Origin of the sequence: Shewanella inventionis (assembly GCF_014641855.1) — a bacterium.
In the GTDB taxonomy this organism is placed as follows: domain Bacteria; phylum Pseudomonadota; class Gammaproteobacteria; order Enterobacterales; family Shewanellaceae; genus Shewanella; species Shewanella inventionis.
In genome coordinates, this window is record NZ_BMII01000008.1 from 1 (window position 1) to 57,671 (window position 57,671).

The following is a 57,671-nucleotide window of genomic DNA, read 5'->3' on the forward strand; positions in this document are numbered from 1 at the left end:
GATAATGCGGATAAAAACGCTGCTAAAGTGGTCCTAAATCGCTATTTACGCGAATTAGAGCAAGCGGCATAAGTAATTAATCAGGTTCGGGCAGAGCCGTAGCGTCTGTGAAGTGAATTGCATTAGCGATCAGCAGCAGAAAGTAGATGATAAAGTAATTTATTATCGCCTGTATTCAGGAATCCCCGTTTAGGCGGGGAGCATGTCAAGCCACAGATAAAGCATTGAACAAGTTTAGGCAAACGCTCAATTACAATAATTATCGTGATAGTTACCATAAACACCTAACATAAATGTTGGTCTTGCTTTTAGAGAGTCGGACATCATTGCTAGTTCATATTGCTCTGTGATAAATCGCTTTATATCGTCTTCAGCGTTTAGATTAATGATTTTTTGCAGCATCCTCAGTCTCAGTCTTACATCTTCGCTAAACGGGCGACCTCGCAGCAAACTAATCGAATAATATCCGAATGCCACTTCTTCATTAGGGTTTAAACCTAAGCCTTGCTCGTAGATTTCACCTAGATAATAAAAAGCATTAAGATTGCCATGCCGTGTGTTTATATTGAATAGTCTAAGCGCTTCATTGTAATTCGTTTTCTTTGTGAAGTGCCCCAGGTTATATCGACCTAAAATACAAGTTAATATGAAATCATCATCATTTATTGCAAGAGACGTATAGTCTGTTACTACATCTTCTAACCTCGATATATGCTCAGGGCAGTTTTTTAAAGAATTTACGAAGGCGACCCTACTTGACACATCACCACATAAAATCTGAGCCTGATACTCTTGAGAAGGTTCGGACGAAGCATCAACAAACTCAACAAAATCGATAGGATCAGCATGGATGGACTTAGGCCAAGTAAGGCTTAAAAGAGCTAAAAGAATTATTTTATTCACTTTGATTAATTATGGGTGGTTATTGACATGGTTAAGCCTCTCGGGGCTGGGCAAGGCTTAACAGACCTAATGGTAACTTTCCTTTTTGTACTAAAGCGCACATTGCATGACCTGACACAATAAACACCTTGCCTTCGGTATATTTTTTTAGCGCTGCATTGGTAGTTTTGCCCGTATGAACAAATATTGCTCCTGCTGCTTTATGCTCTTCTGTTTTTTCTACTAAAGATTGAACATCAGCAGTTTTGACGTACCCCTTATAACGCTTAGCTTGCAGTAAGAATAACTTGCCATTGATATAAAAACGCCCATCAACGCCTCCATCACCAGTGTACTTTGAATTTCTCTCGATTTTAACGAATGAATTTCTATTTATCGAGGTCAATAGTAACTCTTCAAAAGTAAACGGGTCCATGCGCCTGACGTATGCAAACACTTGAGCAGGCAATTCAAAATTTTTAATTTTATGCAGGGCTGACTTGGAGCTTTCTACTCGCCACCTTTTATTTTTACTAGTATCGATAGTTAGGTAAATTACGCTGATCACCACAAAAACGACTAAGTAAGTGACTGGAAGATATAATGAGTAATTTAATGCTGGGACATACTGGTTGAAGATCGGCCCCATTAGGGTGAGTACGCTTTCATTTAGAACCGAGAGAAAGGACACGATAGAATTATTATCTGAAACCACACACCACCCCATCATTTTATATACTTATAATGTACTAGAAAAGTTAACAACCATCAAGGCAAATGTATAGCTACTTAGTTTTTTTATCGCCTGCCAGTAAGACTTCTAAAAACGTTCTTCGTTGTCGATGTTCTACCCTTTCGATCAGGCTTGCATCACCGATCACGACAAGGCTTTTTTTTGTTCTGGTCATTGCTGAATACAGCCAATTTGCATCAATTAATACACATTGGTATGGAATGACAACGATAACCAGGTCAAATTCTGCACCTTGCACCCTATGTGGCGTTAGTGCATAAGCCAAATCGAAACGTTCATTGAATTCGACAAGATTTAGCGTCAATGTCTTGCCTTGGATATTGACCTTTACCTCGTCGCCTACTATCACCGCTTTTCCGATCTGCCCGTTGAATAAACCCAGACGATAGTTAGTCTTATTTAAAATAACTTTAAATGAATTGCTTCCAGTTGAAGACTTAACAAGCTGATTTAGATTTCGGGTACCTAAAATACCATCGTGAATTGGTGTAAGGACTTGTAACTCTGCCACTTTTATACCACTAGAATTTGCACGCGAGATAGCTTGCTGGAGTTTACTTAGTGTGATTTGGTCGCTTATCGTTTGAATAACGCGAACGGTGCTATCTGAATATGAATCAACGACATCTCTCACTGAATTCGGTGCAATAATGTCAAGGGCCAAACGTTCGATGTTTGAAGATTTGTTTCGGTAATTACTTTTTAAGTGAATTTGACCAAAAGCGTTGCTGTGTACAATTGATGTAAAGAACGCGCCAGGTTGTATTGATAAAACCTGCCCGACATCCCCAGCCAAAACTATTCGAACACCTATTGGTAATGCTCGTAGCAACGCTAACGCTAAATCATTGCTTATTAGCGTGGCCTCATCAACAATCAAATATTGACAGTTAATTGGATTAGACGCGTTTTTCTTTGGTATATAACTTCCATTACCATTATCTTGATACTCTAATAAACGATTTATAGTAAAACTTGAAAGGCCTGTTAAAACTTGTAACTTGTTTGCCACTACACCTAACATCGAACACAAAACAATATCGCTCTTATCAATATTAATGTCATTTTGAAGAAAATTGACTAATTCTTTGATGACCCGAGTCTTGCCTGAGCCAGCATTCCCATTGATGATCGTGATTGGATTTTGAATGGCGCTGAGTATCGCTTTGTTTTGCTCACTATCGAGTTCCCGCGAAGCTATGTAATTAATAGAGTTGGCTTGATGGGAGGTTGACGTTGAACTTAATCTAATCAACTCGTTAAAGATGGACCTTTCTAATTCATAATCATCTGTGTAACCAACACCACCTTTAAACAGTGTTACCGAGTCAATTTCTTTGTGAGCATACGCGAAGTTGATTTTTGAATATGTACTACCTGTAAAACGAGCTTTATCTATTAGCTTTTGTATGCTGCTACTCATTTTAAAATTTCATTTTTGTAAGAGAGTTTTCATGTTCAAAATCATGTTCACTCTCTATCATTTGTTTTATTGCATCTATCATTATTTCTTCATTATCAAAATTGAACAAATATTTGTAGTCTTCGTTTTTGCGCAGGTTAAGCATGAGAACACCATGGTCCTCTGTACCGTGTTTCCCGGTAACTGCCTTTACTTCGTCACAATCTAGCGAAAGCAACTCATAAACCTCATCGTTTTTAGTTTCTTCATAATCAATAGTTGGGTCAAAATACTTATCACCTATTTTTAAAAATGCATGCTCGACTGGCACCCCTCTGAGAATATAACCAATCACATATTTGACTTGTTTTGATTGTTCATCCGGCAAAAGGCTAACTATCATCCTCTGTAAGTGCATAGTGTTATAATGGCAATACGCATCCTTTTTGAACTCTTCACAAGCTTCGGTCATCCACTTTGGGCATTTATCGAGAACGACAAGCTTCAAATGAGCGGAATTGATTCGCTCAGTCTCAAATATGTACTTAATATCTTGTTCCATAAGCTACATCTTCAGGACTAAGGTTTGTCCGTCCAACACCTTAGATGAGCAAGTCAATATTTCATTTTCCTTATCAAAGGCCGCGAGGATGTCGTCACTATGTTTTACTGCTTCAGGGTTAGCAACCTTGCACTTACAAGCGCCACAATAACCGTCTTTACATTGGGAATAGATCTCAACACCAGATCTCTCCAATGCCTCAAGCACCGTCTCATCTTTGACTGGGTAAAACTTACCATTTACTTCTATAATCGCTGCCATTCTTACACCCCTTTAAATGCACCTTTCAAGTATCACAAAAGTTGATTTTGACGTCAAACTATAATAGTATTTTATCGGTGTTAATTAATAGGGAAACATAAGCTAATGGCTGAACTAACCAAAGAAACAATTGATAAATTCCAAGCAACATCTTCAAAGTTATCAATCAACCTTGATAAGCCACTATGTATGCGGGATCAAGTGGCAATTATCTCTGATGTATCCGGCGTCCAAAGACAGGACGTTGTTGATATTCTAAAAACGCTAACAAACTCAATCTATTTTCAGTTGATGAATATCAATCTGAACACAGTAAAAATAGATGGATTAATTACTTTTGAACGCGTTGTTAGAAAAGAGCGAAAGGCAGGTACACGTAAAATTAATGGCGGTGCTGAAATCAAGATACGTAGCCAACCAGCAAAACATGACATTATTGCCAAGCAGAATACAAGAATTCGTCTAAACGGGGTAAAGATTAACTCAACATGCGATAAAAAGTTAAGACAAACAATATCTAAAGACCTCGCTGTACCCGCCAAAAACTCGTAAAATAGTTGCTCTGTTCCCTATGCAGAGCAACTAATGATAGCGCAGTTATCAGCGCATACTCGCATTTAATATTTTAACCGCATCCACATCATCTGGTGACATTTTTTCGTTTGTCACCCCGGATAACCACTCATAGATAATCCTGTCACCATTATCGTCACCCTCAAAACCAATTTTTTCTGCTACTGGACGCAATTTTTCGTAACTAGCATCAATCTTATGCATTGAACGGTCTGCTTTAAGATTCTCGCTGAACTCGAAAATCTCACCAAAAGCATCTGCTAGTGCAGATTGTCTTTTTGATATAATTGTCGGGTCCATTTTTATTGTTATATCATTTAGGGCATTTACCAGTTTGTTGACACTTAACGATGCGACAGCACCTACAGCGCCAACGGTTCCTGCGGTCATTGCAGCATTTAGCGTTGCTTCGTTGTTTAAAAAATTACTGACCATCATTACTGCAGATGTTTGCGTATCACTTATATTCATATGTTGAAATACTGAAGCGATCTTCGCGCCCATCGCAGACACTGCAGTAACTGCACCTGAAGCAACCAGCGTTAGCGATGACTTGAGCATTAAGTCCTTAGCAGATTTAAAGGCCTCACTCTTGGTAAGCACCATTAACTCTGCCGCAGTATCCAACGAGATTTCTAAAGTTGCCTCAATTATCTCATCATCAAACTTTAGATCTCCTAATTTAACATCAGCCATAAAACCCCCTAATCAGATACACAATAAGTATATTTTAAATATAGCATCACCATTGTGTATTTGTAAGTGCGAAGTATTTAAACTAGACCTTTTTCGCTGTCTTTTTGAAGGTTTTCGGTTTAGATGTGGATCTTTTTGTAGAGGCACATTTTCTACAGGCAGTATACTCCTCACCTTTTGCATTAATTTTAATCAAAAGTTGTGTGTTATGTGTCTCACAAAGCTTTTCTGATAGTCTCGGCATTGCAGATATATCAATGCTGCCCGACTCAGTTGCACCGACTAAGTAATCACATTTCTCACACTTAAAATACTTTGGTTTGCCCGGTTGTGTATTAAGTTGAAGCATTGGCTTATTGCACACATTACATTTATCCTCGATATAGGTCTTCTCTGCTGGCACATAGGCGGTACCATCTTTGTTATACTTTTGCATGCACAGAGAACACGCTATAAATGCGCCATACTTCCCATTCATTGAAAATACATCGCCGCCACACTTACTACACTTGAACGCTTCTTTATTTTGTGATGTTTGTAAACTTAATCCTTTCATCTCATTGGCCAGAATAGAAAACTCATCAACCAAAAACTGCTTCCTTTGCAGTTTGCTACTCGCTATTGCATCAAGTTTAGCTTCAACATTTTGGGTATATCCGTAATCAAAAAAACTGAATTTTGATTGGTCTATAGCCTTGTACAACTCAATACCTAGAGGGGTTGGAACAAGCAATCTTGACTCAACTTTCACATACTTACGCATAATAATGGTCTTCATAATTGAAGCGTAAGTAGACGGCCTACCAACCCCTTTGCCTTCGAGGTCCTTTACTAATGCAGCCTCAGTGTATCGCTTAGGTGGCTTCGTCCGTTTCTCCTCCTGGTCGAACGTAATAGGCTTAATAACAGCCCCTTGTTCTAGCGGTGGCAACTTCTGATTTTCATCCTTCTCATCTTCATCAGACTTGTCATTTCCTGAAATTAACAACCAGCCCGGCTTGACGATTATTTCGCCTTTAGCTTCAAATGAAACAGGTTTTTCATTAACCTTTAACCTTGATATTAAAGTGACTTTCATCTGGTCAATTTCAGCTGATGAACATTGACTAGCTACAGTCCTTTTCCAAATTAACTGGTATAAAGCTTTTTCCTGCCCTTCTATGTCAGGATTGACATCAAATATATCACTTGGCCTTATTGCCTCGTGAGCTTCTTGAGCGCCTGCATTACCTTTATGTTCGTTTTTTGTCTCTGGCAATAGCCAGTCAACACCTTTTTTTTCTTGATATTTTGATATCCAATTTCTTATCGAGCTAATAGAATCCTCGGACAAGAAGACTGAATCCGTTCTCATGTAAGTTATCAGCCCTTTTTCATAAAGTTTTTGCGCCAACTTCATGGTTTCATCAGGTGAAATTTTTAACGCCACACTAGCGGCTTGCTGAAGAACGCTCGTAGTGAAAGGTGGGGGTGGTGTCCTTTTTCTTAGCTTTTGCTCAAGACTTGCAACTTTCAATTCAGGGTTTTGATTTAGAGCCACAGTCAACCTTACACTCAAGCCTTTATCATTCATGCGATAAGCTTTTGTATCTTTATAATCAGCCGGGGCGTTTAGCTCGCCGGTAAAGGTTGCTTTCCACCCATCAAACATCGCATGAATATAAAAATAACTTTCTGATTGGTGAGCATCAATGAGCATTTGTCGCTCAACTACCAACTTAAGCGCAATAGACTGCACGCGTCCGGCACTCACTGTACTCGATAGTTTTAATTGATTTAACATAGGTGAAACTGTGTAGCCAACCAACCTATCTAGAATTCTTCTCGATTCTTGAGCATGCACTAAATCTAAATCTATTACTCTTGGTTCGCTGATTGCCTTCTTTATGGCCGCCGAAGTAATTTCATTAAATACGATTCGCTTGCAATTGCTAGGTAGGTTGAAGACTTGCTGTAAGTGCCAAGCGATGGCTTCGCCTTCACGGTCCAAATCCGTTGCTAGGTACACATCAGAAGCATTGGCGACATCTCTTCGCAACTTCCCGACGACCTCTTTACCTCGCTCAGTAAGCTCATATTTAGCTTCCATGCTAACAGTATCAACACCCAGTTCGCGTGACGGAAGGTCACGGATATGACCCACTGAAGACCTTACAATCCATCCTTCACCCAAGTATGACTCTATCTTCTTGATTTTACCGGGTGACTCAACAAAAACTAATTTAGTCATAATTATGGCCTAACTGAAGCGTTCTTCTAATTCATTTTCTAAATCATCTTCATCGATTGACTCACCGTTATAAAATGCATTTAAAAACTCGCCACCTTCAGTCAAAGTCACTTCAAAAATTGTTTCCTCTAACACCGGGTCTATATATTCAATTGAAAAAACGTGTTGTTCATCTTCATACCAATTATCAAGGGCCAAGCGACACCCATTACCTTCGATAACGTAAACACCATTGAAGTCATCATCCAAATTGGCACCATATGATGCCAATAATTTTAGTAAGTTTTCCATATCAAAATCCTATGCGGTCTTTGCTGCCGTAGTATGTTGTACATGCGTTTTGGGATGCACTAACGGTGATTGCACATTAATTAGATTATTTTCGTATTGATTGATCCATGAGACACCATCGGCTTTAGTTTTGAATTTAACGCCCATTTTATATATTGCTCTCATAACTGAATCTAATTCATCTTCGTAAATCTCAAATTTATTGAATGATCTTGATGACTCAATATTTCTGTTATTTATTGCGTCCATAAACTCAGGATTATCAAGAAATGGTTTAGATTTTCTGACACCTGACGGCAACATCAACACATAAGAGTCTCTTTTAGGGGATATATGTATAGTTAACGCGCCAATATCGCTTCGTTTTTCTGATGTGCATATATACCCTTCCTTCGCGGTCCTTAAGTGATCTGCTGCTGTTTTATGATCATGAATAAAGACCGGCTTATGCATCATTTCTTTTACGGTTAAGTTATGCTTTAACATAATGGCCCGTTTTTCTAATCCATCTTCAGTTGTGTAGGTAACAGGCTTACCTAAGCCTTCATCCGCAGATTCTAGCGCCGCAGCAAAAAGGTTACCTTCGAGCATAACTGACTTTCTGAATACTGAGCCAGCTTGATATGAGTCAAACTCAGTGGCCAATGACGAGAATTCATCAAATACTGCAGCTTTGACAAACTCTTTATCTAAGGCCATAAAAAAACTGCCTAAATTAAGAATCATTTCTTCAGTATCACCAGGCGTGATGACTTTGAATGAATATTGTGAAGGATTATGTTCTGAGCCTTGTTGTGGCAGTTTTATATCCGTGATGACACAATCACCCTTTAAATTGAAACTCGAGTAGAAACTGTTAGGCAACTCTATAACAGAACCTATTTTCAATTTTGGCAATATATCGATTAGATATTCACTTCTACTTAACGCTTTATTGACTATATCTATAAGCGTGTTCCATGCCATCGGCTTGTATTGCGTACCTGAAGCATTGGCAAACAATCTGTTATTTCGGTCTAAAATTATACTGTCCAGTAAATCTTGATCGCCGTCGCATGCCTCTAATAAAAGCTTATCCATATTTGATGCGATGATTGTTGCTAGATTAGATAGAGTTCCATCAGTTACACGGCTATCGGCACTCAGTGAAGCGGTAGACGACTCAATTTTGTCTAGCACACGGTCAACATCCCATGGCTTGATCAATTCTTGATATTCTACTTCCACAATACTTACTGGCTCATCGAATATTGACGCATAAGAGTTTCTTTGCACGCCTTTGTATATTTGACGACTCACCTCCTTAGCTTCGATATCTAAAAAGGTTGGTTTTAATGGGTTTATGCCCTGATTATTTAATTCCACTATCTTGGCGTTATATTCTTTGCATAGTTCAGTGTAAACCCTCTCCTGCTCCAAATAAGGAAGAAGGATGAGTCTACCCGTTAACTTTCTAGCTAATGATTCAACACTGGATTTTGTAATGGTTTCGACATTGATATCATCAGGATTTAACCCTAACTTATGAATATAGTGTGGGTTTGCTTCAAGGTATTTTTGGCAAACCATATCACCCTCTTCGTTCAATAGATTTATGGTATCTAAAGATAAAGCACTGTCACGATTACTAGTCATATTGGCACTCATCTTTACGAGCGCATAGTTCGACATTGCATTCAGGCGTTCTTGAGCAGGTATGCCACAACTTAATGTACTTACCACCGGGTTGGTTACTTGACCTCTTCGATTCACGCGACCTAGCAACTGAACCCGATCTGTTACGTTTCTAAATACCTCAACCTCAATTAACCTACGGACCCTTTGATCTTTGAACGTTTTATCTGAATGAATACTCACACCATCGACCATCGCTTTGGTGCCGAGAATGACGTCTAAATCACCGTTATTGAATGCATTTCGAACGCTCAACGGCGACGGTTTATCGAATTTAACAAACTGATATACCCCGTCGCTTCGTAGATCTATTCGGATATTGCGCCCAGACACTTCAGCAAACGAATACCCTTCGGCCTCAACCTTATGCCTTATATTATCAACAGGCATAAAGGCTAAGTCAGGCATCCGATCAATCTCAAGACGAATCTCACGCACCAAATCATCAAATTGTTTAGCCTTTATCGGGTCCATCACTTTAGATACAGGTACTACTAGCCCTGTTTTTTTATCGGTTAAAGTTATCAGTCTGTTTAAAGCTACTTTAAATAAATCTCGGAACTGCAAAGGTTTATCTAAGCTGTAATCGCTCGGAGCTCTTCCTTGAGCGATGAGTTTTGTTTGTTCGTCATACATCATTTTATAAAACGAGTTGCCTGCAAACTCTAACGCTAAAAATGGCTTTTCATTTCTCTTTAGTGATTCAATTGCTTGTTCGGCCGCAAAATCACTATTGAGTGACAATACAAACTGTTTAGACAAGTTAGACAAAAGAGAGCCAAAGCCGGTTGAATTAAGCCCAATATCTTTGTTTTGTTTAGGTGATTTCCCTCCAGCCTTAAGTGCTTCTGCAAGTTTTTGGTTTTGCTCATTAACCACCCTGTTTAAACCACCACTGAGAATAGCTAACGCCTGAGCAACATTAGCAAATGAATCACTTAATTTAATATTCTCTGCCAAAGCAGATTCATTCTTCTTAGGTTCAATTGTGATTGTCGATATATCACTTTCCCTGCGAATAAACCCTCCATCGGACGCTAAGGATGCCGAGAATATTTCAAGCAATACATCGCCACCTTTCTTTACCGCTTGCTGAATAATTTCAGGTTCAATATTTCTTAATAATCGATGATACACTCCAAAGTTTTTCTCAGTTCTTGCCCAAGTCCCTGATGAGTACATTACATTTGAAGCATTCTTTAATACATTTAATATACGTGTGTTTGTATTCGAATTACCCGACGCCAAATGAGACTCATCTAAGTTAACGAACTTACCTATAGAAATTGCTTCTAGCCAAGAGGCCTTATCGCGTATCGCTAATTTCTGGCCATTCACTACTTCATACTTTGTCGCTCGGCTTAGCTGTGAATAAGTGACCATAAGTAAATTACAATCATCAGGAAACTTGTGTTGCTTTACTAGTGAGTTAGTTTGCAACTGATTTGCTTGCGCAACCAAATTACCTTTATCATCCACAATATTTGATTTTTCATTTACTAAAAATGGTTTAATTAAAGAGTCAGATTCAATGTTGACAATATCTCGCCATATATCCTGGAACAACGTCGCTTTTGACGTCATGAAAATTGCATTTTTCCCCTGCAAAATATTGTAGCGGATCATTGCGGCATTCACGCGTCCCTTGCCCTCACCAGTTTTGTCTCCATTTAGAAATCCTAAACCATTTTCATCGCGCCATATTGCAAGGCCAATAGCATCGATTTGTTCAGGTGAGAAGACTCTTTCTAATTGCTGTGGGGGCATCTGCAGTGCATTTCCAACAAATTCATCTATGTTTTCATGTGCAGAAAGAAAGCGAGTGAAACCCTGGCGAACAGCTGCACTTAAATTTTTTGGTATTTTTGAGCTTGCACTTCCAATTTGACTTAATGCGTTGTATTCGGATTGATACTCGTTGATTTGAATTTCTTTGGCTGAAAGGCTGTTAATTATAGACTCTAATGAGCTTACATCTTTGTATGTAAAGTTTTCCTTATTTCCTACCCATTTAATTAATTGCTCATTTGTATATATCGTGTTTAATTCGTATGGAATTGTGATGCTTGTTGCCGGAATTAACTTTCTTCCGTCAATTGAGTAGATCCGCTTGGCTTGAGCGTTTGCTGGGTTAAAATCAATGTTCGACGTGACATTGTAGTTTTTATAAATAAAATCATGGAAGTCTTTTGATTCTGGCTTCACATGACCTATGCCAGTGCCATTACCATCGACATTCACCATGACGATTGCCTTGCCATCGTCTTTAATAGAACGAAGTAATTCCATTGCAATTTTATGGTCATATCGATTAACCGCAATACCGTCAACCGAAACTGATGATGCAAGGTTGCCTATTGGCGTGTTTAGCACCAAGCAATCTGCACTTTTACTTTCAATGGCCCCGTTATGTAGATCTCGCTGTGAAAAGCTAACATTATTGGGTATATACTTTGGAAGACCAAATTTAGATATACCCATTTCACCTTTATGGCCAACCAACTCCACTTTTAGATGTTCATCAAGGAATGGTATGCCGCCACCTACTGAGGCAAACGGGATTACAACTTTACTGCCTTTAGGCAAGTCTCGAGTAAAGTCACCAGCGACTTTACTTAATACTGGTAACGGTTCAGGTGTGTATGCAATATAGTCATTGCCTGTCAGTTCTTTAATTTTTACATTTGGTATGTTGGGTTTTATTTCGTTTAAGTGTGTGTACCTATTAACCAGCTCAATAGATTGCTCGTGCGTTAGATTTTCTGAACTAGCTTTTGCTGCTGCTAGTTTGGATGAAATTACAGTTTCTGCTGCCCTTTGAACAGCCATCATCAAAGGTAACCCTTTGTCTGTGCGTTCCTTTAGCTTAGTTACAGGGATATCAAACCAAACAGCAGCTATCTCTGCCACTTCGTCAAAGGTGACTTTTTTGTTTGTCTCTATGAGGTCATTTACTAAACCTTCTGCACATTCCAATATGCCATTTACCTTTGGTGATGAGTTGAATGCAACAGCATCAATAGCAAATAGATAACGCGGATTATCTGTGCCTCTTTTCCAATAGCTTACGGCTTGATCATCATTTGCACTAAATCGACCTTCAGCGTCCTGGTATACTTTTTCATCCAAGTAATTGCGACCAAGGTATGTGGATTGTTGCAGCTTCACCATTTCCGATTTTAAAGTGACCTCTGGCTCAACCTTTTCACTTGCCTGGATCTGTTTGTTGGTAACTTTTTTTAATTTTGGCTTATTTGAACTTGGTGAAGATAATGTTTCTTTCACTAACGTCCATGGTCTATATATAAAATCTAAAGGGACATCTTCAAGAGTAAGTGAAGGCCAGTAAGTTCTAAAAAGTTTCATATCTAGCCCTTCAACCTTTCCCCCCTCTTTCGAATATTTAGTTGCATAATACGTGTTTTCTGAGGTTGGCTTAAAACCTAACTGCTCTAACCCTTCTTTTGATCTTTGGTCTGTTAGAGCGCCCACCATAAGTAATACATGCCTTTTTGATGGCAAAACTGCGGGTACCAGGTAGCAATTGTGTTCATGAAAATGCAACCATTTCTTTGTTTTACTCATGATTCTACCCCATTGTTCTCATGCTACGGCTAATCTCATTTAGCTCTGCCATATCATCTTCGGATAACTCAAAATCCATGTTATCTTCATAATCATCTTTTATGGCTTGCGGTTTTGCTTGTGCTTTCTCCACGACTTCAGGGGCTGTATTAACCTTTTCAACAGCATTGCTAGTGGACGCTTTTGGGCTAATATTTTCTTTTACTTCAGAGTTCAACCCTCGTACTCTTAAAAATGCTTCAGTTGGCAACTCGCTTAAGTCGTAAATTTTTTGATTTGTTGTTTCAGTGTTGAACGCGGTAACCAATTTAGTTTTATCTTCTTGAAGTTGTGCAGTTGTCAGATAAACATTCATCACTTTTGGTTTACGTACCTTACTCTCGCTGCCATCTTCATCTGTGACGAACTCAACCTTGTTAAGCATGTTGGTCCAAACTGACATGATGGTTTTTGGTTTTAGGGTACCAACAAACGAGGCATCCTTTCCTTCAGACTTTATTTCATCTGAGGTATAGAAATATTGTTCTGAAGTGGACTTAGCGACGAAATAGCTAATCCCAGGAACAACCTCTACAGTTAGATCGCTGCCAAGTAAGTTATCTACTGCACCATCTTTGAAGATCACCTTCCCCATACCATCCTTGGTGAAATGCTCAAATGATTCTTCTCCAGTGCAATTTTGCTGCTTACCGGCACCTGCAGATTTTTTTATGCCAGTGATTTCAAAGCTCATTACTTTTTCATTAGTATCACTAGACATAATCCGTAACAAAGCTATTGAGCGATTCGCTTCAACACCTAATTTGGGCTCTAAGGCTTCTACAATAAGGGATTTGATTTCATTGGCGCTTTTGACGTGACGAAGGTCGAGACTTTTGGCTAATTTTGGAATATATGAGTCGAAAACAATGTACGGTGGCTTATCCCCATATTGCCTTACTGCTTTAACAGTCGAAAAATTGCTTACTAAAGCTTGATGACTTTTCCTAATAGTGCTCTTTGCCCACTCTGCAGTATAAGAACCGTCTTCTTGTTTTTTGCAGTCCATGAACATTATCACACCGTTTTTCGGCACACTGTATTCGAACTTAGGATCTGCACCTTCTTCTAGAGATTGAAATCCTGCAACGGTTGGTTGATTTGGATTGGATGATTTATTTATCCGAAAAACCATCTTTTCCTTTGTAAAATAATGATGCCCAATTACAGAGGAGTTTCCCGCATCGTTTGGGTCAATATCGTAACCTTCGACTTGAACAGGAATTGTAAGTCGCTCGCTACGCCCTTTGCTTGTTATCGCTTTGTTTACTGCTTTTTCGAATAACTGTAATTTAGACATCACTCTCTCCATAAATGAACGTATCAAGAACATGTTAAGTATAGACTGAGTTTATTCACATATCAAACAGGATTACATTAATGGTCATTTATCAAAACAAGTGGTAGAACCTGTTTTTTTGTCATAAGTGAAATTTTTTTAATTTTTGGCTTATTAATTTTTTAAAATTTACAGTTAAAAATACCGAAAACAGTATACATATGCAGCGGTTTACATTTATTTACAATGACTTATACAGCTTTTGTTAACAAAATAATAAATAAAATTACGCATTGATTTAACTTCTGATGTTTGTTTTTATAGCGCTGTGTGAAAAATTAATTCAAAAACCACACATTTAATTGTCGTACCAAGGAGGAACAAGTGTTGAAAGATTCAAACAACGACATATTGGCTTTTATTGAGTTTTTTGGAAAGATTTCTGAGTCTGTTGCAGCGGGATATAGTGACATTGAAATAGATGCAAGACCTATCCAGAGGGAATGCAGCGAACAATTGTCTTATTTGAAACGAATTTGTGATGAACTACATATAAATCTTACTATCTTATTATAACCATTAAACTATTTATTTCGACACTCCATGATATCATGGAGTGTTTTTTTATTATATTTACGATACTCACTCCTTATCTTTTTTCTCAGCTTTGCCTGCTCCTTTATCACCGCCCTTTCCAACAGAAGCTGTTAATTGGGTTATATTATTAGAAAGCATTCCTGCCATAACTAATGTTTTTTGCTGTGCCTCATCCTCACCCATGTCTCTATGAGTTTGATTTAACCCCATCATAGAAGCAATCATACTTGGTAGTTCCCAAGTCATTGAGTTCGATTTGTAAAATGCAACTAACATTAGCACGCCGTAAATAGCCAGTTTCCCAAATCCGGTGACAACACCAAGAGCGCTATTTGAACTGATGGCATCAAAAGTGGGATAAAACGTCAAATTAATGAACCATGCGACGACTTTTAATAAAGCCTGCCCGGTAAAGAATCCCATCACCATTAATGCTGGCCTTATTGCTAAATTAATTAAAATTTCAAAACCTTTGCCGGCGCGACCGAATGCATCATCGCCATCAGGGTGATTCATCATCGCAAATCCCATCGGGGCAGCATAGAATGTTGCTAGCGCGTACATGAAATATCCCATAATCGCGATTTGCCACATGATGTATGGTATTGCAGGGACAATTTCTGCGTAAAAAAATGCTAAGCCCAACAGCATATAAGTGCCTGTTGTTAAAAAGCCGATCAACGGCTGAAATAGTGCTCCAGCACCGGAAAGAAACGGAATTGCATTTGTAGTACCAGAAGCCCCGCTAATCGATGATGTTAATAAAAACCATACAGCAGCAGTAGTTTCAATAGTCCTTCCCATTGCTGCCATCTCAAGCACCGGGTCAGGGTGACCTTCTATATCTCGAAACATGTTTGCAACAAAATTTACCGTAGAATTTCCTACCACGGATAACGCTTGTGATGGGTCGTCACCAATCTGAACTTGAGACATAATTTCTACGGCGCCGAAGTGATTATATGACGAGCGATCTTTTATCCAGTCATGTGCTATTGTTTTTACTGTCTGACTGTATTTCATGAACTCTTTATAGGCATCAACATCGTCATCCCAAAACCATAGTGAGGTTGGTTCATTCCTGGTTATCGAAGGAAGGAAACCATGAATTGCGTTTTCAACAGCACTCGCTCTCATTATTAGTGGATAGTGCAAAGCGCCGGTATAAGCAAACCCTAACTCGCCAACCATTTCTATAAATTGCACAGTTGTTGCATTGTTTGTCGCCTCCAACTCTAATCCTTGACGAACAACAGCATCGACTCTGGCAACAAAACTAGAATATGCAGATTCTAATTGTTGTTGCTTCGAGGCTCTAACTTCTTCAGACATATCGGTTGCGGCGTCATAATCAAACAACCAACCTTCCACACCATCAGAGCCAATAATAGGATCGAATGAGTTCCAAGATTCGGCTATAACTGGCCCAAGGAGAGAGTTCATCCTATGTTCCATTTGGAACCTTAAATTATTAATTGGGTTAGCCCTATTTACGGCTGTAGTGTTCGATAATTCCAGTTCAAACGTCCCACAAATACCATCTCTACCAACTGAAAATTTTTGAACCCTTCTTTCATAGCTTGTTGGACGATTGAGGTTCCCGCTTGTTATTGTGTAAGTGTCAGTATCTGTTTTAATACTCAAATAGTCTGTTCCATAGGTTCCCTCATGGATAAATGATGCATTACAGATCTTTGAGTCAAGCAAGTTTGTAAAAAACTTCATGTAATCTGGCTTAATGCCATCTGTTATTGGTGCCGATACAACTTTTGCTGAGCCGAACTTTAATACTGCACCCCCCATCCCAACACCAAGCAAGGCAATCCCAAGCACTGACACCTGTATAAAAGATAAACCACCGAACCCAGGGAAAGGCTGCATACCAACAATCGAGAATAATGAGCGTAAAGGAACCATATACGAGTCCCACTTCTTGCCCATGAACTCACCTTCTACATTAGTTTTAATTAAACCTATAAACATCCAGTATGAGGTTAAAATAACACCAACGACCATTCCCATAACTGCCATCAATGACAACATGTACGTAATTAAAGTGACATTTCCGGAACTGGCTCTTCCTGACTGATCGTTTTCAAAATATTTTGTCGCAACCAAAGCAGTATCACCAAGTAACTGCCTGTACATTTCTAAAGCCAAATCTCCTTCACCTGGACCAGAGAAAAATCCAGGTGGAATTAGCCCTACTTCAGCTTCGGTCACGACGTTTGAAATAGGTTCTTCTGCCTGCATTATTACTGCAGGGTTTTCAGCATATGTAGACTCAGAATCTTCTGCAAATGAAACACCTGAAGCACTGAGGCAAACAATTATCATGATGTGGAAAAGTAATTTTTTCATCATTATTTAGGCAAGTTACACGGTTAATTAGTGCCGTAAGTGTTTCTTGCACTCTCCATTGATTGAGTTAATGTTGCGGTGTATATGCTGAGTTTGGGCAGATATCTTGCAAACAGAACTTTACCCACCTTGCGAACTGAAACCTTTTAAACTTCACGCCCGAGGTTTGACCTGTCAGCCTTTTTAAAGCCGCGTCATCCAAAGACTGTGTAATTGCCTTCATAACCTAGTTATTCCATTTGCTTTAATCTGGTGCTAGTATATGTATTAAATACATGTTAAGTAAAGTGTGCGACTGATTATGTTAGATGATAGAAGCTTAAAAGATTGGCTTGTAACACTCGGTAACACAGCAAAAGCCGCTGTGGACGCGTCTTTGCGTGAGGATTGGCCATCGGATGAAGATAAAGATATAAAGGAATTAATTGAAGACATATCATCTGCACTTAATGACATCACTCAATCAAATGAAATTGAAGTAATAAAATCTTTAGACAACTCAACTTTACTTGGCCTATCGGCGCTTTTCTCATTTCCCCGAACGCTACGTTTAATCAACATTTTAGGTACCGCAAACCCAGATAAACTAGCAAGCTTGACTGATAAAAGCTTAGTTGTTGATGAAGAGTCAAAGCAGTTTATTGAAATGCTATATGTAAGGATCTCCTACACAGCACGTACATTTTTAATGTTGAAAATATTCAGTAGCGAGCGGGTTAAAGTTATTTTTACCAAGCTAAATGAGAACATTAAGCGTCAAACCCCTCAAAATATTGAAACTGCTCAACCGGTTACTACCGAGCCTGTTACAACTGAACCGCCACCCGATACCGCACAAGCACAAGCACAAGCCATCACAACAAACGAATTTGATGATGATGGAATAGATTTTGATGAAATTATTAAACCCGATGAAGAGAAATCTGATGAAAATTAAAGTAACTTTAATATCTTGTTTTTTATCTATTGCATCGTTTAGTGGCGTTGCAGCAGACTCATGCTCTCAGTCGGCGCAAGAGTCTCACCAAGATAAATTTGAACGATTCATGATTGATGAAGTACCTAGCCTATTGGATTCCTGTGGGCTAGGCGATTTAGTTATTGATATGCCTACTATGCCAAGTTTTGGTGCAGATTTATTCTGCGGATTTGGCACCAACGATCTGATGGGTTTCTATGGTGATTATAGTAGCAATAGCTTCCAAACTGGCAGCAGCAGTAGTGGCAGTGGTACATCGACATCACCTGTAGACATATCAACCCCAATTATATCCGCTCCTATTGATACGACACCTATTATACGACCTCCAACTACGGGTAATCCTCAAGCACAACCAAGTGAAAAATGGGTTCCAGCAGATTTATTTAAAAACAAGTAGATATTAACTATGGCTCATAACAAGTTCGGTATATCAGCTGGCGATGAAATTAGTAAAGACAAAGTTGTTCGCCACTACAAAGATCCTATAACTGAAGTTATTTTGCTTTTTAAGGGCAGAAAGTACGGACACGTTCTGATGGTGTTGGGTTTAATATTATTTATTGCTCCGACTATCACTAAGATCTTATTCCCCCTACTAGTTATTATTTGGCTTTTTTGTAAACCTGAACTTTTAAGTATGCCTTTATATGTTCCCGCAGGAAGCAAACAGAAGGTAGACCCCAACGATTGGGTACCGAGTAAAAAAGGCAGAGTCCAAGGTAAACCAGCTGGAGTTCAATACCTTGGTGTCACCGACGATGGTGACGAGGTTTGGAATACAATTGAAAAAACAAGGAGACACCTACTGTTCCTTGCTACTACCGGTGGTGGTAAGTCGGTTGGTTTGACTACCATGACGATCTCAGGCGCATTAGTCATGGGCTCAGGTTACTCTTATACAGACGGTAAGGCCCAATTAGACCTTAGTATTGAGCATTTATCTAATGCGATGCGTTTTAACCGTGCGCTTGATTTTCTCATGATCTCATACATTACTGGAGGACAAGACATTTGGGGTAGGACTGAGCACCAGATGTCTAACACATTTAACCCCTATTATTCTTCTAGCTATTCAGACATATCCGAATTACAAAAATCGCTATTAGATGGTGATGGTGACATTTGGGCAAAGCGAGCTGAATCTTTTTTATCTGCATTGACTAAAGTCATGGTTTATCGTCGAGATATGGGTGAAATTCAATTATCTGTAAGCTCATTTATCCCTTATTTAAGTCTTGAGGCTGTCGGTAAGTTGGCAGGCAGAAGTGACCTTCCTCCAGTAGCATCATCTGAATTGGTTGAGTTCATTCGAACCATTCCCGGTATGACTGAAGCTTCGTTTAGCCAACTACTTAAAGGTCAGTCGCCACAGTCTACAACGGTATACGATCAGTTTGGATTTATTACAATGCAGATCATTCCTTTGCTGAATATGCTTGTGGGCGACTACGCATTCATTTTTCAATGTCTTATTGGGCAGGTCAGCATGAAAGATTGCGTTTTGAACAGACGAATCTTAATGGTTCTTTTACCTGCCTTAGAAAAATCTCCTTCATCGCTTGCAAATTTAGGCCGCATTTCTCTTGCTGCTCAAAAGTCTATGATGGGTTCATCTCTTGGTAGTCAGTTTGAAGGCGATGTACAAACCAACATTAAAAACTCAGCAACTTCTGCCAGCGTGCCTTATTTATCCATCAATGACGAGGTAGGTTATTACTTCGTTGACGGTACTGCAGTTGCAGCCGCTCAGTCCAGATCGCTTTTTATATCAATGGTTTATGCAGCGCAAGACCTACCCGGTATGCGCAGATTATCAGAAATGGCGAGCAAAGAAACCGACTCTGTTATTGGTAACACAGTAACTAAACTTGGTGGCTTTTTGATGGATAAACAGTCAGTGGAAATGTTTAAGGATCAAATGGGCGAAGCTTACACAGTTGAAGAAGACCGCAAAGACATAGAAAAGGGTGGTGTATTCCATGGCAATCAAGTGGCCAATCAAGTTAACACTGTTCGCCGTAACCGCGTTGATATTCGGGATTTCAATACACTTATTGAAGGTGAGGTCTACTTACAGCAACAAGACCGATTTTTTAAAGTTAACATGCCTCAGATTACAGCAAAGGAACTAAAAATCACCGCACTTAATGATTTTATCCCCTGCCCTAAATTTAACCCAAACGAACTTTCTATATTACTCGATGGAGTGAACCAGTACAGTAATGCTTTCATTAAAATCTTAGAGAGCGGTAGCAAAGTCGAAGTGAACCGTGGTTCTGAGAGTGAATTATTAAACATCAATAGTGATTTTCTCCTTGCTGAAAAAGCATCAGTTCCTAATGATCTACAAGCTGCTGGTGTATTTATGATTTTTCTTGAGAGGCTAGAAACTGAGTACAACAACATATTTACTTCAAGTTACGCCAAGGCATCTACCCCGATCGAAAAACCCGTCGAAGAAAATGACACTAACGAGAAAGTAGAAGACCAGATCACGGCAGACGATAATTTTGATGCACAACCATTCGACTCTGATACTTCAAATGAGTTTGCAAGTGATATCGAGGAGGAAGCTGAAAAAACTGCTCTAGATAACAAATCCTTGTTCGCAAACATTTTCTCAAGTGGACTATTGGATAAAGAGGCTCTATCAAGTGATCTTGAGGCAATCAACTCACTTATACAGCCACAAAAATCACCTGAAGCAATCAAGAGTGTCACCAGTAAAACAATTGAGAACATTGCTGATGTTTCTGGCTACCCAGGCAAGCAACGACTTAAAGCAAACCCTGACTTACAGTTACAACTACTAAAACGCCTCAAAAAAGACCTTTCAAATCGCTAATTGGAGATAATGATGAACATGAATACAAATACAGCTCAACTTATAAACACTGAAAATGACACGCCCAGAATTAGTGTTGTTGAAAAAAAGCCTCAAACTGAATTTAAATCAGTTGCAGATTTAGCAAATGAGTTTCGTGCTAACTACAAACCATCTACTAAACCTAACTTAGAGGCTCTTAACTATACAAATAGTCTTGGCGTTACGTGCGTAGATAAAATAACCGACGAACATACACTTGAGTTTAAAAACCTACTCACCAACCTTTCAGTAAAGTTAGCAAATGAACTGGGGTTAAGTGTGACTGATATTATTTGCAAAGTTAATGATGACCAGACAACATTAAAAATATCCCTCAACGCCTCTACAATAAACTTCTTTGGCCTTGACCATTATGGTCGATCATATTTATCTCATTGTGCATCATTTGGTTTTAGCCCAGAGTGGCTTGGAGTAAAATTCAAACCGAATAAAACAGATATGGTTATTACTGGATACGACCCAGAACGCGAACGTTTACGCATTTTTAATGGCACATCAACATTGTGGGTACGTGAAATATCATTCCAAAACATCCGCAAGTTTTTTAATAAAGATGCTTAACCTAACAAAAAAGCCCTTAACGATCGTTAAGGGCTTTTTTATAAAGATATTGGTTTAATCGCTGCTTAGTTTACATAATGCTATAACTTCAGACTTCTGCTCTATTGTTTTATTAAACAGGTTTACAATCGTTTCATTTTTGGACAATTCATTATCTGTTACCTGAAACCCCACAGCGGCGCCATTAGGACCAACCAACCTAGTTATAATCATGTTTTCATCGAATTCTGCAGTAGAAAAATCATAACCAGAGTGGCGCAATATCGCCATTAGCTGCACATTTAACAAATCAGACTTAGATATGCCACGCGATGACGGGCTACTTGAAGGTCTGATTTTTTTTGCTAAATCATTTTTGGTGTTTCTGATAAGCTTGTCCGACAATCCGATAACTGCCGCGAAATCATCCAACTGCTCTGCAGACTGAAGCATCAATGCTGCAAAATTTTTCCTAGCTCTGTCTTTGTCATCCATTAGTGTTAACTCGGTTTATTGTCAAAAGATGGTACAGGCTTTTCCCAGCACCAGGGAGAGTGAAATGATTTGTGGTGGCATACCTTACATTTCTGACCATGTTCCTTTTGTTGTTTATTGTTCATAGCTCACCTCACCTCTATTTATCTATTTAATTACAAACTGTTTGACATCGCAAATTCTTCGCTTAATTCGGCCTCAGAATAGCTTGTCACAATACTTTCCGCGTTAATGGCTAAGTCGATATCTAATGCGAACTTTACAGCCCTTAAACGCTCAATAAACTCGCTCGTATCTAAGTTATTTAATTGCTCAAGCGTCAATACGTCGAAAGATTTTGAAGTAACCACCTTTTCAATTAATTTATCAACATCATCTTCTTTAGTATTCCACTTCTGGGTGCCAAAGTATTCATAGGCTTCGATAAACTTACAAGCTAACAGGCTTGGATCTATGTTTTCTAACTGCAAATAGCACACAAGCTGGTCAATATAATCAATACATTCTTGTTTTAAAATATTTTTACCCAGATGCTGTGTTATAGAACTAGCCAAACCATCCTTGCTGACTAGCAGCCTCAACTCTCTGGTAAAAGTGTTTTCATCCAACCCATATGAGTTATTAAGTTCTCGGCCAAGTTCGGTAAAATGACCTACATTTACCAGATTGTTTTCTAGCCGTTCCAAAAAAGTCATATCAATAATATTTAATAACCCACGGTTTCCATCAAGACGTTGATTTATTGGCGACCTTGCAAGTTGGTTCGATATGCCTTCCCACAACTGTTTTTCACTTTCTGACTTTGCTTGATTTTTAACGACCTCATTGCCGTCAGCATCAAAAACAACAAGGTTGCTCTTAGTAAACTTAACCCTAAACGGCTGATGAGCTATCGTTAGCGATAAGTCCAAATCTTCCGTAACAGTTGCGTCTGAAAAATATTTCCCTAACCTGGTAATCATTGCTTGAGATACTACCTGTTTATGTATCTCCTGCGAGAAGCCCAACAATAATAGTTGTTCTGCTTCACGTTCTGTCACATCTACCTTAGACGTTGCTGAAAACTCTATTGGTACATTTTTTAATATGGCAATTTGATTTGTGCTGAAACCTAAATTGCTATTCATCAATTCAACAGTATAAGCCAATAAATCACTTGCATGACCAATGGCATCTTGTAACTCAACAAGCTCGTTGTATTTACAGTCATTTAGTGTTTTATAAACTGAGAGCATGGGGTTTTTCCTCTATCAATAAAGGTGGCTGTTCCCACAACACTACTGTTTGTGCAAGAGGTAGATTACTTTTCTTGGCAAACTCCACTACATCCGCATTTGATATAAAACTTGTTTCATCACAACAATATAGCAATGAGACAAACTCAGGTTCTAATACTTTTTCATCAAGAGCTTCAACCTGGGCTTTTAAAAACCTCTGTGACACTCCGACCGGGTAAGTTGTTGCTATCAGTTCAAATATCTTATTTACTGCCTCACGATGGACACTCGAAACGAACGACTCTAACAATACGTCAGATTCTATTAATTCATTTACCGCTTCGTAAAGCCAACTATGAGATTGCAGTATCATTTTATTGTTATCATCTAAATAAGACACCAAAGCCTTAATGTAATGCCTCAACTCTACAGTAGGAAATTGAGTATTTTTAAATAATTCTGATGGTCTGCAGGATAAGACTTCATTTAAATTGACCCCATCATAATCGATCATTGAAATCTCACTTTCAATTGATAGTGAGATTCTTGGTATAACATTGTCACTTATGTTGACATAAATATCTTCGATTCTGGCATTACCTATAGTTAAATCTATCACCTCACCGTTGGCGTTTAATGAACTAACCTGGATCTCTGTCCCGCACGTTAAATTGATCACGTAATTATTAATCGCATCACACTTTATGCTTGCAACTTCATTAGGGTGTTTACTTAATTTAACTAACTCTGCTAATGATACAAAAATTTCGAATTCTGAGCTTATGCCAATGTCATTAATTAAATTTATACCCTCATCAGATACAAGTTGCACGAAACAATCAATTGCGTGTTCATTTGCCTCATCAAGAGAATAATCATCTTCACAGTCATCAACTGAGTAATAATCCGATATTTGTGAAACAACTGATTCTAAATCAATGCCTGTGCCATCAAGGATATTGTAATATTCTAATGCAGCGAATATTGTTCTAGCAAAGTTCTCCTCATTAGAAGCGTTTTCATTGATGCTAAAACAATCAGAATATTCTTGACAGGCTAGACAAATAACCTCGTCTATAAAATCTGTAAACGATTCACTTTCCCTAGCCTCAAGTAACGAGGCGATACTAACCTGATTAGCTATAATTGCCTTGCTGCGTAAACCTTTGATCTCATGCAAACTAATCATATTCATCTCGCTCTGTAAAGGGGTAGAACGTCTACCCCATACCGATTAATTTACTTTCGTACTCTAGCTACCAAAGCTAACGCAAATAGCGATAACCAGCCTAACGAACCACCAGAGCTATCTTTTTCTGGCTCCACTGGGTCAACAGGAACTGTTGGGTCCGTTGGGTCCGTTGGGTCCACTGGGTCCGTTGGGTCCGTTGGGTCCACTGGGTCCGTTGGGTCCGTTGGGTCCGTTGGGTCCGTTGGGTCCGTTGGGTCCGTTGGGTCCGTTGGGTCCGTTGGGTCCGTTGGGTCCGTTGGGTCCGTTGGGTCCACTGGGTCCACTGGGTCCACTGGATCATTTGCCACGATATTAATTTGTAACTCATTAGCTTCGGAATCCACATCTAACAGCAATGGCAGCACAAGCTTTGCAGTGATTTCTGCATCTTCCGCAAGAGTTAAACCATCACTAAAATCTAACGTAACCACTTTGGTTTCTTCACCAGGTGCAAATATAACGTTAATATAATCTTCTACAAAAACCTCGGTGGCGCTAACCACGTTACCCCACTGATCTTTGTCTAAAATTAAGCTGCCATCAATATACAGGTTTACTTCTGTTTCAATGTTAAGGTCACCGTCTCGGGAGATTGTTACGTTAACCCCGTCATCACTGACTGATACTATTTGTGATAGTTCATCATCAATAAATACAGTCCCTACTACGTTCATTTCATCAGATATATTCGCTATGTACGGTGTTGCTATGTCTACTTGTTTTGCGTTATTTCGATCTGATTCATCACCACAAACTAGGCCGTTATTGATAACATTTGGTGAGCTAAAAACATTAAAGCCATTTGCAACATGATACATCACTGATGGTTGCACGTTATCATTAGCATCAATGCCACACGATACAGCCGCTGACGCTCGATTATAAATAGTTTGATGAAAAGCATCGCCGTATTCACGCTCATGTCCAGCCAGCAAACCATGCCCTAATTCGTGTAATTCTGTGTATCCACAGCCACCTTTATTGTCAATGCTCATGTTTTCTCTGGCAACGATAACTGCACCAGCACCAGCACCAAAGTTAGAACCACATAAACCAGAAATTTCATCTGTTTTGCCCGACACATGTAAAATAGCATCAGCTCCCGCTTTTTTTAACGCGACTGTAAAATTGGTTTTATAGTCATTTAAAAGGTAGCCATGTGTGTGTTCCCACAACGTCGAAGCAAGGTTTGCAATGCCTGAGTAATAGCGTCCGTCATCACCTACAAACTCATACATTGGGTAATCCCAACTTAAATCTTTAGGCACGAAATACTCTGGCATTGCTTCATAAAGGTATTCTTTATCTGCATCAACAATGCCTTGTTGTTGTTTTTCATACCAGTCGCTTATATCAATTTCTGTAAATGACACTAACTTAACTCTGGTATTTAACTTTGAATCAATAAACCCCTGATTCATTAGATCAACAGTATCTGATGCATAGCGATAGAATGCGCCTAGGGTGCGCTGCATTCCAAGTGAAAATGGGTCGTAAACAAAAGCCAGTTGAATTTCAGTCTCAGAAAGGTCTGCTGGCTCTCTTTTGCAAGCTGCGTCAAAATCGTACTCATCACAGCCATAAAATTTATAAAATGTTGATGTTTTAATTTCTTTATTTTGCTCATCACCATTCGAGTTCAAAGATTGCGGAATAGCTTTATCGCCATAAATACGTTGAATCTCTTTAGAACGCTTCACTTTTTGTGCATGTAACTTCGCATCTCTAGAGCTTAGTTTCTGCATTTGCTCTGGCGTAATGTCAGTACGGAAAGTTGTAGCATTAGCATTTGGAGCAAGAAGCAATGCAATAGCAACGGTCGATAGAGTAAAGCGATTGAAGTTGTACATTGAATAACCCTCACGTTTTGAATTAACAACATTATTGCAGGCTTTAAGCCTACGGTCAACGGTTTTTTATATTTATTTATGACCTTATAAGTATACTCAGTGTAACCACTAACCCACAAAAATAAAAGAAAGGGTTGTCCAATTAGAGACAACCCTTTATCTGCTTTGACATATATACAATAAATATCAATCTTATTTATTTAACACATCTTGAAAGCGCATTAATTCAAAAAAATCACTATCATTTAACTTAACAGTAAGATTGTCATCGTCCTGCAATTGAGCTGCTAATTTTAGAATAAAATCGCGAACTTCGGTGCTTATAGACTTAGGGATAGATTTACCCTTTATTGCTAGTTTGGTAACACGCTTGGCTGGCACAATTTCACTATCAGCAGGTTCTGAAAGTACATCAATTTGTATTTCATCATCTGCATTATCTGTTCCTGCGTTATGAATTTCATGGCCAATTTGATGTAAAAACTCAAGATCTTTACTATCAATAGCGTCATCGATATCAAGTTGTACTTCATGATAGCCAGGTTCAAGCTTTCTATTAGTTCCATTGTCTACTTTAACTTTTTCAACAAAATCCATAATTTCAGTAACTTTGTCATCATAATTGATTTTATCATTGCCTGAATCGCTGCCAACTCTATGCGCATTATCATTTTGATTACTTTCTTTGTTTATCGATGTTATGACAGACATTACATTGTCACCGTGTTCTTTAAACAATTCCCTTGCATACGTAGGTGATATAAGATCGTTACGCACCATATTTTTCAATCGCTCTGGCATACTAAGCAAATCCAGCAAATGACCCACATGCGCTGACGACTTGTTTATTTTTCTACCAATTTCTGAGTTATTTAAGCCTTCATCTTTCAATCGTGAAACGGCATTGGCTAAGTCAAGTTGGTTTAATGGAAGTCCATTTGCTGTATCTATCATCAATAATACTTCGTCTATCTTGTCTCCTTGAAACTCATTAACCTCAAATTCAGTTTTTCCAGCTTCAATTCCACCTGCAAATCGGTGGTGACCGTCCCTAACAATACAGATGTATTCACCATCCTCATTAAGCACCACTTTTACGATAATTTGAGGAATAGTTTTATTGTCTCTGTATGCTTGAGCAAAGTTTTTCACATGTTCTTCATTTAAATCTCTGATATTAAACCCTTCCTCTACATAGATTTTATCTGAAGTTACTATGTATGAGTTCAGAGTGCCGACTTTCATTTCGTTCGGTGCAGAGTGCTCTTTTTCATATTTGAACATATCACGTAAACGTGATGGCTTTAGCTCTTCATATTTAGTGTTGATAGTATTAAACATTTTAACCTCGATGCACTTTTCGGATACTGGATAAGTATAAAACTGATACAAACTTAAAGTAACTTTAAGTTTATTGCAATATTTATTTTTTTGAAAAAGTATCATTTATAGGTTGACACGCTGTAGGCTTTAAGCCTACACTGAATTGGTTGTAAATAATTAACTATATAGGAAACATGATTATGAATGCCTCCAATGAAAATCGTAGTTCAGCTTTAACATCTGTACTTGCACAAATCGAAAAACAATTTGGCAAAGGTTCTATTATGAAATTGGGCGATGATCGAACAATGGATGTAGAAACTATTTCAACAGGGTCCTTATCTTTGGATGTTGCTCTTGGTGCTGGAGGACTCCCATTTGGGAGACTATCCGAGGTGTTTGGCCCCGAAAGTAGTGGCAAAACCACTTTAACATTGGAACTGATTGCATCAGCTCAACGCCAAGGTAAAACATGTGCCTTTATTGATGCTGAACACGCATTAGATCCTATCTATGCTAAAAAGCTAGGCGTGGATATTGATAACCTACTTTGCTCTCAGCCTGATAACGGTGAGCAAGCGCTAGAAATCTGTGATGCCTTAACTCGTAGTGGTGCCGTAGATGTGATCGTAGTAGATTCGGTAGCAGCACTAACTCCTAAAGCTGAAATTGAAGGCGAAATAGGTGACTCCCACATGGGACTGCAGGCGCGTATGATGAGTCAAGCAATGCGTAAACTTGCGGGTAACATTAAGCAATCAAATACCTTGCTTATCTTCATTAACCAAATTCGCATGAAGATAGGTGTGATGTTTGGTAGCCCAGAAACCACAACTGGTGGTAACGCCCTGAAATTCTATGCGTCAGTACGTTTAGATATTCGTCGTGTTGGCGCGATAAAAGACGGCGAAGAGGTAATAGGCAATGCAACCAGAGTTAAGGTTGTTAAAAATAAAATTGCAGCTCCATTTAAGCAGGCTGAATTTGAGATTATTTATGGGAAAGGGATAAATAAAACCGGAGAAATTCTTGATATTGCCGTAAGCAATGGAATTATTCAAAAAGCCGGTGCCTGGTTCGCATATGATGGTGACAATATTGGACAAGGCCGTAAAAATTCATGCGCTACACTTGAAAAAGATCCAGCGCTTCTTTTAGAAATTAAGCAAAAAGTCCTTGATTGCATTCGCAACAATTCACAATCTGTACCATCAGTTAACTCTAAGTCATCAACTGATGCTGAAGTAATTGACCTTGATGTTGACGAAGAACAGATAGAAGCTATTTAAATTATCTATGTCTTTAATTTAGTTGCCTTTATTTCGTCACTGAGCCAATCTCTTTTTGGTTCAGTGATCATAACCACTTAACTGGATTTTTTATGAATATAGATTATGAAATAACCAAAGCACACATGTTGTCATCAGGTTGGAAATTGGTTGATTATGCTGATAGCAATGTTTTTGATTCCGTGTTCTTCTATATTGTTGATTTTAGTCTTGGCTTAGTAAAGCTAATCACTATGAAGAACACTGACGTGAAAAAAGGATTGGATAAGATTAAGTTTCTTCCACTTAACAGCTTAGTCGGTGGGGTATCACAAATGGTACTCAAATGGTCTAGCACTGGTCTTGAAAATGATGAATTAGGTCAACTTGGTTATACATTAGTAAATTACTTTAGTCAGACGAAAACCTTTAGAATTTACAATCAACAATTTCCACAAGATAACTCACATGACAATCTTCATGTTGTCTTTAACTTGTATCGCCAGAATCGTTCAGAGCATATATCCATGCGACCATTTATCATTGGCCAGGACTGCCTAGTGCGTTCAGCAAAAGAGATTGTACATCATGCTCGAATGGTTCGTCACATTGATTCACAACAACGTCCAAATGATCAATTCCTTGTCACAGACGGCATCCTGCTTAATTAATCCCCCATTTTTTTATCCAATTAAAAAAGTCTTTTAATGAACTCTAAAGAAGAAGAAGTCACCGTGAGGTGACTCTTCTTTTAGAAGAATGATCTTTGGTCATTACGTGTGTTTTATCTGTAATTCTACCTGTTGCAGATAGTTGTTTATAACTCAGCAAAAGTGCATTTTTTTTAATGAGACAATAAATGAATTTTTAGAAGGTTATAAAATAGTGGAATACACTAGTATTAAGTGTGATTTTATTGATAAAAGAACTGTTTTGAAGGATTTTGGATAGATCTATGCTGTAAAGGCTATTTATTTTGAATTTTTTAGCGCTTCGACAGCTTGTTTGTGTCGTTGGGCAACAGGTATTCCTGCTTCTTTGAGTATATTTAGCATATTGATGTAATCGGGGTTTTGTACGAACTCGTCAACCTGGCAAGCACTTGGCTTAGCACATCCACCTATGTAGTCATTAGCATTAATGCCTTTATTGATAGTAAATTGTCCTACTAGGCCTTCTAAGATCTTATTCTTGGGAATAGCAACAGTTTTGCCTTCAACTGCATTCTCTGAACTTGGAGTTATTTTTGCTAAAATCCCCTCTGCAGATTTGCTTAATCGCCGCCTCACTGATGGCCTTAACTGTTTAAAGTCGTTGGCAATTTGCTTCATTAGGTCATTTTTAGTTTTTTCATTATTTTTACCACTATCTTTATTAACTGACTTTACTGCTGCCTTCAATGATTCATACGTAAATCCTATACGTATGTAAAAAGACTCAGTTAAAATTATTTGTGTCGGGGAATACTCTTTTGTTAGTGGGTTAAACTTCGTATGTGTCACTAGATCACCAATAGCTGCTAGGTAATCTAGAACACGATAGACTGTATATCGCGATATATTACACTGAGATGCGATGTTTGATACATACACATAGTCAGGCATCGCAAATAGAACCCTGTTGCCGTCGCTTGTTTTGGTTGGGGTCAATTGTGCGTGGTAGGCTAAACATGATGTAACTGCAGATATAGCTGCTAAAAAACGTGTACGAACTCTTGTTCTTAATTTTAATAGATTGCGAAGAACCAAAATAGACTTATCAGCCTGCCATTCGTAACTGCCAGCCATAGCCACCATTCGGTTAATTAACCGGTGGCGTCTTTTAGGTGGGTTAAACTCAGGTAGTTGATTCTGCATTCTTCGTTTGAGCAAATTAATAATGATCTAGTGCGATCGAATTTAATCGATCGACCTCAACAGATCAAACCAGCTCAAAACAAGTACGAAGTTAATAAATACAATGGCTTACGATTATATTAAAGATAAAACACCTCTTTTATACCTAATTTTGTACCCTTAAACTCAAATTGCGTTCCCTTAAACTCAAATTTCGTACCCTTAATATGCACCCTTTCACAACTTTCAATATCTAAAAGCAAAAATATAATATGCAAGCTGCTGATATTTAACAAAAATAATAGAAAATGTTTTCTTCGTAGTTAGTTTTCAATGTTCTTATCATGCAATTTGATATGCAATTTGTTGTGAAATTTGTCTTAAATACTTGATTATTAGCTAGCGTTAGTCATTGTTATTTAACAAAAAATTATATTTATGTACCCTTAATTTCAAATTGCGTACCCTTAATGTATTTTATGGGCGTAGAACATAGTTATAAAACTTAAGCTATTGAATATTAAGGGTTTTGTTACAGTCGATTCTTTTGAGCATATTGCAATTTGTTTTATTACCCTTGAATACCACTCGCTTGAGGCAGGCTGAGTCCTATAAAATACTAATATGTTGCTTAAAACTTAATACAGCTCGGTCTAGCCTTAAGCCCTTCAGAGTAAGGTAAGTATATGTAATTACATGATTAGTGGTAACCTCATGTTTACTCTTCATCCCAATCATATTTATATTAGCTGTTGTTGGGTTTACATATCCCAGGAGAATTTTAATTTCAAAACCCTGAATAATAAACCTATTAACTATCAAATAAGTTTATTTTTGGTGCGTGGAAACAAATCAACATTTATTGCCTGGTGTTCTACGAGTGGTGCCGGTTAACGCGTTAACCGATTTTATACGCCTTGTGTTGTGGCAAGCTTATTGGTCTGTTGCGGTAAGAACGATGTCTACTGTCGTTGCTATGTAAAGGCTATATTGTACGGAAATACTAGGTTAAATAGTCCTTAACCCCTGCCCCGTGATGTGATGATGTTGCAGTAGTACAAGCTGTTTAACTGGTTTGAGCAATAATCCCATAGACACGCAATCAAAGAATTGTCACCGGTTAACGCGTTAACCGATTTTAAAAATCTACTGTCGTTGCTATGTAAAGGCTATATTGTACGGAAATACTAGGTTAAATAGTCCTTAACCCCTGCCCCGAGATGTGATGATGTTGCAGTAGTACAAGCTGTTTAACTGGTTTGAGCAATAATCCCATAGACACGCAATCAAAGAATTGTCACCGGTTAACGCGTTAACCGATTTTAAAAACCTACTGTCGTTGCTATGTAAAGGCTATATTGTACGGAAATACTAGGTTAAATAGTCCTTAACCCCTGCCCCGAGATGTGATGATGTTGCAGTAGTACAACCTGTTTAACTGGTTTGAGCAATAATCCCATAGACATGCAATCAAAGAATTGTCACCGGTTAACGCGTTAACGGATTTTAAAAACCTATTGTCGTTGCTATGTAAAGGCTATATTGTACGGAAATACTAGGTTAAATAGTCCTTAACCCCTGCCCCGAGATGTGATGATGTTGCAGTAGTACAACCTGTTTAACTGGTTTGAGCAATAATCCCATAGACACGCAATCAAAGAATTGTCACCGGTTAACGCGTTAACCGATTTAATAAAGTTTTGTTGTGGTCCTATATTATTCTGGTTCCGGTAAGAACCTGGTCTAATGCTATTGCAATGAAAAGGCCACGTCGTATGAACGAAGATGTTATGGTGTAGCGGTAGGTAACGCCGCTTAATTGGTTTAAGGCTTAACTTCATACACACGTAATCAATCAATTGTCACCGGTTAACGCGTTAACCGATTTTAAAAACCTACTGTCGTTGCTATGTAAAGGCTATATTGTACTAACAAAAAGGTGATTAGCATTTCTACTAATCACCTTTAAATAACGTAATTTCTTAATTATCAATCAACAGTTTCTTCTTCGCGCCACTTGTCAGCTTCTGTTTCACATAGAAATACAGTTGCAACAGATTGAGCCAACCTCCATTTCAGTTCATTGCCTGTGCCACCAGAAGCTTTGTAATCCTCAAAATTTTCGAAATAGCGATAATTAGGATCGGCTTCATCAAACCCTACTTGCAAACGCTCTAAGCGAGTAAGGCATAGCATTTGGATTGCTCTAGAAACATCGAGTGGAATAGCCCTGTCGCCCTTTTCCCAACGTTGCCATGTTCTCGGCTCACATTCCCCAATTAGTTTAGCGGCTTCATTAACTTCAAGAAACAGTAAGCGTCGTAGTTGTTTTAATTCATTATTAGTCATTATTCCAACCTGAAAAAAAGCGACGATACCGCCGCTTTTATCAATAGTCTGTATTTATGCGAAATTAACTATAGCTTCGATATAGGTATTTTTATCAATACCACCGCCAGCGTATTTAGAAAATGCTTGCTTATGAAAGTCATATTCACCTTCCCTTACTATATCGACAAGAACCTGCTCAGCCTTTGATAGATTCAACACATGGACATCAAAGTCATCTTTTTTAAAGCTTTCTAGTTTGTTCATTACATCAACATCAAGGTTTAATATTATGCCAAAATATTTCCTTAACTGCGTGTCAAAGCTTTCAACAGTCAACACGGTGTAATCAACAACTAAACGAATTTCGCCAACTTGATCTGAAATTACTATCTGATGTTCACCTGATATTTTCTGTGATACTAAAGATAAATGAATATCACCATCTAATTTGGTCTTGGCGTTTATGACGCTTTTAATTTGCGGGTAGACTTTAAAATTAATATCAAACATACCAAAAAGCTGCTTGTTTTTTTCTACAGTTTGCAGCGTCAACCAATGCTCTTTGCTTATTTCTTTTGATTCAAGCTTAGTGTCAAGATTTGAACTATGTTTTAGCTCCATTGTATAGGATGCACTTTCTTTTGATTCTGAGTAAAGAATGATTAGCCAATCTTTGTAAGTAAACGTTTTGAATAAAGTTTTCATAATATAACTCACTATCTTGAGTTGATTCGAACCTGTTCCGAACCATTGATACCATTTTGGTCGTAAAAACGACCGATGCCAACCTGTTTTTTACTCTTAAAATTGAAAAATTAATTAATGCGAATTTATTATTACTTGTCAGACAGATCCTTTTCATATGTGTACAAATTTTTGTTAATGCACACAAACTTAATCAATGGAGAATAGACCGGTTAACGCGTTAACCGATTCAATGCGAAATTGGGTTAATGAGGTGTATACCTGTTATGGAACAATATAGTTAGTCGAACAGGCAGGATTCATGTACATAAAGGCAATTTTTGATAGATACGGTTTTTATCAATATTTAAATCCAGCAATTGTCACCGGTTAACGCGTTAACCGATTTAATACAGCTTTTGTTGTGGTCCTATATTGTTGAGGTTCCGATTAGAACCTGGTCTACTGTTGTGCAATGCAAAGGCTATGTCGTATGTTGGAAGATGTTATGATGTAGCAGTAGTAAACACTGCTTAATTGGTTTGAGGCTTAATTTCACATACGCGGAAGCAAACAATGGTCACCGGTTAACGCGTTAACCGATTTTATAGAGAGATTTTTTACTGCCGTTATACATAGTCTTGAATGTTCTATTTGTCCTAAAACAATACCAAGCATAGGCCTTTATCATCAATTTAACTTGCGAAAACCGACTACTTAACAGTCACAAGTTGAATGATTTTTAGGTCTGGAAGGCTTTTTGGTCGGATGGTTACTGCAGAGAATATAAAGTATATTCAAGAGCAGGGGTGTTCCCGATTCATCCGGGCGAATTCACTTCGTTCTGCTCACGGGGTTTCTTGGCGAATTTCGATAAAGTATGTACCAGATTCATTGGCCCATCTATGTACGTACTATTTTTAGCGGAAATACCATATCTAAAATCAAGTAATTGCTACCGGTTAACGCGTTAACCGATATTAATTCTTTAACTCGTAGACTACTTTGCTCGGATAAATAGTTAATCTTTGACCCTTATCTTCGAGTAATAATCCATTGTTATGAGTTTTAATAGCAGAGCTTTTATTGAAAATTTTTGTGATTTGCAATTTGAGTTTTGAGGCTGTTAACCCGTTTTCAATAGCCGAGGCTATCTGCGGCCAACTTTCTTCTACAATATTTGATGATCTTGATTTTGCCAAAAGATGAACAACTAACAGTGATAATGTTTTATTTTGTGTATTGGCAAATAAGCTGGATATTTCATGTAGTCGTTCAGGCTCCTGTTCTTCAATTGTGATTCTCTCGAAATCGCCTTTATCTGCCTCGAATACCATACGATCTATAGCATCACAGACGATGTTAGGTAAATTAAAATCAGCGACCATCAAGCCAGAGCCTCGGAAATTTTCACCATCTACTGTTCTTCTTAAGGTAGTTGAGAAGTTACTGATAGGATCAATAATCATTATTTCTTCATCAAGTTCAATGTTTAGAGGGCTTAATGTTTCTGGATTAATGGTGATAGTTGCATAACTCAACCGAAGAAGAGACGCTATAATGTTTGCCCGGCTACGTGGGGCATTAGTGTCTGAAATATTGACTTCATTCACAATCGAGTTTATTGGAACTTGGAAGGACATGCGACTTGACGGTGTGTTATTCGCACCTCTACGCTTATGTTCCAATCGGCTTTGGACTACACATTTAATTAATGAGCCATAAATAATGATATCATCCGGGCTTGGTAGGTCACTATCGCCTGTAGTTGTTAATTTAACATTTACTGGGCCATCAAAAATAGGATTCAATGAGGGCAGGGAGGTAGTGACTTTTTTTACACTATTATTTTTGTTGTTTTGTTTAAATAAAACTTGAAAAAGATTAATAATGGTTCTGGTTATAAAAATTGATTTGTCTTTCTCTTGAATAGAGTTTGCCCAGGTAAGATTTATGGTCGAGTTTTCTCTTTCTGTTATATCCGCTTGTTTTGGTTTGTCATCAAAAGAAACAGGATACCAAATTGAACATTTCAACTTAGATCTAGAAAATTTGATGACATTAAAAACACCATTCTTCTTTAATTTAGATAAATTTCTCCAAATCGTTGTATAGGCAACTAAAACATCTACTTTCAGCCTAAGATAGTATAGATTTTCATATTGAATAAATGAGTCTGCTTTTAACATATTGAACAGTCCATGGAGCTCAGTATTGGACTTAATATTATCTATTAGAGATTTATCTACGACCAAGATAGGAAAGTGTTCACTTTTTATCTTGTTTGACATCTTCTGGACTGTTTCAATATTCTTCATATATTTATCTTTTCAACTCGTTTTTCAATTTATTTATGCTTTGAGTCCAATTCGCGAAGAGACTGGGCCTACATAATATGTACCTGTCCATTTTGACAACATTTGACTTAAGTGTTACATTTTGCATGTTGATTTCCTTTTGCTTTAGCTGCTCTAGGGGTTGATGTTCGGGTGTATTGGCGTACACCCGTAGTTTTTAAATTTACGATTGTTGTAACTCTTTCAAGAATTTTTCAAATCTTTCTCTTTTTTCATCAGTGAAGTTTTCCACTGTTACAGAAACCTTATACTTTAACTTTTGCTTATCAAGAGCCTTGTAAAGTGGGGTATCGTTGGACGTCTCGGCTTTCACTCTTTCAACTGGTAGTGAATCTTTCAATAACTTAAAAATTGTCGATTTGGATGTCCCAATGTCGATTTTCAGATTTGAAATAAATGTATCAATATCATCGGTTATCGAATATATTTTTTTACACATGTTAGCTAGTAGATCTAGATCTCTTGCAGAGAGTTCATTGGTAACTGGGAATAATCGGATCAAAGCGGGAGGTATTGATGTCGCGCTATTGATGTATCGAGTCACCGTGGATTTGCTGACACTTTTAATTTTGGCAATTTCTGAATGAGAATATTTAAAATTATTCTGTAAATACGCGAATTGCATACCTTTATCATAGATTGATTGCTCTTCAAACAAGGCTAGTTGCTCAATAAGTGCCTGTATGTCGCTGGCACTGATATCTCGAGCTTTGGTTACCGTAAAGTTTAGGCCTATACCAGCCTTTTCTGCAGCAAACAGTCTTCTAGAACCATCCCAATTTGAAATTCTCCCATCTTCTAGAACCTCACCGTAGCAGTTATAAAGCTGGCCTGTTGTTTTGAGACTGTCGATTAGATCTTTAGTATTAAATTCCGATAATGCTTCTTGCCAACGAGGGTTATCCTTCAGTACGACTATTGAATCAGCTAATTGGGAATGAGGAATAAAAATCTCGTAGAAATCAACCACTCGACCTGAAGCTAATTCGATTTCTTTATGTTTGATTTTTTGTTCAGGCAACATTTCGCTGTCAACGTCAGTTAAATTTGTGCTTTCTTCAGATATGACTATCAGCTCATCATCTGTTTTTTCAGCGATTAACTTAGCGGAATTCAATGCATTATTATGAACATCCTTCGGGTTGGGGCGCCTATTTCTACTGCCTTTTTGAGTGTCTGCAGTAGATTTTCTCGCATCCTCAGCCGCTTTTGCTTTTTCAAGGACAGCTTTATTTACGCCAGGCACTAGAAAATCATAACTCATAATTTATTCCTTCCCTTCAAATTCATTGATCATTAATTCGAATTCAAATACCAATGGTGTAATGGCTTGTTGGGCTTTAAGAAATGATGAACGGGTACCTTTAAATTCGTGCAATGACATATCGAAAATCGTACAACGCTGCTCAGCACACGCAACTATTGCATCAGATCTTGGAATCGACGAGGTAAAATAATTTGCAGCCCCAGAGGCCTGTCTTAGCTTCTGTGATAATCGTGATTCTGCATTGGAATTTGGCGTTATTGATGATATTAGCAACTTTGTTGTTTTGTAACCCTTATGCCCTAGATGTCTTAGGACCTTGTATGTCCTTGCTAAAAAACTGACATACATACCTGCTGAATCCCAATCATATTCGCTCGGTCTGACAGGCATGATAAGATGTTCGGCAACATAATGAGCAGATAGATTAGCTGCGACAAAGTGCGGTGGTGTATCGATGAGGATGATGTCATATTGATCTCTGACTGCCTCAATAACCCGCTCTAAATCTTTATAACATTGATATTCTTCGCCATCTTTGGCGGCTGATTCTTTTTCCCTTACATAGATGTCATATCCACGGTCCCGATCTCCAGAGACAATAACGTCAAGATTTGGGAAGTTTGTTTTTTTGATTGATAGTGATAATTTTTCTTCAAACTCGGCATCAGTACCCTCATGCATCATAAGGTCACCAATAGTGATGTCTTCTACCTGAATATTAGGCACCAGCTGTGAGCTGGCAGTCTTTTGTGGGTCCAAATCAATAACTAGTGTTTTATAAATACGTGAAGGAATACTTGAAATCCCAGTTGCTAACAATGTGGTAGTGCTTGTTTTACCGCTACCCCCCTTCAAAATACCAATCAAGACTACTTGAGCCCGTGTAAGTTTGCGCTCAACTTTACCGGTGCGTTTAATTTCGAAATATTGTTTAATTTTATTAAGATCTTGTTGGTTTATACGCCACGCATTGCCATCTTTGTAATCGATACCAAGTTCGTCGCAAATTTTATTGATGATGCGACCAGTTCTGGCTTCAGGTACCGCTGAAATTACTTCACGCTGATTATAGTTTCGATAAAATTTTCCATTTGGCGCATCACCACATGAATAAGTTGTTATGTGGTCGTAACTGATACCCGCATAGCTTTGTGCAAGGGCATCAAGTTTATTTTGTGTTTCTTGGCTCATTTATGTTCACCTTAATCAATGTCAGACCGTTAGCATCATTTTTGGCTTTTAACACCATTTATCGATACGTTACACCACTTTTAACGCCATTGCATCACTTTTTGATGTTTTGTTGCAAAAAGTGATGCAGCACTAGATTTTTAGTCCAAAAATTTAATTTGCAGCACGCACCATTGCAAAAATATGATTGTTATTTTGGTAACAAAACCCAATAATAAACTTCTTGACTTTAACACAAATACACTTATCATGTAATTGTTAAGTTGATACCTTACATGTTCCATGTGGCTGATAAATCTATACCTCTCCCTTTTGGCTTATCAGCCACATCTTTTTTTCCCCTCCAACAAATCCTACCAAAAACTATAACCAAAACAGTTGAGTAAACATTTTTCATTAAACAGCCGCAACTCTTAGTTGATATATTTCGTTTGTTCGGATATGATGAATTTCGTAATTTATTCGAGCAAATGAGGTTTCTTATGCAAGCTAAGCAACATGGTTATTACAAAGTTGGCGTTAATACCAAAGGAACTCCGCGAATTTGGCTACAAGGAGGCAATCTTACTGCGGCCAACTTCACCAAAGGTCAGCCATATGAAACTATTTTAGCAATTTCGCCGTAAACCCTCGCCCAAACTGGGCGGGGATATAAGGCGTAAGACGCAAAGCGGCTTAATCTGGCGTTGATTGACTCTCTACATAAGCCTTTAATGTTTCGATTGTTGCGCCTCCTGCCGTACAAGCAAAGTAAGAGCGTGACCACAGAGCCGCACTTTTGCTTTGCCTTGTAAGGTGCGTATTCTGCAATCTCAACATTCTTGATGAAATAGATTTAAGGTTGTTGACCATTACACTAACTGACAATTTTGGCGGGTACGCTATCAGCAAGTGAACGTGATCCTGTTCGCCATCCATCTCGAACAATTCACATTCAAGCTTTACACACGCCGATTCAAAAGCCTCTCTCAACTGCTCGATCATAATCCCTGTAAACAGTTTGCGTCGATATTTCGTTGTAAACACCAAATGCACCACCAACTTACTAACACTATGTCTTTTCTTGAGATAGCCATTCAGCTGATCACTATCAAACACACTCACTTTACAATTACCTTTTTAAGCCATAGAATACGGGCATTCTACACATGAGCACTGAAAATGCTAAGAGCAACAAAAGTACGCATTTACCCGACACAAGATCAAGCTGGGTTTTTAATTGCCCAGTTTGGCGCTGTGCGCTTTGCGTATAACAAAGCACTGCATTTAAAGTCTCATATGTACCGCAAGCATGGTGTCACACTGAATCCTAAAAAGGACATCAAGCCACTGCTTGCCGTTGCTAAGAAATCGCGCAAGTACCACTGGTTGAAGCAATATGACTCTATTGCCTTGCAGCAATCTGTTATTAACCTTCACCAAGCCTTTGATAACTTCTTTAACCCTAAATTAAGAGCCAGGCACCCAAACTTTAAGCGTAGGCATGGAAAGCAATCGAGCTATCACTGCGTTGGTGTTAAGGTGCTTGATGGTGCAATTAAGTTACCTAAGATGAAACCCGTCAAAGCCAATATCCATCGTGAGATAATTGGTCAGGTTAAAAGTATCACTCTCAGCTTGAGCAAGACGGGTAAGTTTTATGCGTCAATCCTTGTGGACGATGGCATTGAAGCTCCTACTTTGATTCACTCAATCAATAAAGTTACTGGTATTGATCTAGGTCTGTCACACTTTGCGATTGAGTCAAATGGCAGAAAGACAGCCAATCCAAGATTTGTAAAACGAGCAGAGAAGAATCTAAGACGTAAGCAGCGTCAGCTATCCAGAAAAGCAAAAGGCAGCGCCAATCGTGCGAAAGCTCGAATTCTTGTCGCTAAATGCCATGAAAAGGTAGCGAATGCTCGCGCTGATTTTCAACACAAACTCTCTCGAACTCTCGTTGGCGAAAACCAAGCAGTGATAGTTGAGACATTGAAATCGGCAAACATGATGAAAAACCGCAAGCTAGCAAAACACATAGCAGATGCCTCATGGCATAGCTTTGTTGTTAAGCTGGAGTACAAGTTGAAAGAACAAGGCAAGCATCTTGTTAAGCTCGACCAGTGGTACGCCAGCTCTAAAACTTGTCATTGCTGCGGTCATAAAATGGATGATATGCCCTTATCAGTTCGCAAGTGGGATTGTCCGTCGTGCGGAACTACAGATATAGACCGCGACTTAAATGCCGCCCTTAATATCCGCGATAAAGGCATTCTAGAATTAAAGGCGGTTGGACAATCGTCTCTGCTTATGGAAGCTGCGTAAGTCTCGATACTATCGAGCAACGGCTAACGAAATAAGAAGCATCGCACGATAGGGCGGTGAGTAGTCACGCCCGTTTTGAGCTTACGCCTTGGGCAAATTAACTAGACAAAAACACAACTACTGAAGAGGCCTCGACTTCGCGCATACACATAAGCGTTTTTGAGGCTAACGTTTAACCAAACGCAATGCATGATAAAATTTACATTTAAAATAACTTTATGTATTGAACCTGAAAGTAAGCCTTTTCATTGGCCTTTATATTGCGCAAGTGTTCCTTAGCTATTTGTGAAGCATTGTCGGGTTCAAGCAACAATAATTCTGAAAGCGCTCCCTTCATCAGCAACCATTCGTCAGCCAGCTCCTTTTCATTTAGCTCGGCTGCTAAGTTTTTTTCGGTAGAACTGTACAACCAAATGATGTTTTCAAGTAATTGAAACGCATATTTACCTGGATTGGCAGTCGTGATCATTACAATTAAACTATCTAGCGAGCGCCTAGTTAGGTACCAATTTTTAATATAATTTTCTTTGCTAATTGGCTCATCAAATAAATATCTACAGTATCTTAACCTACCAAACAAAAGACCTAAGACTTTTTCTCTGTTGGTTATTTTGGCAAGGATAACGAGGTGCGATTGTTTGAAATAAGCATACAAACCATTAATCACGGACGCATTTTTTTGCTTCCTGCGTAGCTTTATTTGACTCATAACGGTTACCAAAACGAATTATAAACTACATATAAAGTACATTAAAACCCCTCTAAATGCACCCCAAAACATTACATTTGGTTAAATATGGTAGAAATTGAAATAGACGTCCGGCTTTCGTTTAAGGCTTGGGAGGAAACCAGGAATAACAATAAGGCCAGTATTAATTGGAAGTTTGATGTAGTTAACGCCCGGTCGAGCTCAACCGAGCTTATGGTTTGTTAAACGACAGAATTAATTCTGATTCGGACTCCTCGTTAGATCAACATGGGGTAAATGATAGCTTGAATATTATTTGCTTATGCACATCGCTTACGTCATCTTCTATCGCATCGTCGTTTTCAACCCACTCCACTTTGGTTGATTCACTTAATGAGGTGCTGTGAACATCAACAATTGTGACATGTTCAATTTGTGCAACGTAATATGGTAAATCACGCTCAATACTTTGTTCTATAGTCCTGATCTCCAACTCACCAGTAAACATACCTTTGCTAGCGGCATCGATAGCTCTTCTAATGTACAACATCGCATCTGGACATCTCGAAGCCTTTAGGTCAAATATCTGCATTACTAATCCCTCAAACCAATTCTGCGGCTGGTAATAATCTGATTGACTGACAAATCACTGCCGCAAGACGCTTTTCTGATGACTTTACAATTTTAATTTTGCCATCAATTTCTTTGTTGAATACTCCTTTCTTCAACCATAATTCATTGGATTTATCGCAAATCGGCAATTCCCCAATCCGTTCTAGCGGTGCAAAATTCAACTCTGACAGGCCATTTTCTAGCGCATCTTCAATAATCGAACGACCAACCCACGCCAATGCTTTAAGTCCTATCGCACAAGTCAATATATTGCTGTTTAACGCCTGTTTCCACGCACCTAAATCAGAGTTATGTATTTCAGCAAATGGCAGTACCGAGTAAAGCTTCTCTATGTATTGTGCGATTAATACTTTATATAATTCGTAGCTATCTTCCTCAGACAAAACCGAATTAACAGCTTTTTTACTTGTACTAGAAGCCACAATAATGGAAATAAAATCGCTTACATTTGCTAGCGTGAATATTTGCCCTGTTGACAACTTGCCATTCACCGCAACGCCACCAGCAAAGGGCAACCCTAGTTGATCTGTTGTGTCCATTATATCGTTAGCCAGGCAGCTTAAACGGGTTTCACTATCAAACCAAATTGATTGGCTTGAGTTCGGGCGCTTAAGATTCAGATGCAAATCGGCAAAAATCTGTGTAACAAATTTTGATGAGTCTCGGATCTTATTTGTACCTACCACCACAATTTTCACATCAAGATGATGTTCGGCTAAATCAGGCCTTACAGTTAATGCCTTTGTAATACCGCTTAACCGACCTTGCCCATCAATCATTAACCGATCCGTTCCAGCTTGAAGGACTGCCTTGTAGAGTTTTACGGACCCAAAATCAATATCCAGTGGTGTAAGGTCAAGTTGAGATACCACGAGAATAACACCAGGAAAAAACGTGTTATTCCTCTTAATTAGATACTCGCAAATGGCATTAACCCTTAGCTTATCTGCATTACGCTGAAGTCTCTCGCGCTCTGGTATTGTTTCATCTTCTATGTCAATAAATTCAACACACTGAGCATAAGTCAACTTGGTATTGAATGTTTGCCCAATGCCTTCTTGACCTGCCATAACTAACATCGATAAATCAGAATGTGCTGTTATCGAATAATTAGGGATATGCATCTCTTGTTCTATGTTGTTCATGTAATTGCCTTAAGTTTCTCAACGTTTAATTGATACTAATACAGCACAACCGGAAGCGCAACCCTTAACTGATATAAATATATCAAATAAAGATTGCAACCCACAATTGATACTGTTATCTTTGTCACATGTATTTTTACTCGGTATAAACATCATGCAATTTTTTGATTTAGGCTCTCTCAAGGCAGGCGTAGCTCGCCAAGCTTACCAACTCAGCGAAGAGTTGATTGCAGAATATGTGACACTATTGAGTGCAGGTGTATGTTTGCAAATATCTACATCTCACGGTAAAGACTCAACAACCATTACCAATGCCGCAATTGAAGCCATGGGACGGGCACTGGCTGGTGGACTTATAGATAAAGACCATCCGTTAGTTATTCTTACCGTCGATACATTGCTAGAGCCAGAGCCAATTCAATGTTATGTCGATTATGCACATAAGAATGTTATTAAACGCTGTGAAGAGCTGGGCATTAATGTGCATGCCAAAATCGTTACCCCACCTTTTCATCATCAGTTGATGATTTTGTTCGCTAATGCACAAAAGTTAATTGCGACCTCATCATCAGGTCGTTCAGCTGATTGTTCAAAAATCTTTAAAGTTGACTCCAATATTCGAGCGTTAAAAGGTATTAAAGCCAGTTTGCCTTTGAAATATCAGCTAGCCCCGTGGGTTTCCGTTGCTGGGCAACGTTCTGATGAGTCAGCTCGCAGAAGTAGCAATATGTCAAAGCAAGGTGTTAAATCGCTTAAAGCTGATGCATTGCTTACTAAAATGAAGGCTGAAGGGGTAACCAGTAAAGTGTTTCGTTTCGCTCCTATTGGGGATTGGATGGTTGATGATGTCATTGCCTATTTAACCCATGCCGGTATAGGAATAAACAACAAACGCCTCCCTGGAACCGAAATTAAATGCTATGGCGAAAACTTTGGCCTTTTATTGTCGATTTATGGCGAGGGCAGCAATGAACGCTGTGAGCTTGTCACTTCTGAAGATGAAAAACCAAAGCAAAATGGTTGCGGTAAAATCGCTCGCTTTGGTTGTGTCACTTGCGGCATGGTAAGCGAAGACAAAAGTGCTAAGGAGCTCAATGAATATACTCGTTGGTCACGATTCGGTGATTCTACATTGCGCTTTCGTGATTATTTGACCCGAGTCAGCGATGATATTAACTGCCGCGCATTTCATGCTCGAGCATATGACCGCAGTGGTAATAACAATGTCTTTTTACAGCCAAACGTACTTAAAGCGTCGGTGCTAGAAAAGTTAGTTTGGTACGCGTCGCAAATTACACTCGATAGTCTAAAGATCCATGAAGATTTCGTGACCCTCTATGAAGCGGGTAATACTGAAAGTGACATCGGTATCAAAGACATCCTGCAAGATACCTCTCTTACTACTAGCGTTCGTCAGCAATATGTTGAAATGTACACCAATCGCATGCTTAAAGGACCAATGTTTGAGTTGTTCAGTTATAAGCATGGGGTGCTGCTTTCGCTACTGTGGTCGTTACACGGCATTACAGCGCTACCATATCGTCCACTCGCGATTTGGGATGCGGTGTTAAAAGGCAAGCGCCTTCCTTACCCTTTAACCAATGCCGAGCTGAACGCTAAACGCTCTCTGCAAGGGTTACTATCATTCCAAGACGAACTAAGAACGCAATCGATCCCTGATGCTGTGGTAGCACAATTATTTACGCCTTCTAAATACTCGTTTAATGAATTGAAAACGATGCATGGTGAATTGCTTAATTCATCATACTTAAAAAGCTTGCTTCCTTTTTCGCTATCTGATTATTGGGCAGATGCTTCTGTGCAGACCCACCAGCAACATGATTTGCAGTTATTTAGCCAAAGCACCAGCGCAAATACCCGTAAAGTTCGCTTAACGTATCGACTAGATTTGGCCACCAGCAAAGATGTGGTCAATGCAAAATGTTTACAATCCGGTAAGACTATCGACTTAAATGCTAATAAATCACTATTGAACGTATGTCTTGATTTGGCCAGGCACAACTATGCAGAAAACGGTAGCGAGGCGGCATTACAAAACAACCAATACCAGCTCGTATCTGACCATGAGTTTTCAGATCAAACGTTGTTTACCAGTGATATTGCATACTACAGTGAGCGAAAACGTGCTAAATCAGCTAAAACCCGCCAGTTTTCTGAAAGAAAACGCGTATATGACAAATCACTTGGCCGGTATGTGCCTGGTAGGGCATCGCTTAAAATGTATAGCGTCAATGAGCGTGCGTCTGAAGTTGAGCAGCGTATCAATACAGTTAGCTATTGGCTTCCTGACTACAAGATTAACCAGTCAATTAATGTAGGAACATCTGAACTAGATGCTAATGATTTATCACTTAATTTTATTTTTGACGATGAATTATTCACGCTTTGGCTGAATGATGGCGGCATAGACCGTTTGTTGCGTCATCATGACACCGTGTTAACGAATCGAATTATAGACAGAAAGCCTATTCGCGAGTTTTACGGAACTGGGCCTGTGTACACTATCACCAATACAACCGGTCTTAGTGTCAGTATGCGATTAGAAAGTAACTTTGTTAGCACATTAAAGCGCACTGAAATATTTCATCAAGCTGGTTTGTTTAATTTAGCCAACATGAAGCTAGAAAGACTATTAGAAATTAACAATATTATTACCATGAATGAGCACCGGGCACAAAAAGTTGAGCATTTACTAGCAACTCGATTTATTAAACATATCGAACGCCGTAAAATGAAGCAACGCCTTGCAAAAGTTAATGACAATATCGCACTTTCTAGCGTGTTGGATAGATTGGGTGAGTTTGCCGGGCACTATCTTCGTATTAGCAAGAGCTTTCTGGCCGCTAAGGTTTATGCTTCATTCAACTCAGACGCAGAATTAAGGGCAGCGAAGCTTTCTATGTGGCTAAACGAATATGCCGGTGTGATTTCCGACCCAAACATGGCCCTAAAAACGCTAGCAATCAAAGATGAGGCTGATGAAATAACCGAGAGTTTTGATGACTTCAACGTGTTTTTAGCTGAATTTTCAAAAAACATCGAAAACATTAAAGTTACTTTAACCGATTTTGCTAGAATACTCGGAATTGCGCTTGATGAACTCATTGGTATGGCCAATAACAGCGCATTAACGCTCAATATCCAAGGTTACAGCTATATTGCTGGTGGGCAAACGAAAGTGAGTGTTAATGATATTGCGCAATTTGTCAGTTTGCATGTTGAGCGTACTAACCGCCATTTGATTGAACACCATTTAGTTCAAGCTCTGGCTTATGCAAACCATAATGACTACCTGGGACATGGCATTATTTCAGACATTTCTAGCGCAAACACTGAAGCTAAAAAAAATAAACGCTATGAAAACAGTATTTATCAATTTCAAAACGCCATGGAAAGATGCGTAATCAAAAACCTTGAGCCATTTAGTGTCTTGCTTAACTATAACCCTACCAGCATTAAAGGGGCGGCAGTGACGAAGCTTAAAGCCACGGTAAAAACCGCAAAACTAGCGGTGTTAATGAAGAACAATATTAATCAATTTAACACCTTGCTGTCAGCAAGTTGATGAATAAGCAGAGGTTACTATGCGAGTATTAAAAAACCCATTTAAGCCGCTTTCTGAAGAAGAGTTTGTGGCAGTTAAACAATTTATCACAGAGTCTCGAGATCCTGAGTGTGCAAGAATTATTCACAATGCGTTCATTACCGGTGGCGACATTGATTTATCTGAGATTCGATATCCTTTGAGCCGATATGTCACCAAAGCATTTGACGTCTTTGTGACAAAAAAGCACGCAATTAATCAATTGAAACGATTCAAACTGGAACCTCCACTAAATGACAACGCTATTGAATTGATTTGCGAACTACACAAAAGACCACCAAAAGAGGAATATCAAGCATTATTCAACTTGGTATTTAATAAAGGCATGACGTATACCGAAGCATTGATTGAGCTTGATAACGTGATTTTATACCCGAACATTGTACGCGCATGCCAAGCATTCGAAGAAATAGTAAAGCTGATCGTTATTGAAAACAGTAAGGACTAAGCGGGGCGTCGTTGAATTCATCGGTATAACACACCCATATAATTTAATGTCAAAGCCTTACTCAATTTTTGTCAGGACATTGGCATACTTAACATCAACCCACGGGCTAATATTGGGGTGATTTTGTTTATAATAATATATCAATTAAGGGTTGCGTTTTGGTTGGAGTTAACTTACTATTAAGTAAGTTAATTAAGTGGCGCCTACGACACGCCTATATCTAAAACGAGGTTCACCGTATGAGTTCTGATATTGTTAAAAATTTCTGCGTTAATGCTTTACCAAGAGAATTAACATCATCATATAGCGACAAAGATTTGTATGTTATTTTTTGCCGGGCAAGAGGCGCGAATGATTACCTTGTTAGATGGAATACGAAAGTAGAATGGATTGGGCCTAAAGATGAACTGCATCATTATTGCTCTGTGATGGCTGAGCAATTTGATGATGGACTTTATCAATCTGATGGAATCGAGTTTGAATCTAATGGGGCTTCATTCACTTCACACATACAGTCTTTGATAAACAAAGCAACCCCATTAACTGACAAGACAATCTTGGATTATAAACTTCAGAGCCTTAGTATTTCTGAATCGATTTATTTAATTGCTTTTCCGATAGCCAAGCGCCTTCTATTTAAGCGCCACCCAAACCCTACACGTAATGAATTCGTCACCTTAGCAAACACTATTGATGAGCTTACTGAGCTTTTCAGCCTATGCCATGTCGCCAGTGTTGTGAACGATGACCCTGTTCATTGTTGGTACTACCGACCAAATATAGTTAGTTAATGTTTGAGCAAGGCCACCCTTTGGTGGCTTTTTTTCATGGATTTACTCCTTTGCCCGTTCTAATCGCTAACACTGACCAGTTTTATGAGGTTTATATGAATCAACTTATTACAGTTCATCTCATCGAATCACTTTGCCAAAAACGCGACCAGTTACTAAATGCATTTGAAGCACAGATCAATGCGGTACGCTTGTGCCATCAAATCACTTCAGAAATTGATGATATTATACCTACGCATGCAGATGCCACTTATGACTACATGAGTATTGTTTTCATGCAATTTAAAGATGTGTTGAAAGAAAGCCGCCCTCGGGTCTGTGTTGTCGCGGTAAGCAATGGGCTACCTGAGTTAGAACTATCTAAGTTAAAGCCACCAGCCAAAGTTACTTTAACCCCATTACAACAATATCTTGAGTACATTCCCCTCGATGCCCCACTGTGGCGTACAATGGATCACATTAAACGAAAGGTGAATGAACCTGCACTAAACTTTAAAAACATGCTCTACACGGGATGTGAAACGCTTATCTCCTGTATTACTGCCACGTATGCCGCACATCGAGTGGGCGCCCCTATGCTGTTACACCCAACAAACCCCGATTTACAGAGACAATTGACCCCTAAAGAGCACGCCTCAATTCGGCAGTTACCAGATTCACTTGAAATGGCTGTTATGGAATTTGCATACGGAAATAATCCGCTAGTAAGCAAATTAGGCTCAGCCAGTGCCGTCCACCGCATGCTTGGTAATAGCGTATCAAAGAAAGTTTGGGTTCAAATAGGGAGCCACTTAGGGCATTACCTTGCTGGGTTAATTAACTACGCTTTGCCGCTACCTTTAAATCAGAAAATATAACCGCAAATATATCAATTAAGGGTTGCGCTCGGTGTGTTTTTCACCTATCATTTATTCAGTTAATCAAACGGCGCTTGCGACCCGCCATGACTAGAGAACGAGGCTGATAATGAATCAATCATTTACATTAAAGTGTGACAACGATGAACTTGGCGATGTGGAAGGTTATGTTGTTAACAATACCGGGTTAGGTTTAGCGCTTCATTTTGATGGTTATTCTGACCATTGCAGTGCCGACAATACCGGTATTCCTGTTTATTTAGAAAAGTATGAAGGTGAGCTGCGTGTCCTCGTTTATGCGGATATCAATCAGGAGGAACCAACTCATGTTATTTCGCTTGAAGGCGCTCATGTCACTAAACGTAATGAGAGCGTAGAGCCTACTGCTGTAACAACAGAATCACCAGTAGCGGCTTATTTTAAAGCGTCTCAAGTTCAAAGAATTATTGACATCAACATGACTGATTTTTTCGATTACGATGTCACAGATGAAGTATCTGAATGGGCTTGGATAGAGCAGTACGCATCTTATGATTTCCGTGGGAACGGAGAGTCAGGCATCAATGATTACATATTAAATTTGGCAAATGACTTTGATGACATTCCTGGTGGTTTTTTGGCTGAACTCATCGAAACTGCAAGAGCTAACAATGTTCATTACATACTGTTTAATCAAGGCTGTTAAGCCGAGAGTATGATTGACGTAAACCTGCGATAACACAACTTTGAATGAGGTTCACATGACTTTTCCATCTGACTTAACCACAACAGATTCTAATGAGTATTCTAAAGCACCCGACACTCTTATTGTCAGAAAAGTATATGGTTCCAACGATCATTTGAACTTCCTAGTGAAAAAAGAGCGTTGGGATGAATTGATTGCAGATTATGAAGATACAGAAATGGCAATTACTGAGCTGATATGTCGTTCTGAGGCAAAAAAGATAGGTATGGACTTCGAGCCTGACATTGAAGTCATTATTGAGGAGCATCGAATCTAAATGGCGTTCATTACTAGAACTGGAAAGTTTGATTACAATGAGTTTGTAAAATCTTTGGCAATGAAATGTGAAAGTGGACAGGTATTATCACCGAGATGTTCAAGAGAAACCTTCATGCATGGTAATCCCGATAAAGCGGATGTGGCTATGAAGAAGCTCCGATTCGCCTTTGAAACGATTATTGCCAATCGTGTTGACTTTAAGCGTAAACGGTCAGATGCTGGTGGATATGAGTATTTAAAACTCTAAATTAGAAAAACAGGCATAGCCTGTTTTTTTATATTGATTTGGTTACAACTATACAAGAGTCCCATTAGGGATTATAATTACCATTGCAGACCAATAGGGTCATGCGTATAACGGTAAAAGAGGTAGTTATGAGTGTATCAAAAACCAACCCTAATACTATTGATTTTTCAGATCCTAAGATTTCAGAAGCAGGCTTTAAGTCTGCATGTAATATCATGATGAAATGGGGTTGTAAGGTCAATGATATGCAATCCATTTTACGAATTAGTAAATCACGCTTCTTTGAATACAAGTCAGGTAAACAAACCGGGTTTGTACTTGATAAGGATCAGTTGACTAGGGTCAGCTACATCTTAAACATTCATTCGGCACTAAGAGTGTATTTTAGTAACCCAGATAACGTATATGGTTTTATGAATATGGTTAATGGCAATCCATTTTTTAGCGGCCGCAAACCAATCGATATCATCAAAGGTGGAAATATAATCGACATTTACGAAGTATTTTGTCGTATTGATAACATGCGCAGTGGAGGGCGGTAGATAGTGAACTTGGATAAACAAAAAGCTTATAGGCTAATCAACTCTAAATTTCCACCTATCGCTATTTTTGATGATTCGGCTGATGAGGAGGATTTTGAGTATTTATATGCATTGCAAAGCCTTACTAACCCTAGATTGCAAAATGAGACTGGCGATATTAGCCTTATTCCTCTGTCTGACATCCCTTATGGTATTAAAGGTTGTTCCTATGCCACAGCACCGTTTACGCATATCAACAAGTCTGGCACTCGATTTTCTAATGCCGACTTTGGATTATTATACCTGGCAGAGAACTGGGAAACCGCAATCGCTGAAACGCTGCACCATACTCAAGCTATTTTAACTAATATTCCAGACTTGCATTTCGACGTAATCGTTATGCGTGGCTTAGTGGCAAGTTTCAGTGGAAATGTACTTGATATTCGTGCAGACACTCTTGATACAATGAATTCCTCCCCTATATATGATGAACATGATTATTCATTTTCACAACTTTTTGGCGCAAAGTACAGGGGGGTTTATGATGGATTATTATATACTTCAGTGCGAAATCCCATGTCTGACTGCTACGCCTTATATACACCTAAATTGATTCATGAAATAATTCAATCAACGCACTATGAATACATATGGGACGGGAATTTTATAAGTGTGAGGCAAATTTCATCAGCTACATGACCCCAAAGGTAGTTTATTTATTCATCATGGCTACAATACCAAGCTTGATTCTATGAGGAAGGGATTTCTTTATGGAATAATGAACACATGCTTCATCATCACAAGCTAATGACCATCGTATGTCGTCGATGCTTTTCTCTAACCAACTTATTACACTTTTCATTTGGCAAACCCTCTGGCTGTTCTTGCAACTTGGTCCTGATAATAAACGGTACTAAATCGTTAGGCTTAGATAGCATTTATTTTACACTAAGAATCAACGATAAACGAAATACCCTGAACGATTATTTTAAATCAACAGATAAACGCCCCTTTTGTGCTGGCAAGGTAAATCCTGGATCTGTTCTCACTTTGTCATCTATTATTCTTAATCCTTTCTTTTTAGCATTTGCGCGAATTACTTCTTCTACAAAAACCTCAGTAGGCGTCAATTCATAATAGTGCTCTTGTTTACCATTCTTGAGCATTTTTTGTGAATACGGGACATTTGTAAACCATCCAGCTTTAACTAGAATAGCAAGCCCTGTTCGCATGTCTCTTCGTTTAACTGCGTCTGTTAAATGGTCTTTACCGAAGGCCTCGAACACTTCATTGACGAATAACTGTCGTGTCACCCCGTTTGCTGCGTTCGTCCAGTTGTTTGTTAGATAGCTGTGTATAAACCTACTCAATGGTGATGGGTGCGAATTTATGGATGCGAATGGGTATTGTCTATAATTTAATAGCTGGATTTGTTCGATTACGTAGTCACTGAACGTTATTGAACATCTATCTCTACCCCTACCTGAACCTGAAACTTCCAGTATTGCATCTGCAAAAATATCATGAGTAATAGTGATACTTCTTGTTCCGTCAATCTGTGAAATGTTTGTCCTTGAGTCTCGGATTACGATTAACGATTCTCTAATAACATCGTATGACCTCGTTTTACCAAGTTTCTTCAATTCTTCGCGGATCTCGTAAAGTGAGAAATATATCCCAAAACGGTCTACACCACCTGGCATCCTAATCTTACTTAACCCTCGATTGCTCGCGATTAAAAACAGCAGTTTTTCGGTTAAGTCTTCGCGATCACCAGGGTATGCGTAAAACTCCACTTTTTCACCGTTGACGGTGCGTTCAATGACAGCTGGTTGGATTTGGCATACAAGTTCATTCCTGCCAATACGATACCTATTTTCAATTTTGAGTTTTTTACCGACTAATTCGCTAACTGGTACTATTGCATTTTCACCCCTCTTAAATCTTGGGATTAAATCAATTGTACCTATGCTATTTGAATAGGGTGATCTTACATATTTTCCTTTGATGAGTTGTTTTTCTGGGGCGTCAACTAGGGCAAATAAATCAAGTTTTTGCTGATAGCACTCATCATCTTCATGGATAAGACCGGTTGAATCGTCAGTTGCTAATAAGTTTTCCATCTCTTTGCCCAGCATTTCGGTTTAAAGATAAGATAGCAAATAGGTTATTGCATTGTTAGTGCCTTAATTTGATCCATTACTACCCAATCTCGATCCCTTAGTGCCTAATCAAGATCTTTTTCATTTAATGTCCTTATTATCCTTTGAAACCCTTGTGAGACTATGCGTTCCATTGGTTTTTTAAATCAAGATGACTCATGTCTTAGTCACAACTAGAATTTAAAAGTAGGTAATAGGATGTTCTTTATCTCTTATAAAGGGGGTTAGATAAGGGCAGGGGAGCCATTTTAAGCGCTTCAATATCAACTGCTTACTAACACTTTCGATCATGATAAGGCATTATTAACAGCCATAAACAACCACATTAGGCAGTATTCCGATCAACTCCAAGCACCATTGAGATCTACAAAGAGTAGTAATAAAGATCAACATAAAGAACCAACATTAAGAGCCAGTATTTTTTTATCAACAGCTTTATGCACAAAAATTAGCCCACGATCTACATTAAGCAGTAAAAAACACGGACTTATCAACAGTATAAGGCAGCCAATTTGATAAATTCAGTCATAAAAACCATAAATGATCAGCATAAGGCAGCATTCTGATCAAGTTGAGGTGCTAATAAATAAAGTTATACATGGCTTTAAAGTTACTTTAAACAGTCAATAATTATCTTGTTTTAGTGCTCAAACACGTCATCTTTATTTTAAAAACCCCTTTTTTACTGCCTTATCTCGACATCTCATGACTCGACATCTCTTTTTAGTGCTCAAATACGTCATCTTGGATGGGCCTTATGCAGCGTTGCTTTACTACCTAAACTCAACATCTTGAGCAAGAAACATTGAATTTTAGTGCTCAAACTCGTCATCTTTACATGGCCGCATTTTACTACCTAAACTCAACATCTTTACCCAGAACGTTGAGTTTTAGTGCTCAAACTCGTCATCTTTATTTTTCATCACACTTTTTACTGCCTAATCTCGACATCGCATCTCTTTTTAGTGCTCAAATACGTCATCTTGAATGGGCCTTATGCAGCGTTGCTTTACTACCTAAACTCAACATCTTGAGCAAGAAACATTGAATTTTAGTGCTCAAACTCGTCATCTTTACATGGCCGCATTTTACTACCTAAACTCAACATCTTTACCCAGAACGTTGAGTTTTAGTGCTCAAACTCGTCATCTTTATTTTTCATCACACTTTTTACTGCCTAATCTCGACATCGCATCTCTTTTTAGTGCTCAAATACGTCATCTTGAATGGGCCTTATGCAGCGTTGCTTTACTACCTAAACTCAACATCTTTACCCAGAACGCTTATTTTTAGTGCTCAAACACGACATCATTATTAACAGCAATAACGTATTAACTCGCTCACTGGGCTTTTAGAACAACCGTTGGATAACAGGGGAATTGGCGGGGGAAATTGAGGCCCTGTTTTTCTTCCAGCAGCCTCTTTACAAATTTAAATTCTTGAATTCTCTTGGCCTATACCTGTTCCATAAATTAGCGATATAAGCTCTTTTATCTTGTTATGTGATCCATGATAATCATCATCTGCCAATACAGATAATGCGCTCTCGAGTAACTTTATCTTTACCATTTGAGTACGCTGTGAAAAAGACCATTGGTTATTTGGACGCATAAGTAAATCATCATTTAGCAACTTAGCAATCGCGTTACTCGCATCTTCAATTTTAGAGCAACCCATTTGCTCAGGAGTAAATCCTGAATATTCGTATAATGCAGATTTAAACTCATTCATTTTTGTGTGATTCATAGCTAATTACCTTTGTGACATTGGCTGTATTGCCGCTGCTTGTTCAGCAGTTAACGATTGCAATCCATAGCAATAACTATTTGAATAAATTGTTGGTCAATTGTCTTCAGTCCGTTATCTTTATAGTGCTCAAACACGACATCATTGGTGCATCTTAAGCGTTTTACTACCTAAAGAGGTCATCTTAATGTAGGGTGCTGGTGGAACGTCAACCCTGAATGTTAAAAACTCATTGAGACAAATGGCTTAAGTAAAACCGGGCAGGCGTTTAATATGTCGCTTAATTTATCTAGGCAAATATCTTCAGCGCTTTTATCGAACTCACTGCTACTATCAGCGTTTTTAATGACATTATAGAACGGTGCTATTTGCTTCTGTATCAATATAACTTCAGCACCAGCATTTGTTAACTCGCTGAACGCCAGGCCTGTAATTTTATTGCATTTTACAATAGCAATCTTGTTCATTTCTGATATTGCATTGGTCGTATATTTCCCATTCGATTCTAATGAGCATTCACTGTGCAAATCTATGTTGGTGTCAATATTTATCAGAAAACCCATGATTTCTCGCTCTTTGTTTACATCTGCAATGGCTTCACTTGAGTGTTTAAAATAGCTTTTTAGCCCACCAATAGATGTCATGACGAGCACGATAAAGGCAAGCGTAAATAAAGCTCTATATATTAATGGTTTATTCATACACCCGCCTTGTGATTATCCGTTATGCACTTCATTACTTTTTAACTATCTCAACAATACAAACTGTAACGTTCGTTTTATCGAACTGTTTATCGAAATTGTTTGACCAGTGAATACTACACCCATCAGCACATAGTTTGTTTTTTAGTGTTGGCGGCACAATGGCCACCAGCTTTGAGCCGGTTCCCTTCAACAATGTAATGGCAGTTTCTACATGCAACTTTGCTCGGCCCTGGCTAAATGGCGGGTTCATAGCAATTTTGTCGAATTTAGGTGCAGTTTCTGCATATTTAATGAAGTCTTTATTGATTACATTATCGAAACCCATCTCAGCTAAAACCAGCGCGTGTAACGATGATATTTCCACACAAGTAACCGTTTTTGCTGATGGTTTCATTTTTTTTGCTATCGCACCAAGGCCTGCCGATGGCTCTAGAACATCATCCGTAGAACATATTTCTAGGCGAGCAATGACCTCATCAGACAACATATCTTGAGTCGGGTAATACTGATGCGAAATATGCTCTGGTGCTTTACCTAATCTAATGATGTCGTCTCTAATCGCTAAAAAGTCATACTCAAAATCCCATTCCTGTAAAAATTTGTTGGTTCTCACTCCACCACAGCTTTTCAAGAACGTATCCAATTCCAATTGTCGAGTCTTGTCATCAAGGTGATATCGGCAAGTGACACTGTTATTTTTTCTTCCCGTCAACCGAGGTTCATAACCGCTTCTATCCCAGATACGTGTTGCCTCCAACTGTACCAAATCGTATAACAAATCATTACTGAGCAGATGCTGCTTTAAATCAAAATCTTTTATCGTTTTACTGCCTTTTCCACGACTTTTAAACTCTTCAGGGATGGCTTGAGGGTATAAAACTGAAAGAATTTCATTTAAACGCCACGCTAAATCTGGGTGAATTTCGATGTGAATAGTTTGCTTTTTAAAGACTTTAAATTTGATTGCCCCTCCATCGAGTTCTAACCATTTACCTGGATTGTTTTGCCATGCTCTCTCTATGATTGAACCCGTGTTCATATGGCGCATTTTTGTTGTTGAGCGACCCATAAATGATGCAATTATCTGTCTTAAATCATCAATCGACTCTTTCTTTTGCACTGATCCAATAATCCCATTGATTATGAATCGTTGGGAAAATCCAGCTGGCGAATTCGTTACATGTGATTTCGATAAACCTTTAAATATCAGATCGACCTTTTCAGCCAAAAATTTATCGCGATTCAACAACAGCTCGAGCACTGTGCTTATGACCGTATCTCGCTCAAAGAGCGGAGCTTCCCAATTAGAAATATTACTCTTCCACTCCAAGCGTGTATCAGCTGGCATGTGATCCAACACATCGGTTAGAGCCAGTGCTTTATTCCAATAATCAGCGCTCAACCCTTTCAATGCTGACTCATACGATGACAATTGAGTGTTAACATAGTTATTAGGTCCAGACTGAAGATAGTTTAATGCAAACTGTGCATCAGATGTTTTAAGTAATTCCATTACGTTTTCTATACGTTTTGCATCTTCAATGTAATGTTCTAATAGCTTTTTTATCGACTCTGCGTCAGGGGTTTTAAACAGACTTAAACCGGCAATCGTTTGCACAGGGAATGCAACATCAAAAGTCGTAGATTTATATTGTCCAGAAGTTTCTGGGGTCAATTCAGAGCTAGCAATCACATCAAACATATTCATGCCTCAACCTTTAAATGATATAACCATCTTATCATACCCCTTAAAGAATGCAACCCACAATTGATATAAATATCACGTTGACACAACCCTTAATTGATACTAATATAATTGTTATCTGACTGCAAAAGGATAAATTACGAGGTTACGTACTATGACGCTTGAAGCCAAAATCGGAACTATTTTCAATGATTACCAATCAGATTCAAGGGCCTTGTGGAAAGCCCTTTTACGTAATTCTCGTGAGATGAAAAAAGAATACGGGGAATTGGCTGTTGATGAAGCGCTTGCAGATTATTATCTATTTTTTGCTGATGATGAATGTAAACTGCTTCGAAATTTCCTTCTAAACAAATATGAAGCAGTAAATAGCGGGGTAACATTAAAAAATCTAGTGCTTCAGTACGAGGCTGATGGTTTTTTGGTTATGGAAGTTTCAGATAATTAC

Annotated in this window: 51 protein-coding genes (1 of these 51 running past the window's edge); 21 read left to right on the plus strand and 30 right to left on the minus strand. The window is 38.6% G+C overall.

The features are described 5' to 3' along the window. Positions 1 to 246: 246 nt before the first annotated feature. From IEW93_RS05835 to IEW93_RS05855, 5 genes are all read right to left on the minus strand, one after another. Positions 247 to 903, minus strand: coding sequence for an SEL1-like repeat protein (locus tag IEW93_RS05835; protein WP_188737892.1), 657 nt, complete (start codon positions 901 to 903; stop codon positions 247 to 249). Positions 904 to 934: 31 nt separating this feature from the next. Then, a complete protein-coding gene (locus tag IEW93_RS05840) occupies positions 935 to 1,597 on the minus strand; it encodes a restriction endonuclease (RefSeq protein WP_188737894.1) in 663 nt (220 codons plus the stop codon). Positions 1,598 to 1,667: 70 nt separating this feature from the next. Beyond that, entirely contained in the window at positions 1,668 to 3,059 is a 1,392-nt protein-coding gene (locus IEW93_RS05845; RefSeq protein ID WP_188737896.1) for an ATP-dependent DNA helicase, read from the minus strand. A gap of 1 nt (position 3,060) precedes the next feature. Beyond that, positions 3,061 to 3,600: a hypothetical protein gene (locus tag IEW93_RS05850; protein WP_188737897.1), complete on the minus strand. Its 540-nt coding sequence runs from the start codon at positions 3,598 to 3,600 to the stop codon at positions 3,061 to 3,063. A 3-nt stretch (positions 3,601 to 3,603) separates the two neighbouring features. Next, positions 3,604 to 3,861 carry a 2Fe-2S iron-sulfur cluster-binding protein gene (locus tag IEW93_RS05855; protein ID WP_188737900.1) on the minus strand — a complete coding sequence of 86 codons (258 nt, stop codon included), beginning with the start codon at positions 3,859 to 3,861 and terminating at the stop codon, positions 3,604 to 3,606. Positions 3,862 to 3,966: 105 nt separating this feature from the next. Between IEW93_RS05855 and IEW93_RS05860 the strand changes: the two genes are divergently transcribed. Continuing rightward, on the plus strand, positions 3,967 to 4,413 hold the full coding sequence (locus tag IEW93_RS05860) for an HU family DNA-binding protein (RefSeq protein ID WP_188737901.1): 447 nt from the start codon (positions 3,967 to 3,969) through the stop codon (positions 4,411 to 4,413). Positions 4,414 to 4,461: 48 nt separating this feature from the next. On the opposite strand, the gene IEW93_RS05865 is transcribed toward IEW93_RS05860, so the two are convergent. The 5 genes from IEW93_RS05865 to IEW93_RS05885 all read right to left on the minus strand — a co-directional run bounded on the left by IEW93_RS05865 (position 4,462) and on the right by IEW93_RS05885 (position 14,249). Further along, positions 4,462 to 5,130 (minus strand): hypothetical protein, encoded by a 669-nt coding sequence (locus IEW93_RS05865; RefSeq protein WP_188737903.1) that lies wholly within the window; start codon positions 5,128 to 5,130, stop codon positions 4,462 to 4,464. 82 nt (positions 5,131 to 5,212) lie between these two features. Further along, on the minus strand, positions 5,213 to 7,360 hold the full coding sequence (gene topA, locus IEW93_RS05870) for a type I DNA topoisomerase (protein WP_188737905.1): 2,148 nt from the start codon (positions 7,358 to 7,360) through the stop codon (positions 5,213 to 5,215). A gap of 9 nt (positions 7,361 to 7,369) precedes the next feature. Then, a complete protein-coding gene (locus tag IEW93_RS05875) occupies positions 7,370 to 7,651 on the minus strand; it encodes a hypothetical protein (protein ID WP_188737906.1) in 282 nt (93 codons plus the stop codon). Between the two features lie 9 nt (positions 7,652 to 7,660). Further along, complete coding sequence (locus IEW93_RS05880; RefSeq protein ID WP_188737907.1) at positions 7,661 to 12,910, minus strand: strawberry notch-like NTP hydrolase domain-containing protein; 5,250 nt, start codon at positions 12,908 to 12,910, stop codon at positions 7,661 to 7,663. A 4-nt stretch (positions 12,911 to 12,914) separates the two neighbouring features. Further along, entirely contained in the window at positions 12,915 to 14,249 is a 1,335-nt protein-coding gene (locus IEW93_RS05885; RefSeq protein WP_188737908.1) for a hypothetical protein, read from the minus strand. 363 nt (positions 14,250 to 14,612) lie between these two features. On the opposite strand from IEW93_RS05885, the gene IEW93_RS05890 reads away from it, so the two are divergent. Continuing rightward, positions 14,613 to 14,804: a hypothetical protein gene (locus IEW93_RS05890; RefSeq protein ID WP_188737909.1), complete on the plus strand. Its 192-nt coding sequence runs from the start codon at positions 14,613 to 14,615 to the stop codon at positions 14,802 to 14,804. A 66-nt stretch (positions 14,805 to 14,870) separates the two neighbouring features. On the opposite strand, the gene IEW93_RS05895 is transcribed toward IEW93_RS05890, so the two are convergent. Continuing rightward, positions 14,871 to 17,189 carry a DotA/TraY family protein gene (locus IEW93_RS05895; RefSeq protein ID WP_188737910.1) on the minus strand — a complete coding sequence of 773 codons (2,319 nt, stop codon included), beginning with the start codon at positions 17,187 to 17,189 and terminating at the stop codon, positions 14,871 to 14,873. Positions 17,190 to 17,562: 373 nt separating this feature from the next. Here IEW93_RS05895 and IEW93_RS05900 point away from each other — a divergent pair, with 373 nt between their 5' ends. From IEW93_RS05900 to IEW93_RS05915, 4 genes are read left to right on the plus strand one after another with little or no spacing between them, the layout of a single operon-like run. Next, on the plus strand, positions 17,563 to 18,123 hold the full coding sequence (locus IEW93_RS05900; RefSeq protein ID WP_229706625.1) for a type IVB secretion system protein IcmW: 561 nt from the start codon (positions 17,563 to 17,565) through the stop codon (positions 18,121 to 18,123). After that, positions 18,113 to 18,565, plus strand: a complete 453-nt coding sequence (locus IEW93_RS05905) for a hypothetical protein (protein WP_188737914.1) — start codon at positions 18,113 to 18,115, stop codon at positions 18,563 to 18,565. Before IEW93_RS05900 ends, IEW93_RS05905 begins: the two co-directional genes overlap by 11 nt. Before the next feature lie 9 nt (positions 18,566 to 18,574). Beyond that, complete coding sequence (locus tag IEW93_RS05910) at positions 18,575 to 21,013, plus strand: type IV secretory system conjugative DNA transfer family protein (protein WP_188737916.1); 2,439 nt, start codon at positions 18,575 to 18,577, stop codon at positions 21,011 to 21,013. 18 nt (positions 21,014 to 21,031) lie between these two features. Beyond that, on the plus strand, positions 21,032 to 21,616 hold the full coding sequence (locus IEW93_RS05915) for a hypothetical protein (RefSeq protein WP_188737918.1): 585 nt from the start codon (positions 21,032 to 21,034) through the stop codon (positions 21,614 to 21,616). A 54-nt stretch (positions 21,617 to 21,670) separates the two neighbouring features. Here IEW93_RS05915 and IEW93_RS05920 read toward each other — a convergent pair whose 3' ends face one another. The 5 genes from IEW93_RS05920 to IEW93_RS05940 form a co-directional block, all read right to left on the minus strand. Beyond that, entirely contained in the window at positions 21,671 to 22,090 is a 420-nt protein-coding gene (locus IEW93_RS05920) for a hypothetical protein (RefSeq protein WP_188737920.1), read from the minus strand. Between the two features lie 155 nt (positions 22,091 to 22,245). Then, positions 22,246 to 23,325 (minus strand): hypothetical protein, encoded by a 1,080-nt coding sequence (locus IEW93_RS05925; protein ID WP_188737923.1) that lies wholly within the window; start codon positions 23,323 to 23,325, stop codon positions 22,246 to 22,248. Continuing rightward, positions 23,309 to 24,502: a hypothetical protein gene (locus tag IEW93_RS05930; RefSeq protein WP_188737925.1), complete on the minus strand. Its 1,194-nt coding sequence runs from the start codon at positions 24,500 to 24,502 to the stop codon at positions 23,309 to 23,311. The genes IEW93_RS05925 and IEW93_RS05930 overlap by 17 nt, the downstream gene beginning before the upstream one ends. A gap of 44 nt (positions 24,503 to 24,546) precedes the next feature. After that, positions 24,547 to 26,388, minus strand: a complete 1,842-nt coding sequence (locus IEW93_RS05935) for a GlyGly-CTERM sorting domain-containing protein (protein ID WP_188737927.1) — start codon at positions 26,386 to 26,388, stop codon at positions 24,547 to 24,549. Between the two features lie 192 nt (positions 26,389 to 26,580). Then, positions 26,581 to 27,729 (minus strand): ParB/RepB/Spo0J family partition protein, encoded by a 1,149-nt coding sequence (locus IEW93_RS05940; protein WP_188737929.1) that lies wholly within the window; start codon positions 27,727 to 27,729, stop codon positions 26,581 to 26,583. A 182-nt stretch (positions 27,730 to 27,911) separates the two neighbouring features. Here IEW93_RS05940 and recA point away from each other — a divergent pair, with 182 nt between their 5' ends. Together recA and IEW93_RS05950 are read left to right on the plus strand one after the other, a co-directional pair. Further along, positions 27,912 to 29,000, plus strand: coding sequence for a recombinase RecA (gene recA / locus IEW93_RS05945; protein ID WP_188737931.1), 1,089 nt, complete (start codon positions 27,912 to 27,914; stop codon positions 28,998 to 29,000). A gap of 92 nt (positions 29,001 to 29,092) precedes the next feature. Next, positions 29,093 to 29,650 carry a hypothetical protein gene (locus IEW93_RS05950; protein ID WP_188737934.1) on the plus strand — a complete coding sequence of 186 codons (558 nt, stop codon included), beginning with the start codon at positions 29,093 to 29,095 and terminating at the stop codon, positions 29,648 to 29,650. Positions 29,651 to 29,950: 300 nt separating this feature from the next. Here the strand turns inward: IEW93_RS05950 and IEW93_RS05955 are convergent, their stop codons facing one another. Then, complete coding sequence (locus tag IEW93_RS05955) at positions 29,951 to 30,835, minus strand: RepA family replication protein (protein WP_506344876.1); 885 nt, start codon at positions 30,833 to 30,835, stop codon at positions 29,951 to 29,953. Between the two features lie 820 nt (positions 30,836 to 31,655). Between IEW93_RS05955 and IEW93_RS05960 the strand changes: the two genes are divergently transcribed. Next, positions 31,656 to 31,796, plus strand: coding sequence for a hypothetical protein (locus IEW93_RS05960; protein ID WP_188737938.1), 141 nt, complete (start codon positions 31,656 to 31,658; stop codon positions 31,794 to 31,796). A gap of 1,007 nt (positions 31,797 to 32,803) precedes the next feature. Here IEW93_RS05960 and IEW93_RS05965 read toward each other — a convergent pair. The 5 genes from IEW93_RS05965 to IEW93_RS05985 form a co-directional block, all read right to left on the minus strand. Then, positions 32,804 to 33,163, minus strand: a complete 360-nt coding sequence (locus tag IEW93_RS05965) for an Aca2/YdiL-like domain-containing protein (protein WP_188737940.1) — start codon at positions 33,161 to 33,163, stop codon at positions 32,804 to 32,806. Between the two features lie 54 nt (positions 33,164 to 33,217). Continuing rightward, on the minus strand, positions 33,218 to 33,850 hold the full coding sequence (locus IEW93_RS05970; RefSeq protein WP_188737943.1) for a hypothetical protein: 633 nt from the start codon (positions 33,848 to 33,850) through the stop codon (positions 33,218 to 33,220). Between the two features lie 959 nt (positions 33,851 to 34,809). Continuing rightward, positions 34,810 to 36,018, minus strand: coding sequence for a hypothetical protein (locus IEW93_RS05975; protein WP_229706627.1), 1,209 nt, complete (start codon positions 36,016 to 36,018; stop codon positions 34,810 to 34,812). A gap of 331 nt (positions 36,019 to 36,349) precedes the next feature. Further along, entirely contained in the window at positions 36,350 to 37,450 is a 1,101-nt protein-coding gene (locus IEW93_RS05980) for a hypothetical protein (protein WP_188737947.1), read from the minus strand. 3 nt (positions 37,451 to 37,453) lie between these two features. Further along, entirely contained in the window at positions 37,454 to 38,644 is a 1,191-nt protein-coding gene (locus IEW93_RS05985) for a ParA family protein (protein ID WP_188737949.1), read from the minus strand. Positions 38,645 to 39,126: 482 nt separating this feature from the next. On the opposite strand from IEW93_RS05985, the gene IEW93_RS05990 reads away from it, so the two are divergent. Beyond that, positions 39,127 to 39,270, plus strand: a complete 144-nt coding sequence (locus tag IEW93_RS05990) for a hypothetical protein (protein ID WP_188737951.1) — start codon at positions 39,127 to 39,129, stop codon at positions 39,268 to 39,270. A 49-nt stretch (positions 39,271 to 39,319) separates the two neighbouring features. Here the strand turns inward: IEW93_RS05990 and tnpA are convergent, their stop codons facing one another. Next, positions 39,320 to 39,742, minus strand: a complete 423-nt coding sequence (gene tnpA / locus IEW93_RS05995) for an IS200/IS605 family transposase (protein WP_373284882.1) — start codon at positions 39,740 to 39,742, stop codon at positions 39,320 to 39,322. A 63-nt stretch (positions 39,743 to 39,805) separates the two neighbouring features. On the opposite strand from tnpA, the gene IEW93_RS06000 reads away from it, so the two are divergent. Beyond that, the gene (locus IEW93_RS06000; RefSeq protein ID WP_188737955.1) at positions 39,806 to 40,948 is read left to right on the plus strand and encodes an RNA-guided endonuclease TnpB family protein; all 1,143 of its coding nucleotides are present in this window, start codon (positions 39,806 to 39,808) and stop codon (positions 40,946 to 40,948) included. A gap of 205 nt (positions 40,949 to 41,153) precedes the next feature. On the opposite strand, the gene IEW93_RS06005 is transcribed toward IEW93_RS06000, so the two are convergent. The 3 genes from IEW93_RS06005 to IEW93_RS06015 form a co-directional block, all read right to left on the minus strand. Next, a complete protein-coding gene (locus IEW93_RS06005) occupies positions 41,154 to 41,657 on the minus strand; it encodes a hypothetical protein (RefSeq protein WP_188737958.1) in 504 nt (167 codons plus the stop codon). Between the two features lie 262 nt (positions 41,658 to 41,919). Beyond that, positions 41,920 to 42,228, minus strand: coding sequence for a hypothetical protein (locus IEW93_RS06010; RefSeq protein ID WP_188737960.1), 309 nt, complete (start codon positions 42,226 to 42,228; stop codon positions 41,920 to 41,922). A gap of 10 nt (positions 42,229 to 42,238) precedes the next feature. Further along, complete coding sequence (locus tag IEW93_RS06015) at positions 42,239 to 43,414, minus strand: DNA sulfur modification protein DndB (protein ID WP_188737962.1); 1,176 nt, start codon at positions 43,412 to 43,414, stop codon at positions 42,239 to 42,241. Positions 43,415 to 43,568: 154 nt separating this feature from the next. Here IEW93_RS06015 and IEW93_RS06020 point away from each other — a divergent pair, with 154 nt between their 5' ends. The 9 genes from IEW93_RS06020 to IEW93_RS06060 all read left to right on the plus strand — a co-directional run bounded on the left by IEW93_RS06020 (position 43,569) and on the right by IEW93_RS06060 (position 51,605). Continuing rightward, positions 43,569 to 47,000 carry an adenine nucleotide alpha hydrolase family protein gene (locus IEW93_RS06020; RefSeq protein ID WP_188737965.1) on the plus strand — a complete coding sequence of 1,144 codons (3,432 nt, stop codon included), beginning with the start codon at positions 43,569 to 43,571 and terminating at the stop codon, positions 46,998 to 47,000. A 19-nt stretch (positions 47,001 to 47,019) separates the two neighbouring features. Beyond that, on the plus strand, positions 47,020 to 47,487 hold the full coding sequence (locus tag IEW93_RS06025; protein ID WP_188737967.1) for a hypothetical protein: 468 nt from the start codon (positions 47,020 to 47,022) through the stop codon (positions 47,485 to 47,487). A gap of 239 nt (positions 47,488 to 47,726) precedes the next feature. Then, entirely contained in the window at positions 47,727 to 48,278 is a 552-nt protein-coding gene (locus IEW93_RS06030) for a hypothetical protein (RefSeq protein WP_188737969.1), read from the plus strand. Positions 48,279 to 48,373: 95 nt separating this feature from the next. Then, positions 48,374 to 49,135, plus strand: coding sequence for a DNA cytosine methyltransferase (locus IEW93_RS06035; RefSeq protein ID WP_188737971.1), 762 nt, complete (start codon positions 48,374 to 48,376; stop codon positions 49,133 to 49,135). 109 nt (positions 49,136 to 49,244) lie between these two features. Continuing rightward, on the plus strand, positions 49,245 to 49,820 hold the full coding sequence (locus IEW93_RS06040; protein WP_188737972.1) for a hypothetical protein: 576 nt from the start codon (positions 49,245 to 49,247) through the stop codon (positions 49,818 to 49,820). Positions 49,821 to 49,875: 55 nt separating this feature from the next. Continuing rightward, the gene (locus IEW93_RS06045; RefSeq protein WP_188737974.1) at positions 49,876 to 50,136 is read left to right on the plus strand and encodes a hypothetical protein; all 261 of its coding nucleotides are present in this window, start codon (positions 49,876 to 49,878) and stop codon (positions 50,134 to 50,136) included. Then, a complete protein-coding gene (locus IEW93_RS06050) occupies positions 50,137 to 50,385 on the plus strand; it encodes a hypothetical protein (RefSeq protein WP_188737976.1) in 249 nt (82 codons plus the stop codon). 128 nt (positions 50,386 to 50,513) lie between these two features. Further along, the gene (locus tag IEW93_RS06055; RefSeq protein ID WP_188737978.1) at positions 50,514 to 50,927 is read left to right on the plus strand and encodes a hypothetical protein; all 414 of its coding nucleotides are present in this window, start codon (positions 50,514 to 50,516) and stop codon (positions 50,925 to 50,927) included. 3 nt (positions 50,928 to 50,930) lie between these two features. Beyond that, positions 50,931 to 51,605, plus strand: coding sequence for an RES family NAD+ phosphorylase (locus tag IEW93_RS06060; RefSeq protein WP_229706629.1), 675 nt, complete (start codon positions 50,931 to 50,933; stop codon positions 51,603 to 51,605). 284 nt (positions 51,606 to 51,889) lie between these two features. On the opposite strand, the gene IEW93_RS06065 is transcribed toward IEW93_RS06060, so the two are convergent. The 4 genes from IEW93_RS06065 to IEW93_RS06080 form a co-directional block, all read right to left on the minus strand. Then, on the minus strand, positions 51,890 to 53,029 hold the full coding sequence (locus tag IEW93_RS06065; protein WP_188737980.1) for a hypothetical protein: 1,140 nt from the start codon (positions 53,027 to 53,029) through the stop codon (positions 51,890 to 51,892). Positions 53,030 to 54,499: 1,470 nt separating this feature from the next. After that, positions 54,500 to 54,814 carry a hypothetical protein gene (locus IEW93_RS06070; protein ID WP_188737982.1) on the minus strand — a complete coding sequence of 105 codons (315 nt, stop codon included), beginning with the start codon at positions 54,812 to 54,814 and terminating at the stop codon, positions 54,500 to 54,502. A gap of 221 nt (positions 54,815 to 55,035) precedes the next feature. Beyond that, a complete protein-coding gene (locus IEW93_RS06075; RefSeq protein WP_188737984.1) occupies positions 55,036 to 55,515 on the minus strand; it encodes a hypothetical protein in 480 nt (159 codons plus the stop codon). Positions 55,516 to 55,549: 34 nt separating this feature from the next. Continuing rightward, a complete protein-coding gene (locus IEW93_RS06080) occupies positions 55,550 to 57,226 on the minus strand; it encodes a DUF4942 domain-containing protein (protein WP_188737986.1) in 1,677 nt (558 codons plus the stop codon). A gap of 151 nt (positions 57,227 to 57,377) precedes the next feature. Between IEW93_RS06080 and IEW93_RS06085 the strand changes: the two genes are divergently transcribed. Next, on the plus strand, positions 57,378 to 57,671 hold the 5' portion of the coding sequence (locus IEW93_RS06085) for a hypothetical protein (RefSeq protein ID WP_188737988.1). Its footprint extends 270 nt past the window's final position; 294 of the gene's 564 nt are visible here — the first part of the coding sequence; the start codon lies at positions 57,378 to 57,380; the stop codon falls past the right edge of the window.

What these genes read in the sequence shown, in the direction of transcription:
- IEW93_RS05845 (WP_188737896.1), bottom strand. Translation starts at nt 3,059, where the DNA reads ATGAGTAGCAGCATACAAAAGCTAATAGATAAAGCTCGTTTTACAGGT.
- IEW93_RS05850 (WP_188737897.1), bottom strand. Translation starts at nt 3,600, where the DNA reads ATGGAACAAGATATTAAGTACATATTTGAGACTGAGCGAATCAATTCC.
- IEW93_RS05855 (WP_188737900.1), bottom strand. Translation starts at nt 3,861, where the DNA reads ATGGCAGCGATTATAGAAGTAAATGGTAAGTTTTACCCAGTCAAAGAT.
- IEW93_RS05860 (WP_188737901.1), top strand. Translation starts at nt 3,967, where the DNA reads ATGGCTGAACTAACCAAAGAAACAATTGATAAATTCCAAGCAACATCT.
- IEW93_RS05865 (WP_188737903.1), bottom strand. Translation starts at nt 5,130, where the DNA reads ATGGCTGATGTTAAATTAGGAGATCTAAAGTTTGATGATGAGATAATT.
- topA (WP_188737905.1), bottom strand. Translation starts at nt 7,360, where the DNA reads ATGACTAAATTAGTTTTTGTTGAGTCACCCGGTAAAATCAAGAAGATA.
- IEW93_RS05875 (WP_188737906.1), bottom strand. Translation starts at nt 7,651, where the DNA reads ATGGAAAACTTACTAAAATTATTGGCATCATATGGTGCCAATTTGGAT.
- IEW93_RS05880 (WP_188737907.1), bottom strand. Translation starts at nt 12,910, where the DNA reads ATGAGTAAAACAAAGAAATGGTTGCATTTTCATGAACACAATTGCTAC.
- IEW93_RS05885 (WP_188737908.1), bottom strand. Translation starts at nt 14,249, where the DNA reads ATGTCTAAATTACAGTTATTCGAAAAAGCAGTAAACAAAGCGATAACA.
- IEW93_RS05895 (WP_188737910.1), bottom strand. Translation starts at nt 17,189, where the DNA reads ATGATGAAAAAATTACTTTTCCACATCATGATAATTGTTTGCCTCAGT.
- IEW93_RS05905 (WP_188737914.1), top strand. Translation starts at nt 18,113, where the DNA reads ATGAAAATTAAAGTAACTTTAATATCTTGTTTTTTATCTATTGCATCG.
- IEW93_RS05910 (WP_188737916.1), top strand. Translation starts at nt 18,575, where the DNA reads ATGGCTCATAACAAGTTCGGTATATCAGCTGGCGATGAAATTAGTAAA.
- IEW93_RS05915 (WP_188737918.1), top strand. Translation starts at nt 21,032, where the DNA reads ATGAATACAAATACAGCTCAACTTATAAACACTGAAAATGACACGCCC.
- IEW93_RS05920 (WP_188737920.1), bottom strand. Translation starts at nt 22,090, where the DNA reads ATGGATGACAAAGACAGAGCTAGGAAAAATTTTGCAGCATTGATGCTT.
- IEW93_RS05925 (WP_188737923.1), bottom strand. Translation starts at nt 23,325, where the DNA reads ATGCTCTCAGTTTATAAAACACTAAATGACTGTAAATACAACGAGCTT.
- IEW93_RS05930 (WP_188737925.1), bottom strand. Translation starts at nt 24,502, where the DNA reads ATGAATATGATTAGTTTGCATGAGATCAAAGGTTTACGCAGCAAGGCA.
- IEW93_RS05935 (WP_188737927.1), bottom strand. Translation starts at nt 26,388, where the DNA reads ATGTACAACTTCAATCGCTTTACTCTATCGACCGTTGCTATTGCATTG.
- IEW93_RS05940 (WP_188737929.1), bottom strand. Translation starts at nt 27,729, where the DNA reads ATGTTTAATACTATCAACACTAAATATGAAGAGCTAAAGCCATCACGT.
- recA (WP_188737931.1), top strand. Translation starts at nt 27,912, where the DNA reads ATGAATGCCTCCAATGAAAATCGTAGTTCAGCTTTAACATCTGTACTT.
- IEW93_RS05950 (WP_188737934.1), top strand. Translation starts at nt 29,093, where the DNA reads ATGAATATAGATTATGAAATAACCAAAGCACACATGTTGTCATCAGGT.
- IEW93_RS05955 (WP_506344876.1), bottom strand. Translation starts at nt 30,835, where the DNA reads ATGCAGAATCAACTACCTGAGTTTAACCCACCTAAAAGACGCCACCGG.
- IEW93_RS05965 (WP_188737940.1), bottom strand. Translation starts at nt 33,163, where the DNA reads ATGACTAATAATGAATTAAAACAACTACGACGCTTACTGTTTCTTGAA.
- IEW93_RS05970 (WP_188737943.1), bottom strand. Translation starts at nt 33,850, where the DNA reads ATGAAAACTTTATTCAAAACGTTTACTTACAAAGATTGGCTAATCATT.
- IEW93_RS05975 (WP_229706627.1), bottom strand. Translation starts at nt 36,018, where the DNA reads ATGTTAAAAGCAGACTCATTTATTCAATATGAAAATCTATACTATCTT.
- IEW93_RS05980 (WP_188737947.1), bottom strand. Translation starts at nt 37,450, where the DNA reads ATGAGTTATGATTTTCTAGTGCCTGGCGTAAATAAAGCTGTCCTTGAA.
- IEW93_RS05985 (WP_188737949.1), bottom strand. Translation starts at nt 38,644, where the DNA reads ATGAGCCAAGAAACACAAAATAAACTTGATGCCCTTGCACAAAGCTAT.
- IEW93_RS05990 (WP_188737951.1), top strand. Translation starts at nt 39,127, where the DNA reads ATGCAAGCTAAGCAACATGGTTATTACAAAGTTGGCGTTAATACCAAA.
- IEW93_RS06000 (WP_188737955.1), top strand. Translation starts at nt 39,806, where the DNA reads ATGCTAAGAGCAACAAAAGTACGCATTTACCCGACACAAGATCAAGCT.
- IEW93_RS06005 (WP_188737958.1), bottom strand. Translation starts at nt 41,657, where the DNA reads ATGAGTCAAATAAAGCTACGCAGGAAGCAAAAAAATGCGTCCGTGATT.
- IEW93_RS06010 (WP_188737960.1), bottom strand. Translation starts at nt 42,228, where the DNA reads ATGCAGATATTTGACCTAAAGGCTTCGAGATGTCCAGATGCGATGTTG.
- IEW93_RS06015 (WP_188737962.1), bottom strand. Translation starts at nt 43,414, where the DNA reads ATGAACAACATAGAACAAGAGATGCATATCCCTAATTATTCGATAACA.
- IEW93_RS06020 (WP_188737965.1), top strand. Translation starts at nt 43,569, where the DNA reads ATGCAATTTTTTGATTTAGGCTCTCTCAAGGCAGGCGTAGCTCGCCAA.
- IEW93_RS06025 (WP_188737967.1), top strand. Translation starts at nt 47,020, where the DNA reads ATGCGAGTATTAAAAAACCCATTTAAGCCGCTTTCTGAAGAAGAGTTT.
- IEW93_RS06030 (WP_188737969.1), top strand. Translation starts at nt 47,727, where the DNA reads ATGAGTTCTGATATTGTTAAAAATTTCTGCGTTAATGCTTTACCAAGA.
- IEW93_RS06035 (WP_188737971.1), top strand. Translation starts at nt 48,374, where the DNA reads ATGAATCAACTTATTACAGTTCATCTCATCGAATCACTTTGCCAAAAA.
- IEW93_RS06040 (WP_188737972.1), top strand. Translation starts at nt 49,245, where the DNA reads ATGAATCAATCATTTACATTAAAGTGTGACAACGATGAACTTGGCGAT.
- IEW93_RS06045 (WP_188737974.1), top strand. Translation starts at nt 49,876, where the DNA reads ATGACTTTTCCATCTGACTTAACCACAACAGATTCTAATGAGTATTCT.
- IEW93_RS06050 (WP_188737976.1), top strand. Translation starts at nt 50,137, where the DNA reads ATGGCGTTCATTACTAGAACTGGAAAGTTTGATTACAATGAGTTTGTA.
- IEW93_RS06055 (WP_188737978.1), top strand. Translation starts at nt 50,514, where the DNA reads ATGAGTGTATCAAAAACCAACCCTAATACTATTGATTTTTCAGATCCT.
- IEW93_RS06065 (WP_188737980.1), bottom strand. Translation starts at nt 53,029, where the DNA reads ATGGAAAACTTATTAGCAACTGACGATTCAACCGGTCTTATCCATGAA.
- IEW93_RS06070 (WP_188737982.1), bottom strand. Translation starts at nt 54,814, where the DNA reads ATGAATCACACAAAAATGAATGAGTTTAAATCTGCATTATACGAATAT.
- IEW93_RS06075 (WP_188737984.1), bottom strand. Translation starts at nt 55,515, where the DNA reads ATGAATAAACCATTAATATATAGAGCTTTATTTACGCTTGCCTTTATC.
- IEW93_RS06080 (WP_188737986.1), bottom strand. Translation starts at nt 57,226, where the DNA reads ATGAATATGTTTGATGTGATTGCTAGCTCTGAATTGACCCCAGAAACT.